A 57,671-nucleotide genomic window follows, 5' to 3' on the forward strand; every position below is an offset into this window, starting at 1 on the left:
TGACGGATCATGTATTATTCTATATCCGCGGTAAATTCCCAGAAAAGGCGCGGATTACCTATCAAACATCCGACGGACGAACGATCTGGCTGAAAATGGAAGATGGATGGCTGGTTCGTCGTTCAAAGGACGGTAATCTGTATCAATTAGCTGAGAATGATGAAATTGTTTTTGAAACACTCGATTTGTATGGATTCTGATATTTACCATTTCGATTTCTAAAAGTCTGTATTGCAAAGCCAGCGATTCGAAAAATGATAAAAACAATATATTTTTTCTTCCATTCGAATAGTAAGTTCATATTTCGAATTACTGATGCATAACGCGTTCAATGTCTGGTTATAATAACCCGTAAGTAGTGGATGAGGCTGTCACAGAGAGCCGAAGGGTTTGAAAACAACATGATCTTTTAAATTGGGGAAACGATCTTATAGAAATTTAAAGGTTATTTTTCCTGGAAAGAATTATTGAAGCAAAAAATGATGCAAAGCAAAAAAAAGCCCGATTGGATACTGGTATTCATAATTTTGTTAATCGCGGCGGTAATTATCGGGGCTATTATCTTCTCTTTTCACTTGAAAACTCCGACGATGATTGAAACGCAGAAAGCTCCGCTGATGATGACTGAAACAATTGAAGCGGCATTAGCGATAGCGCAGATTGAATCGCAGACGGAAACAACGCTGGAACAGAACACTCAAATGATGGAAAGCACACCCTCGCCAGCACCTACTCAGAAGACCATTGGGGCAGTGGAGTTTTTTCGAAATCATATTTCTCAGGAAAGCTATTCTGAATGGATTCGGAAGCTGTCTGGAGATAAAACAGTAATGATCGGCGGACAAGAAAATAAAATAGAAACTCGTTACAGCTATGCCATGTTTACTGGTCAGCAAAACGCAAAAGCCAAAGAATTTTTGTTGGAATCGATCCGTCAGTGGGTATCTGAAGAACAAATCACCCAGGAAGAATTTACGTATACCGACGCCACAAGTGAAAATAAATGGATTAATATCATCGTTACATTTCCTGGTGAGGTCAAACCAGAAGAAGAAGTCCTTTTTACCGCTCATTATGACAGCTGTGTGGTTTTTGAAGGTGATCCGATGAAATACGCTCCTGGAGCCAATGATAATGGCACTGGTGTTGCCACTGTTTTAGAAGCCATACGAATTTTCAGTCAGATGAAATTTGACCGTACTGTGAAAATTGTATTATTCAGTGGTGAAGAAAATTTCCAGCAGGGTAGCAAAGCGTATGCTGCCAAACATGCCTCGGACAACATTATTGGAGTTATCAACATGGATATGTACGGAACGGATAAGGATAATGATCGTTGTTTTGAAATGTACGTGGGCGATTTGAGCGGCTCACACCAGCTCGCTGATTTAATGATCCAGACTATACAGCAATATGGCTTGAATCTGAAATATGACTACTTGACCGGAGATGCCTATTCGCTGGCTGATCAGACTTCATTCTGGAACGTAAACATACCTGCGATCACAGCTATGGAAAATTTTTTACCTGAAACGACTGAAGGAGGGTGCGGAGTACAGGACAGGACCGACTTCTGGCATCTGCCCGGCGATACGATCGAATCGATCAATTTACCCTATGCTTTTGATATCGGACTGGCTGGTACGATTACCGTATTAAATCTGGCTGGAGCACATCCAGTACCGATGAGTGAATAGTGCTTCCTTAGGATTCTGGCAGAAGGTCATTATGATAAAAATCCGTGATTATTTTTGGCATCAGCGCATGATTTTACTTTCTTTCATCATCCCAGGTTTAATCTTGCTTGGCCTATTCGCAAAGATCGGAATTTTTCCTTTTGGCAGTCTCACACTTTTGATCAGCGACATGAATTCACAGTATGTCGATTTTATGGCCGAATATCAGCGGATTCTGCATGGAAACGGTTCTTTGTTATATTCCTGGCATGCCGGGATGGGATTGAACTTCCTGGGCCTTTTTGCCTACTATCTTTCCAGCCCGATGAACCTTCTATTATTTTTCTTTCCGGAAAAAAACCTTCTTGATGCCATCACGCTTATTACCACGCTGAAAATTGCCGGATGCGGACTGACATTTGCTGTTTTTCTAAAAACTCATTTCGAACAAAAAAAGCCGGACTTGCTGCTGCTGATTTTCAGCATTTTTTACGCATTGATGAGCTATACAATCGCGTATTCTTTCAATATCATGTGGCTGGATGGCATTCTGCTGCTGCCGCTGCTCTGTCTGATGATTGATCGTTTAATCCATGGTCAGGGATGGACAGGTCTGTGCATTGTTTTTTCCATCCTTTTTCTGTCGAATTATTATATCGGCTATATGGTTGGCATTTTCTGTGTGATCTATTTTCTATCCGAGTCAATCAGTCAGCAAAACCCCCTGTCCATCAGAGATCTCTTGAAAAAAAGCGGGGAATTCTTCTTATCTGCCATTCTGGCAGCAGGAATCAGCGCCTTTTTGTTGATTCCGTCATATTTTGTTCTAAAAGATGGCATGGGTTTAATGGAACAAAATATTCCGGCATTTTCAGGACAATTCCTGATTGCCGATCTATTTAAAAAAATCTTGATCGGTTCGTATGATGGACTGCGCGGAAATCTGCCATATGTTTTTTGTGGATTGTTGCCTGTATGTTGTTTGCCGCTCTTTTTTTTCAGCGCTGAAATCTCAATCAGAAAGAAGCGCCTATTATTTTTGCAAATTGTCTTTCTACTCATCAGTTTTTATCTCGCACCGCTTGATTTTCTGTGGCATGCAATGGATTATCCGAGCTGGTTTCCATACCGATATGCTTTTATCTTGTCGTTTGTTTTGTTGAAAGCTGCTTTTGAAGGTTGTTTGCATTTCAATCCAACCTGGCAGAGACTTTTGCTGGTCACAATGATGATACTTAGTGGGCTTGTGATTCTGAATCAAAAAATGGATTCAGAGATCTTTCAAGGCCGATTTCTTTATGTAAATCTGCTGTTCCTGTTAATGTATGCATTCATATTCTCTCTAAATGTTTTTCGAACAAAAGCCGGTCATTTCCTGTTGTTGGTTCTATGTATTCTTGAATGTTGGTTCAATGGCGATACTTTCCTGACTCAATATCAAAAAGGCTACACAGAACGCGCTGACTATGCTGCGTTTCGGAATCAATTCAAACAAACGATGTCGAAAATACCGCAGGATCCGACTTCATTTTATCGGTTAGAAAAAACTGAGATTCGAACATACAACGATCCGCTCAATATCGGATTTTCCGGAATCAGTCATTTCAGTTCCACAGCCAGCATCAGTCAAAGCCGCTTTCTAAAGAAATTAGGACTGGATTGTTATGCGACATGGTGTACCTATTCCGGAGGTACCATTTTTTCTGATTCTTTCCTGGGAATCCGTTATATCATGTCCGACAGGACTCCCAATGCTTTTTATCTCCAACAATCGGATTCGATCTGGGAAAATCCATTCGTTTTTCCTGCCGCATTTTTCACAGATCGCAAAATCTTGGATATCGATCTTTCAGAAACAGATGATCCGGTACTTTTACAGAATCAGATCCTGTCAGTCCTGGATGCATCTGAGGAATCGCTTTTTGTTCCAGTCTCAGTTCAGAGAACGCAGTTGACAAATTTGGAAGAGATTGAGGATGAATCATCCGTTCCGGTATACAGACGTATTGACGCTTCCCTTTCGGCAGCTGCTGATTACAAACTCCACGTCAAAGATGACCATCCGTATGTGCTTTTTATCCCCAATGTGAGTCTGAATTATAACGTTTGGGTTAACGATGAGCAAGTGTTTGACCAAAACGAAAACTATACGCCCTATCTGGTGAATCTTGGGCGATTTCAAACAGGCGATGAAGTATCAATTCATATCGATAGCGGAGAGGACGATCTTTACTATGAGGGCGTTTATGCATTCTCATTCGATATGAAGCGATTTTCAGAGATTGCTGCGAAAATCCGTCTCTCAGCCCCATTGACAGAAAAAAATGGCGATACTGAATTGCAAATGACTTTCCCGGAAGGTTCGAAAGGCGGATTCCTTCTGACTTCAATCCCTTATGATCCAGGGTGGAAGGCAAAATTAGATGGGACAGAAATATCAGTCATACCGGTGATGCAGAGTTTGATTGGATTGGAAATTCCGGCAGGATCAAAAAAACTTGTTTTGGATTTTATCCCGCAAGGTTGGCTTTTCGGTTGTACGATCTCGATCATCAGTCTGCTTGTGCTGTTGTTTTTCCTTATAAAACCGCGATTATCACAACCGCACTTGGAAAAACAGGTTTGATCGTTTTTTTATAAAACGATGATTTAAAATTTGCACTAATTATTTATTGATAGAAAAACCGATCTTTATTCGCCCCAATTAGTTCTACAGTTCGATTGAAATTACATAATCCAGATTATTAAACATCATCATAACTTCATCCGGATGATAATTATGCGGAAATTTTGCTAAAATATCGATTCCGATGGTGCGTTCACCGATTTTTTCGACTTTAATATTGACGATTTCAATATTCTGGTTATGGAAAATTTCACGCAGATCTTTTAATACATCCGGACGATTAATCACTCTCATTTCAATGGATTCCGTCATCGGAATATGGAAAAAATCGGCATTTCGATGAAGGATAGTTTGAAGCAGAATCAACAGTGCAGCTGAAACCATTCCGATAAAATAAAGACCGCTGCCGATTGCCATGCCGATTCCTGCTGTTGCCCAAATCCCGGCTGCTGTGGTCAATCCATTGACAGTTTGTTTTCTCACAAAGATCATACCTGCGCCCAAAAAACCGATTCCGGATACAATCTGTGATGCAATCCTGGTCGGATCCACTTTAATTCCGGCAAGATTGACAATATCTTCGAATCCGTATTTGGAAACAATCATTATTAAAGATGAGCCAAGACAAACGATCAGGTGAGTCCTGACTCCGGCTTCTTTTACACGCCGTTTTCGTTCATAACCGATGGCCGCGCCAAAAATCGCAGCAAGAATGACACGCAATAAAAATTCGAATTGTTCATGCAGTGGAACGATATCAAATGTCAAATCCGGCATACATATCTCTTTAATAATTAATCAGAATAGATTTTACGATGTCTTCAGCGATTCAAAATAAGGTAGGTTTTGTTTTTCTATTGCGTTGTTCGTGCGCTTTGCTCGCTAATAACGAACCAAAAAGTTCTTTTTTTTCTCAAAAGGTTTTTCCAAATTTCAAATTACTGTTATTTCATATCAAAAATTGGAATTCTAAAAATGAACAGGAAAGATTCCATTATTCCTTTTTTGGAAAACCGCATCGTAAGGGAATTAATGATAGCCTGATTCTTTCATCAATGTGTCATATTTTCGCCTGATGTTTATCACATTTTAATAAGTGAGCTGTTCTAAATAACCTGGTTTAACGGATGTAAAGGGTTATAAAAAAGTATAACTATTTTTTATATTCCCTACGCATATACCTTTTAGATTGCTTTTTCGTGATTCTGAAACACACGGATAACGCCTAATTTCTACATAAAAAAATTTAAGATGAAAATTTCGCGAATCCGTCTTGTCAGAATAATGGAACCATGCTAAAATTTCCGAACCATAAATAAAGGATTAGATTAATAGAAATAATCTATATATAGTGTTTAGATAAACGATTAACTATAAATTAAGAACAACTAACTACGAATTTATAGCGATTTAACAGGTTTGTTTTATTTGGTTCTGTTGCTTACCGGAAAACAAACCTTTTTTGTTCTGAATTAGATTGAGAAATCAGTATTGGAATATGAAATATGAATTGTCCATTTTGCGGAAATCAGCAAACAAAAGTAATTGATACGGATAAGGATGAAGGTGTACGGATTCACAGACGACGACAATGTCTGCGCTGTGGAAAACGTTTTAATACGTATGAACAACCTTATCTTAATATACCTGTGATCATAAAAACTGACGGAACGAGAGAAGAGTATGATCGGGAAAAGATGATCAAAGGAATTCGAATTTCCTGTGCAAAACGTCCAGTTCCCGCACAAAAAATCGAACAACTTGCGGATGATATTGAACGGGAACTTCAGATGGAGGGGAAACGTGAAGTTTCTTCACGATTTATTGGGGATAAAGTAATTGCCGGTTTGAAAATGCTGGATCATATTGCTTACATTCGATATGCCATCGTTTATCTGCAATTATCTGATTTGCATTCGGTGCGTGATGAAATCGATCGGCTGCTTGCTGAAAGTAATTAAAGAGAGGAAATTATGGGGAATCAAAATACATCTTTAAAAAATCTGGGTATACCGCCATTGCCGGAGGGGCTTCCTTCGATCTCTTTGACAGATAATTCCATCCAGGTGCTGACAAAGCGATATGTTCGCCGCGGTGAAAATGGGGAACCGGCGGAGACAATTGATGAGATGTTCTGGCGTGTCGCATACCACGTTGCTCTTGCGGAAGAAATGTATAACGGGCAAGTGGAGAACACCGCCAAAGATTTTTATCAACTTATGAGTCTAAAACTGTTTTTCCCGAATTCCCCAACTTTTACAGGTGCTGGCACACCGCTTGGGCAGTTAGCAGCTTGTTTCGTCCTGCCAATCAGTGATGACATGGGAAAAAAATCTACCGGCATTTTCCAGACATTGCGCGATGCTGCTTTGATACAGCAGACTGGCGGCGGAAATGGCTTTTCTTTTTCCAGGCTTCGTCCGAAAGGAACAATCGTCAAATCCTCTTCCGGGCAAGCTACCGGACCCGTTGGCTTCTTGCGGGTATATGATCATGCATTTGGCGAAGTAGCTCAGGGCGGTTCGCGCCGCGGTGCAAATATGGCTACCTTGCGTATTGATCATCCGGATATTGAGGATTTTATCTGCTGTAAGACAAACGAGAATTCCATTACAAATTTCAATATCTCTGTAGGTATAACAGATGAATTCATGCAAGCTGTGATAAATGATACAGATTGGGATCTTGTATATCCTGATCTGACATCACCATTATGCAAAGACTTTGATGGGGATGCAGATACCGCCCGCAGAAAAGGGCTTCCGATGAAGGTTTTCAAGACTGTTCGAGCGCGGGACTTGTTTCAGAAAATTGTGGAACAGGCTCATCACAACGGCGAACCAGGAGTGCTTTTTATTGACCAGGCAAATCGCTATAATCCCGTTCCCAATTTATATCAGCTTGAATCAACGAATCCTTGCGGTGAACAGTGGCTTGGACCATATGAGAATTGCTGTCTGGGATCCATTAACCTCGCTCAGCACACGTTAGAGGATGGTTCAGTGGACTGGAAGAAACTGGAAAAAACAACTATTCTTGCCACTCGATTTTTGGATGACGTGATTGATATGAATGCTTATGTACCAGCAGTTCCTCAACTTGAAATTGCTGCACACAAAGCACGCCGGATCGGCCTGGGCATTATGGGATTGGCAGATTTGATGTTTTCTGCAGGAATCCGTTATGGATCTGAAACAGGTCAGGAATTTGCTTCTCAGATCATGGAATTTGTGCGTTTCCATTCAATGAAAACCAGCATTCAACTGGCAAAAGAACGCGGTTCCTTTCCTGCAATTTCTGGTTCTATTTATGATCCCGAAAAAATTACCTGGGAAATACCACAACCTTTAAAACCTTACACGCATCATTGGAACCGTCCAGACATTGACTGGAATGAAATCCTTCAGGGAATAGCAAAAAATGGAATTCGCAATGCAGCGCAGACCACCATTGCACCTACAGGAACCATCGCAACGGTTACAGGATGTGAGGGATACGGTTGTGAACCTGCTTTTGCACTGGCTTATATCCGCCATATGAATGACAACGGAAAAGATGTGCAGCTCTCCTATGCCAGTCCGCTTTTTGAGAAAGCGTTACTGCGCAGTGGTTTGACTGCTCAGGAAATATCCGAGCTGGTGGATTTAATTATGGAAAGCGGCACCTGCCAAAATCTGGAGAAAGTTCCTCAGAATATCCGGGATGTCTTTGTGGTTTCATCCGATATCAGCGCGGAGGAACATGTCCGGATGCAAGCAGCTCTGCAAGCTTTTGTCGACAACAGCCTTTCCAAGACCGTAAACTTTCCTGCGGGTACAAAACCGGATGAAGTGGCTGCTGCTTATCAACTTGCGTGGGAGCTGGGTTGTAAGGGGATTACCGTTTATGTAACCGGATCACGTGAAAAAGTTGTCCTTGAGACCCGCTCAACTGCGGAGAAAAAAACCGATACATCGACACAATTGCTGCCGATGATTTCAGTAGCTGAAAAAGAAGAGGAGCCGCAAATTCCGCTTTGGCACGAGAGTAAAAAACCACGTCCGCGTGCGCTGCGCGGATTCACTTATCGCTCGGAAACTCCATTAGGCAGGGCGTTTATTACAATCAACGAAAATGGCGGCAATCAGCCTTTTGAAGTTTTTATCAATACAGCCAAGGCTGGTTCAGAAACATCGGCAATTTCAGAAGCAATTGGTCGACTGATTTCGTTCACGCTGCGGTTGTCGTCTCCAGTGGAACCGGTGCGCAGACTGGGTGAAGTCGAGAAGCAATTGCGCGATATTGGCGGTGGACGCAGTCTTGGTTTTGGACCGGGACGTGTTCGTTCACTGCCGGATGGTTTGGCACAGGTTTTGGCAGAATATATGGAAGAACGATTGGAACGAATTACGCAAATCAGCAATAATCCTGTTACGGTTCCTTCGGAAAATTCAACTTCCAGGGAAACAGAACGAGTCAAATCACCGATGCTGAAAATTGGTGACCTTTGTCCGGAATGCGGACAGGCTTCGGTCATCAATGAAGAAGGCTGCCGAAAGTGTTACAGTTGCGGTTATAGTGAATGCTGATCAGAACTTGGCAGATAACTAAAAAAAGAGAGCGGTGAATGAGAGACCACCGCTCTCTTTTTTGGTAACATTTTTTGACTTGTGTTCTTCTCAGACGCGTGTCAGGCTTTTTTACAGTGGTCCAGAATATCTTCTAACACAGCAACAGGGTGATCCATGACATCCCAATTAGTATATCGAAGAACCCGATAGCCTTCGTTTTCCAACCAGCTCGTACGTATCCGATCATAATCAATTTAAGCAGCATGGGAATCTCCGTCGATTTCGATGATGAGTTTGTATTGGGCAAAGTAAAAAATCGACGATAAATTTTCCAACCGGGTGTTGTCGGCGAAAATTGATTCCATTCAGCTACGGGTTACGCAAGTGACGCCAGAGGATTTGCTCTGCAGATGTGAGGGGGCGGCGCAATTCGCGTGCATGTTTGAGTATTTCTGGTTTGATTCGATGCATAGAATGTTTACCTTTGTCTGACTTGATTACCCTCATGCAAAAGGATGTACATCTTGGCGGATAACCCTCATCCTACCCTTCTCCCTTTCAGGGAGAAGGAATGCTGTCCCTCTCCCCTTTGGGGAGAGGCAAGGTGAGGGGGAATGCTGCCGGTTGTCTTCGACATACTGCAAATAATCATTTATTCGATAGAACACCCTCATTCTGACTCTACCAAAAAGGATATACATGATAACGGATAACCCTCATCCTACCCTTCTCCCTGGAAGGGAGAAGGAATCGTATCCCTCTCCCCAAAGGGGAGAGGCAAGGTGAGGGAGAATGCCGCCGTTAACCTTCGGCATATTGTAAATATTCATCAATTCGATAGAACACTCTCATACTGACATTGCCAAAAAGGGATGTACATCTTGGCGGATGACCCTCATCCTACCATTCTTCCTTTCAGGGAGAAGGAATGCTGTACCTCTCCCCTTTGGGGAGAGGCAAGGTGAGGGGGAATGCTGCCTGTTGTCTTCGGCATACTGCAAATAATCATCAATTCGATAGAACACCCTCATTCTGACTCTACCAAAAAGGGATATACATCGTGGCGGATAACCCTCATCCTGCCATTGCCAAAAGGGATATGCATCATAACGGATGACCCTCATCCTGCCCTTCTCCCTTTCAGGGAGAAGGAATTGCATCTCTCTCCCCAAAGGGAGAAGGAAAAAATCTGAAGCCGAATGGTTCCTTCAAGGAATCATTCATTTCCATTCTTTTTGAGATATTGTTTATTTTCGTACATTTTTTCATCTGCACGTTTCAATGTTCCAATTAAATCCGAATCCTTCTGCGGATCGAAAATTGCAGATCCACAGGCAATTTGAATCTGATACGGAATGGTTGTATTTATTTTTTCCAATTCGGTTTGCAGTTCATCCACACAAATCTGATAATTATCGCTGGAACAATTCCAGAGAATGCTGCAAAATTCATCACCGCTGAGACGGTAGCTTCGTCCGAATTGCTGAAATACTTTGGATAATAAGTTCGCTGACTGAATAATGCAGGAATCTCCGGCCGAATGACCGTACTGGTCATTCACGGACTTTAAGTTATTCATGTCCATCATAACAAGGCGAATTTGATAAAAGTTCGCCTGACGAATTTCCTTCAGATCCTGCATGAAAGCAGCCCGGTTACGGATACCGGTCAGCACATCCACAAAAGCCATTTTCCTGATTGTCTCTGTCTGAATTCCCTGTTCCATGAGGACATGACTCTCATAATTGATCTTATATCCAAGAAAACACAGGAAAATAAACAGTGAAATGCGGAAAAGTCTGGAGCTGTCTGCCGGAAAATCCTGATAATAATGAATCGTATCTGCTATCGATGCGAAAATGACCAATAACGTGCCGATGTAATCGATCCAGCGCCGCCAATTCTGTTTTCCCCATTCTCTGCGAATCGCCTGAATCGTCGCCAGGAAGATGATCAGGAGCGTAAAAAAATAAAACAAATGAGTAACCGGCAACATCTGGCGTAAGTTCGAAATCTTTGCAATATGGAAGATGGATTGGCCAATGATGAGAATCAGATTTATTTTTAATGCGATCTGAATCATCCGATTTTTCCCTTCCGTGAACGACTCTTGGGCGAATAAAAGCATCGGATAAGGCAAGAATAATAATCCGGCATATTTTACGTAATATGCCAGAACTGCTATATTCATTAACATCTGGGGAAGGTTGGTTAACGTCAGTGACCATATAGCAACGCCTGTTGCAAAGATACCCAAATAAAAAATATTTCTAAAATCTTTGATGATTCTCCGGAAAAAGAAAGATCGAAAGATAAATGTTACTCCGAAAGTAAAAATCGCCAGACAAAATAACAGCGGTATTAATCGTGCGGAAAATTCTTTCTCCAAAATATCATAACGGTTACCAATTTGAAATCCGGTTTGATATCCGAGAAAGTCGGAAAAAACGGGATAAAAATGAATTTCTATTCTTTTCCCACGAAATTGACGTGGAATATCAATACGATTCCAGACGATACCCGGTGTTATTTTGAGCGGATCACTGGATAGGTCAAGCTGATAGATCAATTTCCCATCGACATACGCATGGATGAGCTGATGATGAGAGAAAAATGCCAGAACCATGTCCTCTATTTCGGTTTCCGGCAAAGTATTCATCATGATGACTTCATCCTGATTTTTTACGGCGATATTCTGCGGAAATGTAGCAGAAATACGGGTGATTATGCCGTTGTTTTCATACGACCACCCTTCGTTAAATGAAACGGAATTACTGCCCGGCAGCTGATCCGGTTTCGGTTGGTAACGAATTTCAATCCAGGTCAGAATACCGATCACGATTAAAAAAATCAGAAAATAAATTTGTTTGAGTATTTTCGTCATAAATACAATCAGTCCATTCCATCATTCTGTTGTGTGAAAGACGACAATTCCTCTGTTCTTTTTCGCATTTCCGCCTTATTCTGAAACATTATTCCATCAGCGCGGCTTAACGTATTCATCAGATTTTTATCCGATGAAGCGTCAAATTTTGCGTTTCCAACTGCAATTCTGTAAGGAAAATCGGATTTCCTGGTTATTTTTTCGGATTCTTGCCGTAAATTCCGCACACAGGCTTGATAAGATGAATTGCTGCAATTTTTCAAGATACAACAGAATTCATCACCGCTTAAACGATAACTGTGTCCATAATAGGCAAATGAAGCAGAGATGATTTTTGCGCAATTAATAATGTATAGATCTCCTGCAGAATGTCCAAAATGATCATTGACATTCTTTAAGCCATTTAAATCCATCATGACCAGACGATAATTTTGAAAATCATTCTGATCGATTGATTCCAAGTCTTCTTTAAATGCCATTCTGTTGCGAATTCCAGTTAAAATATCCCGGTATGCCATCTGCTTGACCATTTCCATCTGGATTCCTTTTTCCATCAGGAGTTGATTTTCTGCTTCAGTTTCAAAGCCAAGGATCATCAGGAAAAGCATCAGACCAAAACGGGTAGCTAACGAAAAATCATCCGGAGCTTGCGTATAGGCCCGAAAAATATCAATTAGAATTGAAAAGACCAACAAAATTGAGATCGAATAATAAAGCCATTTCCGGTGGCTTTTCGAGAATTCCTGAATTTGGAATGACCGAATCATCTGAATAGCTGCAACCAATACTGCATAGAGAAAAACGCTCTGTACGATCAATCCTGATTCATGAAAATCGGCAATACCAAAAAAGAACAAGAGGATTTCAATCAGGCAAGCTGAAAGATTCAGGATTAAAGCAGAATCTATTAAAGTGTTTTTCCGGTTCGGGAAGGATTCCCTGAAATAGATAATCATTGGAAATGGAATAACCAGTTGTCCGATGTAAGGAACATAGGAAAATAAAAAAGAATCCTTGAACATCAGCATGGTAATGCTTCGTTCAGTTGCGGATAAAATTGCAAAAACAATGGAAAATAAACCCAGAAAAAGGAATCGCTGATTAATGCCATTGGCAGTTTTCAGCGTCAATCCCTGAAAAACGTCGATGATTCCGATAACCAGAATGATGACGCAAGTGATAAACGGGATTGCAGAAGCAGCAGCCTCATGGCGTACAATATCGAGGCGATTTCCAATAAAGAATTCATTAATTCGTCGGACCTGATTTGGATATGCAGGGAAAAAATGTATTTCTATTGCTTTTCCCTGATCATTCGCATCAAGCCTGAGCATATTCCAGGCATTCCCCGGTGTTTTTTTCAGCGGATCACGCGATGCATCCAATTTATAAACCAGATAGTCATCGATATATACTTTCAGTGCCTGATGAAAGGTGCGAAAGGACAAAATCATATCCTGTGTCTGGTAATTTGGGATGGTATTGATTAAAACAATTTCGCGCTGTCCGGGAGTGCTGACGATTTCCGGCAGCTGATCGATTTGTGTAAAAACCCCATCCTTTTCCACCATCCAGCTTGAATTGAACGGCTGAAAATTATCTCCATCAAGCATTGCAAGGATTTCACTGGATTGTTTTGAAAATTGAATCCAGCATAAGAAAAGGAACGACAGGAAAAGAATGAAGTAGTAAACCTGATTTAGTCTCTTTGCCATATTTAAACTCTTATGATGCAATCATATTTCCAGATCTGTTTTTGAAAGGATGTGCAGTACCTGGTTACCGGACTCTTCAGCTATGTACTTCATGACAACAATGAGAATTTCAGTTCAGCGATTCGAAAAACAAGGTGATTTTTTTGACGTTAATTGGTTATTCACAAAGTATGACATCAACCTTTCGCCAAAATTTCTCTTTTTTTATCCAAAAACTATCAATACTTCGAATTGCTGACTTCAAATTCATTTTATCGTATTCCAAAAGATTCGAAAAGACAGCGATTCAGTAATTCGAATTATGAGAAGAGTTCGAAATATTGTGCTTTTCGAATAGAGAGAAAATTTATTGTTCTTATGGTTTTGCGCGAAGCGCAAAACCATAAGAACAATATAGAATTCATTTCATATTTCGGATTGCTGCTTGTGCGCGTGTCAGGTCTTTTTGAAGTAGTCCAGAATATCTTCCAACACAGCAACAGGGTGATCCATGACATCCCTATTGGTATATCGCAGAATCCGATAGCCTTCGTTTTCCAACCAGCTCGTGCGTATCCGATCATAATCAATTTGGGCTGCATGGGAATCTCCGTCGATTTCGATGATGAGTTTGTATTGGGCAAAGTAAAAATCGACGATAAAATTTCCAATCGGGTGTTGTCGGCGAACTTTGATTCCTTTCAGCTGCGCGTTACGCAAGTGATGCCAGAGAATTTGCTCTGCAGGAGTGAGAGGGCGGCGCAATTCGCGTGCATGTTTGAGTATTTCTGGTTTAATTCGATGCATAGAATGTTTATCTTAATCTGACAAAAGACCCTCATCCTACCCTTCTCCCTGAAAGGGAGAAGGAATCGTATCCCTCTCCCCTTTGGGGAGAGGCAAGGTGAGGGGAGCGTCATTGTTAGTATTCTGCATATTGCAAAGAATCATCCTGACCTTGCCATGAAGAATTTGACATCGTGATGGTTGACCCTCATCCTGCCCTTCTCCCTGAAAGGGAGAAGGAACCGTATCCCTCTTCCATGGTTGATCACAATCCTTCATTGTATGAATCGCTCAGCCAGATTTGGTCATACGCATCGATTTGTTTGATTCCCAGCAGATAACAGCGCGGGTCAAACAACTCAGAGGTAAAGATAACCGGATTTAATTCCATCGACAGATCCACCATTCCCCAGCATCCGTTCTGATCAAGCGTCTCAGGATCCGGGATTTCATTGGAACAATGCAGCGGGTAGCGCGGTTGGGAACAGAACAGGCGGAATTGGATGCCGCTTGCTTCAGCGCCCGCAGCTCCGCCAAAGCTAATCTGTCCGGAATTCTGCAAAAGCTGCTGTTCGATCATGGAGACCACTTTTAAGGGAAAGTGCAGATTTTCAGACTGGAAGGGGATCATGGTTGAAGCGATGAACGGATCACCTGTATAGCTGATACTGATTGCTTCAATACTCATTATTTGAGCCATTTTATCTGAAATGATTATTCCATCTTCTGCCATCGCGGTTTCTCCAAAATCCAATTGAAAGAGCAGATTGTTCCCGGATAGATCAGCCGCAGCAGGTTTCAGTGAAATTGTCTCTTCTGAAATACTCCCATAATTTGACTTTCTGCTGAAAATATCCAATCGAAAAAGCGCAGGATCTGGTGCGACAGAGGGATTGGAAGATTGGAAAACTGCCTGAATTGGGTACGATCGCGTTTGTATTCCCGAAGAGAGAGAATGAACGTCTCGAATCAGAAATGTGTCCAATTCCCATCCGCCTGCGGTAATTGCCGCAACATTCCAACTTTGCCCATCTTCTGCGCTCTGCCAAACGGAATGCAGGAACTCTTTGGCAAATTGATTATCCGGCTGAATCATAATATCCAGCGTATTCCGAATGATGACAAAGTCGGATGAATCGGCTTCTGCCGCCTGATGAATGATATCACCCGGGTAATTTGCATGGATACTCATTTCCGCACTGCACGTTTCCGGGTATGGGACGCCATCGGAAAGAGGCGCTCCATCGGTGCAATTGGCAGGGATGCGGCATGTTTTCATTGTCCCGGAATTTGTACAGTCAAGCAGTTCGCCGAAATTTGTCTGAATGACCAGCAAGTCCGGATTATATATTGATGGATCACCATCAAAGGTCAAATCGATGACTGCATCAGATCCGGTCGGAATTCGATTTTCAAAAAACCTATCCGGATTTCCGATCTGATAAATCGGGCTGAACGTCAGCACTGGCTGCTTTTTCTGGATATTTCCTGGCATTTGGATTGGCTGCTCCTGTGGTTCATAAACAATTTCAAATTGCGGCGCTTCCAAACGGATGGACAGCAGTTTTTCCGAATCAGCGAGCAGCAAATCTCCCTGTGTCAGCGAAAAACTGCATTCAGCGATCATTTGCCCCGATAAATCTTCATTATGAAAAGCAAGCGAAATCGATCCGGATGGATCAGCGCAGCTTCCGACGAAAATTGGATTTGCCAGAAGCGGCCACTCGATCCTGACAAGCGTGTTTTGCAACATCATACATGAAACCGGATCCTCAGTATCTGGGCATTCTGCCTGAATTTGCAACTTATAAAGATCCTGAATCATATAAGCGCCACCATCCATAGCCGGAATTGGCACTTCGGTTTCCTGATGAAACAATCTGGTCCGGAGTGTCACATCCATTTTTGAAACTGGCGGCATCGGATAAACATCCTGACGCTCAGCAGTAGAAGCTGATTCCAAAACAAAGGAAAGAAGATCAGCAGGAATGACGGTCGCAATTGTAAATGAAATGGCAGATTCTGTATTGATTTCCGGTATCGTATCGAAACGAAAAGCGCAGGATGCCTGGAACGATTCATCCCATTGCATCCACTGATTGCACTTCAGTGTGGACTGATGGATCCAGACTGGAATGATCTGGAGAGACGTATCATACTGCAGCAATGCCCTGGCATAATCGGATAACGGCGCAGATGACGGATTTAAATTGACTTCCAGGTTGTAATCGGTCGATACTTTAAGTTGCTGCGGAACAGAGACAACCGCGTGCACCGTTTCTTTGGGAAACGGGTTCGCTGCGATTTCAATTTCCGCGATATCCTCATAAAAAGCGGATTGTAATCGCATTGTAAATATGCCGCTTGCAGTATCATCAGGAATCGTTGAAGGGAATTGCAGCGGACAAGATGCGCTCCAAGTCCCGTCAGCCCCAGCGGATAAAATTCCAAGCTGGTACCAGCCATCTCCGGAAGGTGAAAAACATGATGGCAATTCTCCCATTGAAAATAGAATATCCAGTATGCTCCACTGAACCAGAATCTGATCGGAAGGCAGCGGTGTGCTGTTCTGTGGAACCCCGCTGACCGATCCGGATAACGTATAAGCTGCAATACCACCGGAGAATGCTTGCTGACTGGATGAAGGATGAATGTTACGGTAAAGGCGATTGATCTGATGATTGCTGATTTCTTCGGTTATCGGGCTTGCTTCTTGCGGATTCATTTGCAGAATCAAAGAGGGTCTCAGTGTTACAGTACGCTTCCCCACAGAACCTGGAAGAAAGAGCGGAGCATCCTGAAATTGAAAACGTGGTGATCGGATGGAGCTCTGTAGTGTTCCTGCAGCACTCGGAAGAATTGGCCCGAGAACAAAATGACAGGAAATCTGTGCGACATGAGTATCCGTTTCATGGGTAATCGCCAGAATGGTCTGATTACTGGCATCTATCGGACATAGATCTTTAATGCCATTTTGATTTTGTATGGCATGGGAAGTTCGAATACTCTCAGCCCAATCTTCTGGCCAGGATATGACTGCCTGACCCAGTTCCTCAGTTTCATTCAGACTGTTGATCAGTCTGACTGTGTTTTCATCCGAGAAAGCTGGCACCTGTACGATAAGCTGATAAACGTCTCCTGTGTACAAGCTACCGCATGCCGATGCCATCGAAGAACACAAAATATTTCCGGCAGTGTCGCTGATCTGTAGAAGATGAGTCAAACTGTGCCGGTTGACGGATGTCGGCAGTCCGCTCCAACTGAATGGTGTCATCTGGAAAGCTGCAGCGTCTTCAGAAGAGGATTCCAACTCAAAATTCATCGTCTGGAGTCCTGAAAAAACTGTTTCCGCTGAAAAGACGATCGAGCATGTGAATGTGTTTGAGTTTTCACTTCGGAATTCATCCCCGGGAATGGTCAGTCTGGAAAAATCAGCATCAATAAAATCCAGACAAGAACTTTTTTCCGGATCCAAAAAAGCTTCTGACAGGATCGGCGGCAAATTTGCGCTGATACGTACATCTGCAGACAGCGGCACACTGGTGGTGAGTTTCATCAGGTATTCATCACCTGTAAAAAGAGAATAAGCTACAGAAGTTGTTGATGTATCCAACAGAGTCGGACGCACCGTCACAGGCTGCGATACAACAGCAGTCTCCTCGAATGACTTGGGTGCAGTCATCAGGCGGTTGACACCAGCAGGTGCGCTGACATCCAATGTGATCTCCTTCTGTGAGCCAACCGCTGCATCATTTCCGGCAAAACTGACAATGACAGGCAAGCTGTCTGCGGATGCAGTGAAACTGAGCTGGCAGAAAGAGGATGATACACTGACATGGATACCGGTTCCATCATTGCAGTCAACACCATCGGATAACGTCCCGCTGAATGAGGTAACCGTGATTGAATTTTCTCCGGAAATCGAACAACCATAATTCTTAATTCTGGCTTTCGCGTTCAAATCGATAATCTGTCCTTCAGTAGTATGCCCGAAATAGGGCAGCAGTACCGAAATGGCTGATATTCCCCCGGAAGCGTTGATGGCGACTGGAGCTTCTATGGCTGGAGTCCGATATGACATTGCAGGATTGATTTGTGAGCGCGAAAGTAGGAACGGTGTCAGATTGATGACCTGACTGGATGGTTCTCCGGACGAATCGAGCAAATAATAGGAAACGGTGCGGGTTCCTGATGGATTGATGATGTCGGAACAATACTTGCCGACAAGTTTGTCAAATACGGTTCCTTTTCGAAAATTAATCCAATACACCGTGTCTGCTGACAGAGGCTGTGTCAGATGTCCGACATCTACATAGGACAAGTATCTGCTGATTTCAGCTTGAATGAACAGATCCGAATCGCGGTCTGCGTCATTCGAATTAAAAACCTGGTAATTTGGATCCTGCTCATCCGCTGCATAGGTCAGCGTGGATGGCTCCATGATACCGACCTCCTCACAGCGGATCTGCCAATGATTGCCGCCGTTTTGCCAGGTACAGGCAGAGGGCTGCCAATCCATCGAATTTGGCTGCATTCTGGCGATTACCTCAGACTCATATCCATTTGCGGTTAACAGCGATTGCCAGGCGCTGTCCGTTTGGTCTGCTCCGAAAACTGAATCCGCAACGTTAACTTTGATATGAAATCCTCGTGGTTTAGGAAATGTTGAAATATCCAGTTGTATCGGACAGTCAACCTTTCCGCCTTTCAGGTAGAATGCATTGAAGGCATAGCTGGTTCCATGCAATTCTGAAGCGGTAATGTCAGGCCAGCGAACGGAAGGTGATGAAAAATTTGCAGGATCCGTAATGCCCGCAGGCATCAGCATCAGAAAGGCTTTCTGTATACCGCGAACTTCAAAAATAACGCTGTTTTCTCCAAAAAGAATTCCATCGCCTGAATAGTTGATCTTCAGAATAAAATTCCCGCTTTGATGGACGACCGGAAATTCAATGACAGCGGCCGCCTGCGTGAAATTCAACCTATCCCGGACGACAGTCACTGCGGAGGATGCAATGCAGTAATCTGGATCTGTTTTACTGCATAGCAATCCGGAGACTGTGCCGGGATTCGTTCCGAATTGTCCGCTTTTGGTGCTCAGCGACAGATTGACAAAGAAACCGCTGCCGGCCAGAAAGCTCGAATCCAGCGTGAAATAGCGTACGACTGGTGATAGGGATGGATCAGTCTGGCTCATGATCTGATGTTCCGGATCCGCAATGTACGTATTGCAGTCACTGAATTTCATCGATTGCAGCGAAGCGCTGATATTGATCATGGATATCATGATCGGGAAGGGTTCGGACTGAGAGGCAGCAAAGATATCATCACCTGAGAAGACCGCGATAATTTGGGATGCCAGACTGTTGATTAACTTCAGCGTGCAAAAGTTGTCTCCTCCCGGCTTGATCGTGCAGGAGGAATAACCGTCTGTGACGGTAATCGTGCCGCTTATGCGCTCGGATCGGCTTTCCTGCGGGAGGACGTTGACAAAAATTTCCAGCTCATCACCGATTTCGTACATCTCCTGATCCGGCAATACCCCGCTGATGGTAGTGGTCGTCGGAATACCGCTATGCGCGGCAACCTGAATCGGGAAGGGTTCAGAAGTGGAAGGAGCGTAATTCGCATCGCCGGAGTACGCAGCTGTAACAGCTGTGGACAGGCTGCTGATCAGCTTCAGACGGCAGGCATTCTCCCCTCCCGGCTTGATCGTGCAGGAGGAATACCCGTTCGTGACGGTGATCGTGCCGCTCAGGCTCTCGCTTCGGCTTTCCTGCGGGATGACGTTGACAAAAATTTCCAGTTCGTCACCAATTTCGTACATCTCCTGATTCGGCAATACCCCGCTGATGGTGGTGGTCGTCGGAATACCGCTATGCGCGGCAACCTGAATCGGGAAGGGTTCGGAAGCGGAAGGTGCATAAAATGTATCGCCTGCATAGGAAGCGCTGATTTGGCTGGCATCCAGATCAATCAGGGACAGCGAACACTGAGAGGCATTATCGGCAGCGATCCAGCAGGCAGAAGTCCCGTCAGTCACTTTAATTTTTCCTTCTGGCGGATGGTCTGAAAAACGCTCCTGTGAAAAGTCAATATGCACATCCACCGTATCACCGACTGTATAGGCAGATTGATCTGGAAACAAGCCTGAAATTTTCAGACTCGGAGACGGTTTCTCCTGGATGATCAATGGACCTTTTTTTGCTGCGGCCGGAGAATAGCGGCTATCACCCAGATATCGAGCGCTGATTTCTTTTACTCCTGTGCTGACAAACGTCAGGTTACAGGAATTACGCGGCAATGTGATGATACAACTGGCTGTTCCATCATTGACCAGGATTGTCCCGGTTGGATACGCTGCAGACGGTGATAAATCGGAGAATTCTGTGTAGACGGCGACCGTTTCGCCTACCGAATAGGCAGAAGCTTCTGGCAGTATCTTCCGAATTTCGAGTTGGATGGTTTGCGGCTCGGATTCGGACGGATCTACGCGGATGTCGACATTGGCAGAATCGGAGTACATGCCGTTCCAGGCTTTAAGGATGAATGAGGTCTCTTTGGATATGTGGATGGTCAAAAATCCAGCCGGATAGAGCGCCTCTGTGATCAGGAGCCCGCGTGACTGGATCGACAGATCATCAGAACTGTAAAAAATGCCGGGCGCTGCCACTGGCGTGGGAAAGGATTCTGAATCAGAGCGGACGGATGGATCGGATGCCAGCAACTGGATGCGTGTCCATTTTCCGGCTACGGACCAGGAAAGAATCACATCCCCCGTTCCTTGCACCTCAACCGGATTTGCTTTGAAAAATTCAATTTCAGGGGGCGTTTCTTTTTTTGCATCTCCGATCAGCACCGGCAGCCAGAAGAGCTGATTCCCGGTTTCGTGTTGAATCGTCAACACAAAATTCACCGACCTTGTCAGGGAGAACACCTGACTTCCGGTGGAATCAACCGGAGTTTCAGAGAGCGGTTCCAACATGATGGTTGAGACTCCCTCCACCTGCCACTCCACCCATACCTGCTCTCCCGTCTGGAGCTGGCGTTCCGGCTGGTATTCAATCAATCGGAAACCGGCTGCTGTAGCTTCGTCCGGAATCAATTCTGAAAATTTTTGGGAAAAAACCGAGGCTGATCCGGTTTCCGGTTTCACCCACAGGATGAGTTTTTTCAAAACCGGCTTTTTTGGATTGGGTTGCAGGAAAAGGCTTCGGATCATCTTCCCGGATCCGTTTTTTGCCTGCAGCGCGACATAGGTGCCTTCGTGTAAAGAAATTGACTGTTCGCCAATAAATTGCGTTCGTGATAATGTGCTTTTTTCATTGCCGATCGATAAAATTGCCTGATCCGCCTGATCTCCGACGCGCCAACGCAGCAAGGCAGATTCTTCTCCGTTGCTGGTGGACAGATCCGCTTTCAGCAGATCAATGGTTGGTAATTCAGAAATCACCTGGATTGTGATTTCCTTTTGAATCTGGCGCTGCAGCAGACGGGAAAACCAGTTCTCAACGGTCAGGCGATAGGTTGAGGATTGTGCCGGACTGACCGTAAAGCCTGTTGCCTTCCGGTCAATGTTCCGGTCGATATCTCCCGAAAGGGACAATCGATCCACAGAGGGAGAAACACGCCATTGCAAAGAGACGGATTCACCCTTGCGGATGTGTGTCTGATCTGCAGTCAGCGACTCAATTTTTGGATACAGGAAGACACATCCGCATGCGATCACCATCAGCAGCGCGGCGGAATAGAGGATCAGGATTCCAGTGATGAGAAGGCTGCCGGCGGATCGATTTTTTTTCTTCCGCTCCATCCTTTTGCCAAAATCCACATCGGTGAATTGCAGATCCGGATTCACTTCATTGGGTGTGTTTTCTTTATCCATCGGCTGAACCTATAAATTCATACAATGCAATTATAAAATATTGTAATTAGCAATATAATAATAATTGTATCAGATTTTATATATAGTTCAATTGCTGAATAGTATTAATTACATCTCATGCTCTTTCCATTAAATAAAGATTCAAAATATTTTTAAAAATAAAAATTGTCGCAATTCAGCGATTCGTAATAATTTTCTTTTTTCTCAAATGGCTTTTCCAAAATTCGAATTATTGGTCGCAATTGGTGTAAATCATAGCTCATAAGTACTTATGATATACTTCATCAGGTATCATTTGCTGTGTCAATACAGATTACTTTTATTTTTATTTCAGTTCGGGATCTCTACCTGTGAAAATAAAAAATTACCGAATGGATCGACATTCCATAATATTTTTTTTTATATGGGTTGTTTCTTTATTGGTTTTCAGAATCCGAATTATAAATTTTCTGGATTTCATTTTTTTTGAAATAACAGAGAAATCTTTATTAACCCGAAATGTCTATATTCAAATTGCAGTCTTATCAGGATCATTTCTGCTAATATTTTTTCTACCAATTATTCTTCAAAATTGTTTTTTCCGAAAAACTGATCTGACGATGAATCATGCTGCAAGAGTCTCTATACTGTCTCCACTGATTGTTATATTCGTTTGTTTCTGTATATTGTCGTGGAATGTGCGACTGAAGCGGGATGATTACTGGGAAATTTTTGATGCACAAACATTGGGACAATTTAAGTTTATTGCGTCATCTTATCTAAATCTTATGACGAGATATACATCCCTACTTCTAAAAAGTTTATATGCTATATTTCCCCCTACTCTTTATATCGATTCATGTTTAATTCTCTGTTTAATAATGATTTTTTCAGGATTGAGTCTGATTAATAAAATATTTCTTGAACATTTTTCTATAGTTCAAGATATACCGACTCTCAATATGGTTTCACTTGTAATGGGTGGGAATGAAACGGTTGGATTTTTAATGATGTCCCCGAAAATATGGGAAATTTATCTATGGGGTTCTGGAGCTTTCGTATATGCTTTTGGAATTGGACTGACGATTCTATCAATATACTGCATATTAAGAATCATTTTGGGAAAATCGAAGTCATCAGGTTTCTTCATATTCACGTCGATCCTTTGTATATTATCCTGCGGTTGTTCAGAATTAACGACGATTTCTTTCTGTATTTATTCTTTCGCACTGCTTATTGGATTTAGACTTTTTTATCATCGTCCATCCGGATGGAATAAAAAACTGATCTTTTTTTGGATTTTATCCTGGATTGCCGCATTGTTTTCATTTGCTGCTCCAGGCGGGAAAGCCAGAGCAGATTCTTTTATACAAATTTCTTCTGAGGACAGTTTTTTTGCACTGATCATTTCTCGAATAGGTGATGCTTTTCAGACTGGTTTGAATGTAATAACCGGCTTTTTCTTGTACAGGCTGGATCTTCTGGTTTTTTTCTTACTCGTTTCGTTTCTCCTCGGATTGCTAGTTAAAATCAGAAAAGAAAAAATTATTCAGCTTCTTTTTATTATCTTTGTCCTGTTGTTCGCTTCCTTTGTATGTATCCTTCCGAATGCTCTTCTCCATTATGTACCAACACGCGTTGTCGGGATTCCATGGTCATGGATTTATTTGTCCAGTTGTTTGTTGACCTTCGTAGCAGGATCTTTATTAGTAAAGAAACCGAGTAAAGAGTATTTATATATCTGTTTATTGATCGGGACGATCATCCCAATGTGTATTTTTGGATCTTTTTTCTCTAACAGTATTGATATGGTAAAGCGAATCAGGTTGGAATGGGAATATCGGGATCAAATTTTGCAAACCATTGACAAACAACCAACATTAATCGAAACTTGTCAAGTTCCAGTTCTGGGAACAGATATGATGGATATTCTGGAGAATCCGCAGGATGAATATAATAAAAATATTGCGCGTTATTATGGAGTAAAACAAATAATGGCTAAAGAAAACTGTCGCAGTTGGATCGAAAATGAACAAACTCAAGTGGCACAATAAAATACTAAATTAAGATTTTTTTTAGCACGTCTTAATTCACGATTCGGGGAAAAACAGGATGACTTTTTATGGATAAAAACCAGAAAACAAACTTGTCCATCATCATAATTCTCGGATTTATCTATTTTTGTCTGATGATTCCGGCGAATGCTACTGGCGCAAAAACGCCGCAGATGCTGTCCATCTTTGAGGTGGATGAGTATGCGCAATATGAGCATGTCCTGCGTATGCTGACACCGGGGGAAACGCTGTATCAGTCGATCCGTAACTTTTTCGTCTATCTGCATTATTTTTACGGGTACCCGTTTTATTTTTTGTCTGCAATCCTTCTTTTCCCGTTAAAGCTGATCAACGGAAGCAACTGGCCGGACAATACGCAGACGATTGTCTGCTGGCTGCGTCAAACAGTCAGCGTACTGCCGATAATTGCCTCTGCCGGGATGCTGGTCTGGATTACCACGCGCTTGAAGAGGAGATTCCTCTCCATCGGACTGTTTGTGTTCCTGTTAACGCTGCCCGGTGTGATCCTCAACAATTTCTGGTGGCATCCGGACAGTCTTTCGCTATTTTTCATTACGCTGGTATTCTTTTTTCTGGATCGGGACCAACTACGTTTCGGGCGTAATTTCTACGCTGCCGCTGCCGCATGCGGTGTGGCTGTCGGGATCAAATATGCCGGGTTGTACTTTGCAGCCGCGATTGCGGTGTATCTGCTGATCGGTTTCTTCCTGAAAAAGATCTCTTGGAAACAGACGGTTTTCCGCGGTCTGAGCTTTGTCCTGATCATGATCGCATCGGTGGTGATCTCCAATCCGCTGCTGCTGCTGCCCCAGGAACGGGCGGAAATACTCCGCACACAGCAGTTGCAGTTCGAACAGACCGGGACCGGCATCTTTGTCGATCGGCACAGCGCTTTTCTCGAAAACTGGAATTTACCGTCGGATATCCGGCGTTATTATGCTGAAACCTGGTGTTTTGTTTTTGCGCTGGGCAGTCTGATCGCCGGATTCTTTCGCAGCCGCGCGGAAAAGATCCACAGTGCGACGCTGCTGGCTTACCTGATTGTTACATTCAGCGTAATCCTGCTGGCAGCTTCGCGCCGCCTGCATTATTATCTGCCGGTCGTGCTGCCGTTGTTCGCCATGCTGCCGAGCCTGTTTCAAACGACTTCCGCAAAACACAAAAAACTTTTCGATACGCTCCTGTGTCTGGTTCTGCTGCTGCAAGGCATCCCCAACCTGCTGCTGAGCGTTTCGCTGTTTCGGACGCAATTGTCACGAGAAGCGACTTCTCCGGCAATTCAACTGTATGAACAGGTCAAAAGCGAACTGCTTCCGCAGATCAGCCAGCCGGAAGGACGGATGTTGCGCGTCTTCCGCGACTGGAAAATTTATTTTCCGGAACAGGACGGATTTGCCGTACAGATGGATTGGGAGATGGCAACGTTGGAGCGCATTCAGGCTTGGGATCCGGATTTGATTTTGCTGGAACAGGAGAATATTCGTATGTTTGCGGATCCGGAGGCAGTTTCTGAGGCAGTTGATCCCGAAGCTATGCAAAAGATGCACGCATTTTATGCCAGCGCGGCACAGGACCAATTGCCGGGATACCGCAAAGTGCTGGAAAACCATTTTGCAGTAGTCTTTGAAAAAACCAGCGATTCAAAATTGGAAGTGAAGTAATGCGTATCCTTTTACTTGTGCAATTCGCGCACAAGAAAAAGGACAAAAAGAGCTCTCTTTATTCTTCGACACCTGCCGATTTCAGATCAAACCCGCATTTCGGACAGACCAGATGATTGTATACGCGCGTGCCGCAGCGGCAGACTTTGCCGATTTCACGGGCCGGATTTCCGACTACCAGCGTGTACGGTTTGACATCACTGGTGACGACCGATCCGGCACCCACCATGCAATATTCACCTAATGTGTGCCGGCAGACGATCGTCGCATTGGCTCCGATCGAGGCTCCTTTTTTCACCAGCGTTTCGGATACTTCCCAGTCCTGATTGAATGCCCGCGGGTAATAGTCGTTGGTAAAGGCGACATTCGGGCCGATGAATACATCGTCCTCGATTGTGACGCCATTGAAAACCGAAACGCCGTTCTGAATTTTCACGCGGTTTCCGATTTTCACGGCATGATCGATATACACATCTTTGCTGATAATACAATTTTCACCGATTTCCGCATCTTCACGGATTTGCGCGTTGATCCACACTTTGGTTTGTTTGCCAATTTTTGCTTTTTCCGATACGTGCGCGCTGGGATCTATGTATGGCTGATCAGACATTTTGTTTCTCCCTGTGTTTTCACCCAATTGTTTCTCTTAATTTCAATTTCCGTTTTGAATAACAGCGATTCGAAATTTGGCAAAAATCATTTGAGAAATAAGAGAAAAATGGTTATTGTTTCGTTTTTGCGTTCCGAGTAGAAACGAAACAACTACCAATAATCCTTCATATCATTCGAATCGCTGTTTGAATGATCAATGCTTTGACTGAAATCACGGATCAGCGAAATTGATTGACCGCTTCCACGATGGCATCTTTGTCCGCCTGCGATAAAGCGGGATGCACGGGCAGCGAAACGACCTGTTGTTTGACATCATCGGCTGCCTGCCAGCGGGCGGGGAAACCGCGATCCGCATAGCACTTCTGTTCCGGGATTGTCAGCGGATAAAAGACGCCGTATCCGATGTTGCGCGTTTCCAGATGGCGCACAAAATCGTCCCGGCGGCCATCGGCAACTTTCAGCGTATATTGATGGAAAATGTGTTTTGCCCCATCCTGCACAAAAGGCGGGGTAATCAGCGGATTGCGCATGTTTTGGCTGAAATAAGCTGCAGTTTGGATTCGCATCTGATTGAAAGCATCCAGTTTTTTTAATTGGCAGCGGCCGATTGCTGCGGCAATATTCGTCATGCGATAGTTATAGCCGATCTGATCATGATAATAGCGCACTTCCATGCCATGATTGATCAGCAGCCGGCATTGTTTTTCCAGTTCCGGATCGGAAGTGACAACCGCGCCGCCTTCTCCCGTGGTCATATTCTTGGTGGGATAAAAGCTAAAGCAGCCCAAACTGCCGAATGTGCCGACCGCCTTGCCCTTCCACTGCGCACCGTGCGATTGAGCGCAATCCTCAATCAGGATCAGGTGGTATTTCTCCACCAGCGGCATGATCTCATCCATATTGCAAGCCTGACCGAAGAGGTGCACGATCTGCAGCGCTTTAATGCCAGGATTCTCCTGCAGCGCTTTCTCCACAGCTTCAGCTGACAGGTTGAAGGTACGCGGATCGATATCCGCGAAGACCGCATCCGCGCCGGTATACAGAATGGAATTGGTCGAGGCGATAAAGGAAAACGGGGTGGTCAGGACTTTGTCCCCGGGTCCGATACCGAGCGCGCGCAGCCCGACTTCCAGCGCGGTTGTGCCGGAAGTAGTCGCAATGCAGGCTTTTGCGCCAATATATTCGGCAAACTCATTTTCAAACGCATGTACCACACTGCCGGAAGCAATCATTCCGGAATCCAGAACATCCATCACCGCTTTTTTTTCTTCATCCCCAATTAAAGGTTTTCCGATCGGAATCATATCCTTACACTTTCCTGAAAAAAATTTTTCCCCTCTTAAACCGTTCAGGGCTCGTTGGAATCAATAGTATTGCAGCGTCATCCGTGCTGCTGGAAAAATTATATCAAAAAATGGACAGCAGCGATTCGAAATATAAAAAACGATTTTGGATAACCCATCCGCAGTATGTAGGCTAAAGACATAATTTCGAAAAAGAGATATAGAAAAATGAGCTGATCGATCAGTTTATAGAAGTACAACAATTAACTGACAAGTAATCTGGTTTGAATCAGGTGTAATGTCTATAAAACTAACTCTTTTGACAAAAAGTTGTACTTATAAATTTCCAGAATAGACACATCATTCACTCTTATTTCAAAAACGGGATCAAGTTTGGACAAACACTCCAAAGCAATTGGATCATAAAAACTAGGTCGCGTAATAAACATAATATAGACTGATTTACCTTTGTTTATTGAACCAGCTATTTGAGGGGCATCAATGACTTCAATATCATCCCTAAGCCATATGGAGTCAACCAGTTTTACAATGTGATCACCAACGGCAACATAAAGCTTTGAATCACGATCAGCATTCTTAGATAACCATTTAAGCCCTTTGCGATATGAGCTTCCCCAATAATCTGTGGCTTCATCTGCGCCAAATTTTTCTTTTCCACCTGCCAAACCGCCGCAGATTTTGTTGAAGTAGATATATTGATAGGATCCAAATTCTTTTATGATGAATGCTGTATTAATGGTTGTGAGTAGAAACAGGCTAATTCCTGAAGCAATGACTGTTTTTTTATTTTGTTTGCCAATAAGATTAATGATTGATGCGGCCCCCATTCCTGCAAGCAATGCGGCCGCTGGAACAAATTCAAGAAAATGACGAATCCCATCAAAATTGACAGAAGAAAAAATTGAGTTCCGAATAATTGGAACTAAGAACCAAATTAACGCTAATCTATAAGCAATTTCCTTCTTCTTCCTTATTTGGATGATGGAAAAATATAAACCAATCACCAAACATAAAAGCATAATCTCAGGAATAACAGCGATGGTTATGGAAAGTGGCTGCCAATTCCAGATAATTGAGGCTGAAGTTGTTCCACGAGAGAAGATATATGAGAAATAGTTTTTTACATTTGAAGGGTTTGAATATAAATATGGCCAGGAAAGAAAATAGGTGATCAATCCACTTGCCAGCATTAATATGTATTGAAAATATCGGGTTTTTATGTGATTCCACATTGCTTTAGGAGCAATTGGCCAAAATCCTAAGATGAATGTTACTGGAAGGAATAATGCGTTTGCTTTTACCCCCAGAGCAACGCCGCCAGCCAGGCCAACCAAAACAGCTCGTTTCCAAGACGGATTTTCATACCAAACCCAGAACGCAAGCAGAGCAAATCCAAAAAACACCATTTCTGGAATGTCTTTTACATTGAAATGCATATCTCCCCACAAACGAGGAAAAGTACCCATAAAGAGGATGGAAAATAAACCTACCCATTTTCCGAGACGTTTTGAGATAAAAAAATAGAATACAACTAGGAAAGAACTAACAAGCAAAATCGGGAACAGATGGAATGCGTCGATGGGATCCAGCCATTTCAACTTGTAACTAAAAACATACATGGTGGCGGCAGAAGCCGTATCAGCCAATGCTGGGAATTGATGAGGGATGCCACGACAAGGCGATTTAAATAAGTCAAGTTGGTGGTTTTTATGCATCGATAAATACTCATCAAAGCGTAAATAATTTGGGTCAAAACTTGAAAAATAATGCAGGTATCTTTCACCAAAAAAGAGATTTCCCAAGCTTTCATCCCAGGTTGCGCCATATTGTGTAAGAGTTGAAATTCCGCTCAAACAGAACACTAGAATGAATAAAATAGCAATGAAGTCAACAAGGAATTTTGTTGATAAGATTCTGTTTCTAAATTGTGCCATTTTGCCTCCACCAAAAAAACTTTAGTGTTGTGTTTTTTTAAACCTAAGTTTCACGTCTGATGATTTTTGCCAACATATTCACCCCAGAAGGGTGATAGGTATGGCTGATCACACATAAGTTTAGCATCACATCCTCCATTGTCCAGCGATTTTTGTGATCCAATTCATAACACAATAGGACATTTCTAAAATGCCTTGACATCGAAATATAAAAAAGAATTGTTGTTGTGGTGTTTTTTGCATAAAAAAGACAGGTTTCTCCAGAAAAAGGAGAAACCTGTCATGAATTGTGAAAGCATCAAGCCGGTTGAGATTATGGCATCTGATAAGGTTCTGCGTGATCGAGCGTCGCCATGACCACATAGCGGTTGTCATACTCGTCGGTAATCAGATTGTAACTGTCACAGGTGACCAGCGTCAGCGATTTCTCGCCGTTCGGCTGGAACAGTTGATACACGTCATGCGGTTTGGTATAGAACGAGTTGTTCACCTTATAGACGTATTTCATGCCGTCTGTGGCGTAGATATAAATCTCATCCTCCAGGTGCAAGCCGGTCAGGTTGACAAAGACACCCTGCGAATAATAGTGGCCGGTCAGTACGGAATTGCCGGCGTACGGGATATACGCGCCGCCCTCCAGCTCGCCGACATAGCCGCCGACCATCGTCAGATCCCATCCGTTGTCAAACGAACCGCCGATATACGATACATGCACGATCGGGATCGGCGTTTCTATGCCCAGTCCGATGGCCGGAATCTGTAGCGAATTGCCGGTGAAGATAATATCCGATTTGGATGCACCGGCCAGCGGCTGCGGTGAGCGCAGCGAATAGCCGGTGTCCGGAATTTTCTCCTGCTTGCATTCTTTGATGGACATCTGCATGATCAGCGTCATGTCATTGCCCGTCTCTTCGCGGTAATAGCTGATCAGGTAAGGTTTGTCATCCAGGATGGAGGGTTTGCCGTTCATTGTGAATTTACCGCCGGTGACGATGGCGCGGGTGTACGGGGGCAAAACGACCTGCTGCGCACCGCACGAACCGCCGTCCGCGGAATAGCCTTCCGCCAGCACCTGCCACTCGCAATACAGTTCGTTCATCTCCAGCGCAGTCGGCATAAACGATTCCGCAGCGCTGAGCGTGAAGGTCATCTTTTTATTCGAGTAATTCGAGATAAATGAGTAAGATTCGTTAACCGCCTTAAACTCGACCTGTTCCGAGTCCCAGTCTTCGTTACAGCCATCCCAGGCGGCTTCAAAGCGGCCGTCGTTGCCGGGGGTGTAGCAGGAGAGGTCCGAATCCTTTTGAGGAATGGTGATATACAGTTTCAGTTGTTTCGTATTTTCTAGTGTAGTGTTTGTGGTAATATCTGTTGCAAAAGCACTGATCAGATACGTTCCCGGTCCATCCGCTACAAAATTAATCGCTGTCATTTCAAAAATGTTAGTTGCGGTTTGAAAAAGGCGCATTGGAATACGCGAAAGCGTAGAACGTGATACTTCATTAGCTCCCCACGTTGTCCCTGTGTAATATCCGTCGTTGACGACAACGGAGCTGACATAAGAGCCCGTACCGGATTGGTGTTCACAGGTGGCATCCATACATTTTAATGTTCCAAAATAATAATTGGTTGTATTTTCGGGATAGGATTCTCCAGGTAAAACTGGAATATCTATCGTATCTGCGCACCATCCCCCCACTCCTCCTCCGAAATTACATGGATCTAATTGAATTCCCACACCTGGAGTAGGACCAGTCGTATCGATAAATGAGATGTTGAATAATTGCTTGGATGATTTGCATGGATCGTAGGCGGATGAAGCAACGCGATGATTTTCATTGCCTGTTCCTGTACAGTAATTCGAAAACTGCACGCTCATGTTACGCTGAAAATGGAACATCGAATTTTCGTAGCCTAAGGTAGGATCCACATTGCGATAATAAAAATCGATGGTAAAGTTCGTCTGTGTAGGAAGAAGCGCTGGAATGGTATTGTTGATTGTGATTGCTCCGCCTACCAGTTTTATAGGTAATTTTGTTATATCCCATAAATCGTTAATACCAGTAGTACAAGTACCCAATGCTGTTGGTACTGTCATGTCAGCACATTTATTTAATGTAGCAATTGTACTGGAATCAGTATTTTGAATATATGAATACTCCAAGTAATAAGGGGTGTTATCATTAGCGAGAAACTTCAGTACTATGTCATAATCGTAACTATTTGTTTCAGGAGAGGCCACAATTTTAAATCTCTCAGGTGTAATCGTTTCTCCTAAGGGGAAACTGACGATCCGAAATGGATTGGTTGAACTTTCATTAAACAAAATTTCTTGTTCTTCAGAATAAGTAGGATCAGGTATGTCGTTATCATCACAATCATCATTTGCATTATAGATAAATGCAGTAGCAGGAGCTACAGGTGAGAAAGTTCCAGTTCCCTGATTCTGCGCACAGGCTGTCGATGCCGCGTCAATTTTGGCAACGCCTGTAAGCAGCACATCGGCAGGGGTTACAGCGGATTCACTTATCTTGATTGTATACTCCCCATACACAACGACCTCATTCGGTACTGTACCGGTGATATTGGGAACGAAGGTCACATGGATGGCGCTGATTGTACCGCCTACAGGGAAACTATTGCAGCTAAAATCATTATTCGCAGGCGTTATTGTTAACTGCTGGCATTGGTATTCCGTGCTGTCCGATGCGGCATACAAGGCGACTTCTTTCACAACATCTGTGCCAATATGATAACCAGTGCTGCCGACCAATCCATTGGGATCAGTGATTTCTACGATGATGTTGCTGCGGAATTTTTCCGTTGTCGGATCGGTGATCGAGACGGGCGCGCGGAATTCAATACCATCATTCTTAACGTCTTTACAGTCATCATTGGTCAGCGTAAATGTGGCAACCGCGCTGACCTGCATTGTGGCAGCCCCGGCAAATACCAGCGTCAGGAACACGGCTGTGATCAGCCAGAGCATCATTTTTTTTGTATTCATAAGAGTTCTCCTTACAGGTTTCTCCAATTGGTTTTTCAAGAATCATAATCTCCGGCGAGCCGGTGAGTTCTATTTCCAGTTTCCAACAAAATTAATCCTACCATAAAACCGGCAATCCGTAAAAAAAGGGCGGAAAAGCGCTGCTTCATGCGAGGGCAGCCGGAAGATTCCCGTTCTCGTCCCGGTCAGAAGGATATTTTGATAACGTTCCAGCCTGGCAAATGGTTCCAGTTATTCGAATGACAAGCGAGAAAAGATTGCTTCGCCCTTACAGAATGATCGGAAAGACAGATTGTCATGGGAGCTACTAGACGCTCTATTTGTCATTGCGAACTTGTGAGTCCTATAGGGGCGAGCCCCACAGGGGTGTAATTTGTCATTGCGAGCCCTGCAAGGGCGAAGCAATCTCCCTGCCACACAAAAGAATGATTGCCATGCGAATAAAGATTGCCACGTCGGGCTGACGCCCTCCTCGCAATGACAGATTGCCAAGCGAGCCCCGTATGGACGACGTTTGTCATTTCGAACTTGTGAGTCCTGTAGGGACGAGCCCTGCAAGGGCGAAGCAATCTCCTGACTTGTGAGGAAAGATTGCTTTGTCGGGCTGACGCCCTCCTCGCAATGACAGATTGTCGGACTGACGCCCTCCACACAATGACAGATTGGTGTGCGTCCCGCACGGTGTCGGCGTTTGACATTGCGACCGTAGCGATATTTGTCATTGCGAGCCCTGCAAGGGCAAAGCAATCTCCTTATAAATGAGGAAAAGATTGCCATGCGAAAAAAGATTGCTTCGTCGGGCTGACGCCCTCCACACAATGACAGATCGGTATGTGTCCCGCACAGTGTCGGCGTTTGTCATTGCGACCGTAGCGATATTTGTCATTGCGAGCCCCACAGAGGCGTGGCAATCTCCCCGCCACACAAAAGAATGATTGCCATGCGAATAAAGATTGCTTCGTCGGGCTAATTCCCTCCTCGCAATGACAGATTGCAAAGCGAGCCCCGTATGGACGACGTTTGTCATTGCGAACTTGTGAGTCCTGTAGGGACGAGCCCTGCAAGGGCGAAGCAATCTCCTGACTTGTGAGAAAAGATTTCTTCGTCGGGCTAATTCCCTTCTCGTAATGACAGATTGCAAAGCGAGCCCCGTATGGACGACGTTTGTCATTGCGAACTTGTGAGTCCTGTAGGGACGAGCCCTGCAAGGGCGAAGCAATCTCCCCGCCACACAAAAGAATGATTGCCATGCGAATAAAGATTGCTTCGTCGGGTTTATACCCTCCTCGCAATGACAGATCGGTATGTTTCCCGTACAGTGTCGGCGTTTGTCATTGCGACAGTAGCGATATTTGTCATTGCGAGCCCTGCAAGGGCGTGGCAATCTCCCTGCCACACAAAAGAATGATTGCCATGCGAATAAAGATTGCTTCGTCGGGTTTATACCCTCCTCGCAATGACAGATTACCAAGCGAGCCCCGTATGGACGACGTTTGTCATTGCGAACTTGTGAGTCCTGTAGGGACGAGCCCTGTAAGGGAGAAGCAATCTCCTCACATGTGAGAAAAGATTGCTTCGTCGGGCTTATTCCCTTCTCGTAATGACAGATCAATCCCTGAATTATTCATCATATAAATCTTTCCACTCCGGATTGATGCTATTAATCAAATCGATTTTCTTCTTACGCGATCCCGCTTTAATTTGTTTCTCACGAGAAATCGCTGCGTAAACATCACTACTGGTCTCAAAATATACCAGTTTCGTCAAATGGTACTTGGATGTAAAGTAGCTCCCTTTTCCTGATTTGTGTTCTATTACTCTACGCTGTATGTTGTTCGTTACACCTATGTAAAGGACGGTGTTGTGGGAATTGGTCATGATGTACACGTAGTATTCCTTCTCTTTCATACAATCTCTCCTATCTGTTGTTGCAAATCCCCACAAGGGCGCTGTTTGTCATTGGGAGCCCTGCAAGGGCGAAGCAATCTCCTGATAAATGAGGAAAAGATTGCCACGCGAGGAAAGATTGCTTTGTCGGGCTGACGCCCTCCTCGCAATGACAGATTGTCGGACTGACGCCCTCCACACAATGACAGATTGGTGTGCGTCCCGCACGGTGTCGGCGTTTGACATTGCGACCGTAGCGATATTTGTCATTGCGAGCCCTGCAAGGACAAAGCAATCTCCTTATAAATGAGGAAAAGATTGCCATGCGAAAAAAGATTGCTTCGTCGGGCTGACGCCCTCCACACAATGACAGATCGGTATGTGTCCCGCACAGTGTCGGCGTTTGTCATTGCGACCGTAGCGATATTTGTCATTGCGAGCCCCACAGAGGCGTGGCAATCTCCCCGCCACACAAAAGAATGATTGCCATGCGAATAAAGATTGCTTCGTCGGGCTAATTCCCTCCTCGCAATGACAGATTGTCTGACTGACCCTCCACATAATGACAGATCGGTATGTGTCCCGCACAGTGTCGGCGTTTGTCATTGCGACCGTAGCGATATTTGTCATTGCGAGCCCTGCAAGGGCGAAGCAATCTCCTGATAAATGAGGAAAAGATTGCCATGCGAATAAAGATTGCCACGTCGGGCTGGCGCCCTCCTCGCAATGACAGATTGTCGGACTGACGCCCTCCACACAATGACAGATTGGTGTGCGTCCCGCACGGTGTCGGCGTTTGCCATTGCGACCTTAGCGATATTTGTCATTGCGAGCCCTGCAAGGGCGAAGCAATCTCCTGATAAATGAGGAAAAGATTGCCACGCGAGGAAAGATTGCTTTGTCGGGCTGGCGCCCTCCTCGCAATGACAGATTGTCGGACTGACGCCCTCCACACAATGACAGATTGGTGTGCGTCCCGCACGGTGTCGGCGTTTGCCATTGCGACCTTAGCGATATTTGTCATTGCGAACCCTGCAAGGGCGAAGCAATCTCCTTATAAATGAGGAAAAGATTGCCATGCGAAAAAAGATTGCTTCGTCGGGCTGACGCCCTCCTCGCAATGACAGATCGCCGTGCCAATCCTTGTAAGGGCGAAGCAATTCCATGGTACATAAGAAAAGATTGCTTCTCCCCTTCAGAATGATCGTAATGACAGATTATCAGGCTAATGTCCTTCTCGCAAGGAAACCGTACTAACAACAATTTTCCACCCTTTATGAATCGCTGCATTCTGTCAGCAATTCGAAATATGAGAATTTGAAGAGGCGAATAAATGTTGACTAAAAACATTAATGACTTTTAACTTAATTAATGATGATCAAGATATTACATAAGAGGTGTATAGGATGAATATAATGGAGGAATGGAAAAGCGCCTGATCAAAGTCTCAGAAATGATCCATATTTTGTATAACCAGTTTGCAAAAGTAAGGGATGTGCGAACTGGGAAAAACACACAATATGAAATGAGTGATGCGATCATGGGGGCATTTGCCATATTTCATATGCAAAGTCCATCCTTTTTGAATGGGCAGAAACAATTACAGGAAAAATTGGAACAAAACAATGCGGAAACGTTGTATGAAATCCGTCAGATACCAACGGACACACACATCCGCAACCTGTTGGATCCGCTCGATCCAAAAGAAAACATGGGATGCTTCAAAGAAATCATAGACCGGCTGGCAACAAATGGCTATTTGGATGAAATGCGGGGATATGATGAGAAGCTGCTGATAGCAGTGGATGGAAGCCAATATCATGAATCGCATAAAATAAGCTGTGCAAAATGCAATACGCGGGTCAAAGATGACAAGATTGATTATTATCATGTAATTCTGGCACCGGCAATAGTCCAAGCGAATCAGAAGGAAATACTTCCAATCGAACCAGAGTTTTTGGAACCGCAAGATGGACATGACAAACAGGACAGTGAATTAGCCGCTTTTTACAGATGGTTGACAAGCTATGGGAAAAGATACGCGCGATATGGAGCAATTCTTCTGGGAGATGATCTGTATTGTAACGAACCGGCCTGCAGGAAGATGCTGAAAGCGGGATTTCACTTCATCCTGACGTGCAAACCGACCTCGCATGAATTTATGGCAGGGACAAGACAGTTTCTGGAAAACATACCCAATCAGGAGTTGGTGCGCAGCGTCAGTAAACGTATTTGGACCGGAAGACGAGGTGTCATCCATCAATTCCGCTATATCAATGATTTACCGCTCAAAATGGATAAAAATCCACTGACAGTCAACTGGTGCGAATACACAGAAACCGATGAAAAAAGCGGAGAATGTCTGTATCGGAATGAGTTTGCAACCGACTATCGAATCACAGATAAAAACGTCGAGAATATTGCTTTGTCCGGAAGAAACCGATGGGACATTGAAAACTCCGGTTTCAATGTATTGAAGAAACGGGGATTTCATTTTGAACATAATTTTGGACATGGGGAACAAAATTTGTCTACAGTTTTGGCAACGTTGAATTTGCTTTCGTTCCTGGTACACAACACCTGCAAACTGACCGATGTTGTCTATGCATATATTCGGAACAAATCGGATACAAATTCGCAATATTTCGAAAGAGTACGCGTTCTGACGGAAGTCTTTGTTTTTGAAGATTGGGACAAATTGTTTGAATTGCTAAAATATCGACTTGAGCATGGTCGTATATCGATTTCTGAATTTTTAAATTAACCTATTTGGGGAGTAATGCGCCTATTTTTAAAACATTACTCTTTTTGCATACCTGTTATCTGAATATCCCTCATAATTTCCTTCTTTTTGCCTCCAGAATTCGCTATTGATTGGCCTGATTTCAATATTCTTCTGCCCTCTGTTTTCATTTTTCGAATTACTGGCATTCTGTCAGTTTGTTTTACGGTAAAATAAAGGCTTAATATGGTTAATTTTTTCAGATACCGAAGGTTCTTATGATGAATACTGCAAAGAATTATCATCGGATCGTCCTGTTTTTTGTGACGCTGAGTGTATTGCTGGCAGTGTGTGTTGTCCCCACAGCAGCAGAAAGATCGCTCTTCCAGAAAAACGACGGAGTGGTCGATCTGTATTTTTTTCATGGCGACGGCTGCCCGCATTGTGCGGAGGAAGAAGTATTTCTGGATGAAATGAAACAGACGTATGGCGAAAAGCTCGCCATTCATATGTATGAAGTCTGGAAACATCCCGAGAACATTCCTGTCATTGAAAAATTCGCACAAGCCTTCCTGTTTGAACCCAGCGGCGTGCCGGTGACCTTTATCGGGCGGCAGTACTGGGTCGGCTACAGCCCGGAAAAACGGGATGCCATGAAGGCGGCAATTGAAGACGGCATAGCGCACGGCATGGTGGATGCGCAGGACATCGCGGATGGCAAAGTCAGCCTGGAGGTGCCGCAGACAGATCAGATCACAACAATTCAGGTCCCGCTGATCGGAACGGTCGATTTGGCAAGCCGCTCGCTTTTTGTCAGTACCGTGCTGATCGGTCTGGTGGATGGCATCAATCCGTGTTCCTTATGGGTACTGACGATGCTCCTCGCCATGCTGGTGCACCTGAATTCTCGGAAAAAGACGATCCTGATCGGTCTTATTTTTCTGACCGTCACGGCAGGCATCTATGCTTTGTTCATCACCGGTGTTTTCACGCTGCTGACCTATGTCAGTTTCCTGAAATGGATCCAGATTGTTGTGGCGGTCATCACGCTGATTTTGGGGCTGATCAACCTGAAGGATTACTTTTTCTATAAAGAAGGCATTTCACTGACGATCCAGGATTCGCAGAAACCCGGCATCTACCAGAAAATGCGCAAAGTCATGAGCTCCAGCGAAAATCTGTGGGCGATGATCGGTGCGACTGTGGTGCTGGCCGCCGGCGTATCCCTGGTGGAATTCTCTTGCACGGCTGCTTTCCCGGTCGTCTGGGGTAACCTGCTGGTGGCGCATGGCGCGTCCCGGATGGAATTTGCCGTACTGTTGCTGTTATATATGCTGCTGTATCAATTGGATGAGATGATCATTTTCCTGGCGGCTGTCATCACGATGAAAACCAGCCGCATCGAAGAAAAACACGGACGGATACTCAAGCTGTTCAGCGGCTGTCTGATGATCACGCTTTCGACGGTCATGATCCTCAGCCCGGAATGGATGCAGAATCTCGGAAATACGTTGCTGGTGTTTGGTTTTGCAGTGGCAATCACGCTGCTGATTTTTCTGCTCACGAAAAATATCCTGCCGGGAATGGATGACAAAACGCATAAGCGTTCCACTAAAGGCAATTCGTCCAAAAAGACGCGAAAGTAGTAATTCGAAATTCGGAAAAGCCCTTTGAGAAAAGAGAGAGATCTGGTCGTTGTGTTGTTTTTCCATATTTGGAATTGATGACGCGAAAAAAGAAAAATGAAAAGCCCCGCAATTCTTTGCGGGGCTTATTTTTTTTGTTGTTTTGAGGCGACGATCGGATTTGAACCGATGGTGAGGGTTTTGCAGACCCTTGCCTTATCCACTTGGCCACGTCGCCATGATCCATATTCCGGCGTTTTAAAAAAAGAGCGGGCAACGAGACTCGAACTCGTGACCTTCTCCTTGGCAAGGAGGTGTTCTACCAACTGAACTATGCCCGCGTGCTCTCTTTGATATTTTTTGTTTTCTTGCCGTCCAACGCAGATTATTATAATCGGTTACGAAAATCCGTCAAGGGATGTGAATGACAGCGATTCGAAATATAGGATGTGAGTCCTGTAGGGACGAATCCTGCAAGGGCGTGGCAATCTCCCTGCTGCATTAAGGAAAGGTTGTCACGCGAAAAAAGATTGCTTTGTCGGGCTGGCGCCCTCCTCGCAATGACAGATTATGATGAATTCAGACAGGAACCAGATTATTTATTTGATTTTTACGGGAATACCGGCTGCCATCCAGTATACACTTCCAGCGTATGCAGCCATATACTGATTGGCTCTGCCCAGGACATCCCGATACAGGCGCCCCAGCGGATAAGCCGGAACGACGCCCATGCCGGTCTCGTTGGACACGAAAATCCATGACAAATTCGCATGGTTTTGAACCACGTCCAGCAGCGCATCTATCTCTGCCTGGACCGCAGCCCAGGCTGTCGATTCATCGCAATCCTCCGGCAGGCTCAGGATGATGTTGGATGTCCACACCGACAGGCAATCCAGCAGGCAGACTTTAAATTCCGCCTCGTTCAGACGGAGCTGCAGCGCGGAGGCAATCTGCCGCGGCGCTTCAAGCGTCTGCCAGTTGGCGGGACGTCTTTCCCGATGGTGTTCGATTCGGCGGCGCATTTCCTCATCGAGAATTTCCGCTGTGGCAATATACAGCACCGGATTCCCGACAGCGGAAGCCAGCTTTTCGGCATAGGCGCTCTTGCCGCTGCGTGCGCCGCCTAAAATGAACGTCAGATTTTTCATGGCATTGATCATAATTGATCCAGTACCTCCATCGAGCTAAAAAAATCATCCTGCGAAAATACTTCCAGCGTAACTACACCGCTGTAACTCTTTTCGATCAATTTCCCGATGACCGTTTTTACATTATCAATCGGCATATGCCGCAGTGACTGATGATCGCGCGTGTCAATTCCGTGCAAGTGGATAACGCGGGTTCGATCCAACCAGGTATCGAGATACGGGGGAACATCGATCCCCTGCAGCCATAAATGGCCGATATCGATACATTCACTGGCAGGAACCTGCGCCAGAACGCGGTGGTTGAGCGCCGGCGGGTAGCTTTCCAGATTTTCAACTGCCAACAGCGCGGGATTCTGAAGTTCGGGCAGCAGCGACTGCAGCGATTGAACGCATCGTTCCACCCATATGGAAGCCTCTGTTTCGGAAGGATCTTTCACGATGGAATGGCTGTCGAGATGCGCGATGTAGGCATGCGGTCGGAGGCAATGCAGGGCATCGATCACCTGTCGGGCTTTTGCCAGTGATCGGCTTATCTGGCTTTCATCCGCGGAAAACTGCAGATCCAGCGGCAGGTGAATCGTATAGGTCAAGTTCGCTGTGGCAGCCATCTGCTGCAATTCTGCAACCTGTTCGCGGGATGGAATATTACAGAATTGATCCACATCGAAAAGGACCAGCTCAATATCGTCCACTTTGTCTGCCAGGAAGCGCACATTCGGAAGGATGTCATCCGGAATGATGTATGAAGTGGTTCCGATGCGGAAAGGGAAGCGTTGCAAGCGTTCGCGACTGTTCATGGCAGTAGGTTCCCCGCCAGAAAACTGGCAGCCAGAAGCACGACCATTTCGGTCAATTCGACACTCATACCCAGCACATCCCCATTGATGCCATGAATTTTTGCCAGGGCAAGCCGGCTGACTGCGAAAACGGTCAGACTGGCTGTCAGGATCAGAACCAATCCAGCCCATCCGAGGCTGACTGCAAGAAGCAGCGGCGCTGCCGCACCTGCCCAAAGCGCATACGGGGGCACATTTTTCTTCAGGGATGCAGCCATCCCATTGGGATTAGCCAAAGGGAGACGGATGATCGCCAGGATACTCAGCCTGCCCAGTGAGGCAATCAGCGGAAAAAGCAGGAAATCGTTTTCTCCGGATAGGTCTGCAATGCAGGTGATTTTACAGCAGATCAACAGTACAAGACCCAGGACGGCAAAGGTTCCGTGGCAGGGATCCTTCATGATCTGCAGTCTTTTTTCCGCTGTGACAGACGCGAAAAAGCCATCACAGCAGTCGCTGAATCCGTCCAGGTGCAGTCCGCCGGTAAGGACTGCCCAAAAAATCGTTGTCAGAACCGCAGCTGTGCTGTTCGGGAAGAATTGTCGTGTGAGCCAGAAAAAACTTGCTGCCGCCAGTCCAAGAATGGCTCCGGCAAGCGGGTACCAAACAGACGATCTGCCGAATTCTTCTTCCGACCAGTTCGCAGCAGGAACTGGGAGGATCGTCAGAAATTCCAAAGCGGTGAATAGTTGTTTGAAGATCATTTGGATGCGTATACCTGTTTTCAATGTTTTTGATCATCTCTATTGTATCGGATTGTTTCCGGCGATTCAAAAATCGGGAAGGATTGAATATTGTTGTGTATTTTTTTGCACTTAGCATAAAACTATAAGACCAACTTTTTTTAAATTTTCGAATTACTGGCAAAATATGGAAGTCATGATAAAAATAATCCAGAAACGATTCGAATTATGTGAGGGATTATTTGTTGTTGTGTTGTTTTTGTTCGGAGCCGGTAATTTGAAATAAAGACTTGCTATTCGGATAACGAGGAAAAACTTGTTATTGTGAAGTGTTTGCGCTTCGCGCAAACACTTCACAATAACAAAAAATTCTCCTTATAGTTCGATTTGCTGGCTTAAAGCGCAAAGCAACACAATAACAAGTTTTCTCTTTTTTCTCAAAAGGCTTTTCCAAATTTCGAATTGCTGATCATCCAGAAAAATACGATTTAAAGTGAGTCATAATGAATTATCCAACTATTCCTCCCATCGATTTTGAAGCAAGCGCTGCAGCCCGGAAGCGGCAGAACAGTCTGACAAAACCGCTCGGGAGTGCGGGTTATCTTGAGGATCTGTCCGTGCAAATTGCCGGCATGACAGGAAGTGCAATACCGGATTGCTCCAGAAAAACTGTCATTTTAATGGCAGCTGACCATGGAATCGCCAAAGAGGGTGTCAGCCCGTATCCACCGGAAGTGACTCCCCAGATGGTGCTGAATTTTCTGCATGGCGGAGCGGCGATCAATGTTCTGACCAGGCAGGTAAACAGCGCTGTGAAAATTGTTGATATCGGTGTGGCTTTCGATTTCGGCGAGATCCCTGGTATCTGCCACCGCAAAGTCGCCCGTGGCACTGCCAATATGCTGACAGGTCCGGCAATGACCCGTGAACAAGCGGAATCCGCAATCCGAGTCGGAATGGAAACAGCTGATGAATCCATTGACAATGGTGTGCAGATGATTGCCACTGGTGAGATGGGGATTGGAAATACGACCCCTTCCGCTGCGATTACCGCGGTGCTGTGTGGCAGAGCACCTGCCGAAGTGACCGGACGCGGCACTGGTATCGACGATGCCGGGCTGCAACGGAAGATCCGTATTATTGAACGCTGTATTGCTGTCAACCAGCCGGATCCCGGGGATGCGATGGATGTTCTGTGCAAAATCGGTGGATTGGAAATTGCCGGCATGGCTGGTGTTGTCATCGCTGCCGCTGCACGGCGCGTGCCGGTGGTTCTGGATGGATTGATCTCGACGGTCGCAGCAGCGATCGCTGTGGAACTGGTCCCTGAAACGAAGCATTACCTGATTGCCGGTCACCTATCCGAAGAAATCGGCCACCGTATTCTGCTCGAAAAACTGGGATTAAGGCCTTTAATTCAGTTGAACATGCGCATCGGCGAGGGTACCGGCGCGGTACTGGCATTTTCTATAGTTGATGCTTCTTTGAATCTGCTGCGGAATATGGCGACGTTTGAACAGGCAGGGGTCAGCGACAAAGTATAATTTCAGATTATTGTATTATGTTTATGCAAAGCACAAACATAATACAATAAAAACATCTCCTCTTTTATTTCGAAGGACAGATTCTTATTGCAGATCATTCAAGATGGCGCGGATCAACTGACTGGTAAAAGGTGTCGACATGACCAGTTTGTGCGGGTTCAGTCCCTGATTGGAGAGAAAGGCAACGACCAGTTCACGTTGCGGATCCACTAACAAACCGCATTCAGAAGCGCCGGTAAGACCGAAGACCTCCGAGCTGAGCGCCTTATAGGCTGCTGCCTGATCATCAGACCACAATTGGAATCCTAACCCGTATTGCAGACGCCCGTCTCGGCTGATTGCCTGGGAGTGGGTCATCGCAAATAAAGAATCCGCTTTCAGAAAATCGGATCCGCCCAAAAATGCCTGACCAAAAGCTGCCAGGTCGGATGCTGTGCTGAAAAGTCCGGCATGGCCGGCAATGCCATTGAAAAAGGCGCTGTTCCTGTCATTGACTTCACCGCGCAGCCATTTGTTGCGCCAGAGAAGATCTTTCGTAGGCGCAATGCCTTCAACCGGCTGCGGCAGCGGTGCGCTGCTGGAGGATTCCAGCGGACGAAAACCTGTCTCCAACAGATGTAACGGATTGAGGATCAGATCCTCTATGACAGTTGACAAATTGGTATCGCACAGATTTTCAATTGCCCATCCGAGCAATAAATAACCGATATCCGAATCAACCACATCAGAATCCGGCTCATAAACGAACGGCGTGCGCATCACTGCTTCTCTGGCTTGCTGTGGATTTTCAAGCAGAAAGAGTTCCATATTGGAAGGCAGTCCGGCGCTGTGTCTCAGAAGCTGGCGGAAAGTAATTTTGGATGCGTCGACAGTCTGATAGTGTGGATTTGCATGTTCTGGATATGTTCCGATTGATTTTTCAGAACCGGTGGGCAGGATGGGACGTATACCTGAAAATTCAGGACAGAGAGCGCACAGCGGATCATCCAGATGAATTGCCTCCCGATCAACAAGCCGCATCCAGGCCGTAGCAGTAAAAACTTTTGTGATCGCTGAAAGGTCAAACAAAGTCAGATTGCTGGCAGGGATAATCTGATCCTGCTGATCGATTTTGCCAAATGATTCCGAGAGGATGACTTCTCCATACTGCATCAGACAGATTTGTGCAGCCGGCAGCATTTGACTCTCCGCAGCCTGGGTCAATAAGGTTTTTGTAGCTTGAAAGCGATCAATATCCGGCATAAATCCATTCACAGTTGAGAAGCTTATTTTTCGGACTTTCGTTTAATGCTTATTATGTTTTCCAAACGAAAAATGGGCATTCTCGTCCGGTTTGCATTTTGAAAGGCTGTTCCGAAATAAAAAGCAAGTACAAATTTCCAGATTTAAGTTAAAAATCAATCCTCGTTCATCCATCGGATCGAACTGGATGCGATAATTTCTTTATTCTGAAGCTTAAAATCGTTAATTGAAAGTTAGCATCTGTATAAAAGATTATCGAAAATATCAGAATTTGTCAATTGGTCATAAATCAATTTTCCATATGACATTTATTCCGAATTAAACAGGATCTTTGGAATGTATACCAGTCAACAATTCGAAATATGAATTAACTTTTCGAATTATTCAAGAAAATTTGTTGTTCTCAAATTAGTGTCCTGAAATTTCCAGATTTGAGCGTAAAAAGGGACGATTTTCCAAAAAGTGAGAAACGTAGCTATCCTCCTCACAATGACAATTTACCATACGAGCCTTCACAGTGGTGAGAATTCTGTCATTGCGAGCCCCGAAGAGGGGCGTGGCAATCTCCCTGCCTCATTATGTAAAGAGTGCCACACGAAAAGAGATTGCTTTGTCGGGCTGGCGCCCTCCTCGCAATGACAAATTGCCATGTGTGTCTTTCTGAGTATCTCGTATTAGTGCCTTGAAATCTCCAAATTTGAGCGTAAAAAGGGATTTTTTTCAAAAAGTGAGAAAATCAGGTTCTAATGGTTTTGCGCTTCGCACAAAGCCATTAGAACATCAAATTTTGTTCATATCTCGAATTTCTGTGTCAGAAACCTGCTTTCCTATATGGCATTATAATTTAATCAAGATTTTGGATTGATTTTTGTCAAAAAATCAGCAATTCTAAATATGGAAAGGAATAATTGTTGATGTGTTGTTTTTGCACGAAGCGCAAAAACAACACATCAACACGATCTCCCTTTTTTCTCAAGAGGCTTTTCCAAATTTCGAAATATTTTCAGAAAATGAAAGGATAACGCATCACAGCAATTGATAAAGGCACAAGTGAATTACTGAACAGCTATAGCAATTGCTGAAAATTGGTTTATAAACGTAAAAAGTATATGGAGCCTGGCAGTAGTACCCCATTGGTTTTGAATACGATCCACCTTAGCATTCTGATCGTATTATTGTTTTTTAATATCCTGCTTTCATTGGTATTTTCCGCCTATAAAGCATCCAGAGACCTGGATATCTTTATCTCGATGGATGAGAAGAAAGCCCGGAAAACATTAGCTTTCCGGTTGCTGGAAATCCCGGAATTGATCGAAGTTCTCAGAATTTCCTCCCGCATCAGCAGTCTTTCGCTGTCTGTCCTGACGGCTGTTTTTCTCGTGCAGGCCTATGGTTGGAGCTTGTCTGCATGGATCTGGCTCCTGATTGCCATCCTGTTTGCATTGGTGATTCAGCTTATGGAGGCTGCCGCAGCCGGGCTTGTCTCCCGTCATCCGGCAGGCTGGGCGATCCGAATGGCAGGGTTTTGCCGGATGATCTATCATATCCATCATCCGCTATATATGCTTTACAAAATATTTTCACCCGCACGGAAAAATTATTCGCAGCAAATCAATGAAGTGGAAACGCATCTGCGGGACTGGGTTGAAAATGTCCCCGAAAATGCAGTTTTGAAAAAAGAAGAACGGAAAATGATGCGCTCGATTCTCCATTTCAGTGATACGCTGATTCGGGAAATTATGATCCCACGGGTGGACATGACTGCCATTGATGTCGATTCCAGTTTGGATGAGGCTGCAAGGATTGTGTTGGATTCGGGTCATTCCCGCTTGCCGGTCTATGAGGATGAGATTGATAATATCATCGGAGTGTTGTATGCGAAGGATCTGCTAAAAATTTATTTAGAGCAGGGTGATGACAAATCGACCGGATTGCGCTCATTTTTACGCCCTCCGTTGTTTGTTCCGGAAGCGAAGAAGGCGGGAGAATTGCTGAATGAAATGCAAATTTCAGGGACGCATATGGTGGTTGTGGTGGATGAATATGGCGGGACAGCCGGTATTGTCTCGATGGAAGATATCGTGGAAGAAATTGTCGGGGAAATCCGTGATGAATACGACGAAAGCGAGGAACAGCTTTGCAACGAAGTCGGACCCGATCAGTATTCATTTTTAGGCAGAATTGATCTGGATGATGTCAATGAGTATCTGGGCACACATCTGACGAAAGAGACAGCGGATACATTGGCTGGCTATCTGTATTCGAAAATTGGCAAAGTGCCAGCCGGTGATGAGAGCTTTCCAGTGGAAGGTTGGCTGTTTCGCATTGAAGAACTTTCCGGGAATCGGATCCGCCGCGTGTTTGTTGAAAGAGCAGTCGATAATGATTTGGAGGAAGAAGAGGAATATGGAACTGACTAAAGAAGAAGAGCAGAAATTAATTCAGGAAGCAATGCAGATCCGGAAGAACGCTTATGCGCCCTATTCGAACTATCAGGTGGGCGCAGCGCTGATGACAGAGGACGGAAAAATCTTTACTGGTGTCAATGTTGAGAATTCTTCTTATCCGATCTCCATGTGTGCAGAACGAAGCGCAATTTTTACCGCAGTCGGTGCTGGCGAAAAACGGTTTAAAGCGATTGCCATTGCGACCATCAATGGAGGCCCTCCCTGCGGTGGATGCCGTCAGGTCATGTCAGAATTTTCCCCTGATATGATCGTGATTACAGTAGATGAAACGGGTAAAATCTGTATGCGTGGACCGGTTCATGAGATTTTGCCGGGAGCGTTCGGTCCCAAAAACCTGGAATAATCATTCAACGTGGAACGATCGATCCGAGTGCAGGCACTCGTGCTGCATCATACAAATTATGGCGAAGCAGACCGTTTTCTGCGATTATTAACCGCAGAACGCGGAAAAATATCTGCACTGGCACGCGGTGTGCGGCGCATGAATTCGCGTAAAGCCGGTCATCTGGAACCGTTCACTCTGATCTCTGCACAACTTTCCAAAGGTCACGGGACCGAATGGATTGTGGATCAGGTTTCAACGTTGGAGGCTTTTCCATCAATGACGGAAGTTTTGGACCGGACGATTCAGGGGTCTTATGTGACGGAATTGGCAGATCGGTTCACTGTCGAAGAAATCGAAAACCGGCAGCTTTTCCGTCTGACACTCGAGACAATACGGCGTATTGCAAGCATGGATGATCCATTTATTGCAATACGTTTTTTTGATTTACGGCTTTTGGATCTGGCTGGATATCGGCCACAGCTCCAGCAATGCGTGATTTGCGGAAAACCAGTAGAACCGGTCAACCAATACTTTTCAGCTGTTTTGGGTGGGATTGTATGTCCATCCTGCAGCAGCAGTCAGCTTTACATTCGGCCGATCACTGTTCGTACCTTGAAATTTCTGCGTTATTATCAGAACCATAATTTTCAGGATGCTGCTGCTGCCGGATGGCCGCAGGATATTCGATCGGAAGGAGAAGAAATTCTGACGCAGTATATCGCGTTTATGCTGGAGCGGAAAATTAACAGCCAGGAGTTTCTGTCTCACTTGCGTGATGAAAAAATTTGAATCTACTTGCCCCTGTTTTCTCAAAAGGGTTTTCCAAAATTCGAGTTATTGGGATGAAACATGTCATTGCGAGCCCTGCAAGGGCGTGGCAATCTCCTAAACAATGTGCAAAGTGAGCCACACGAAACAAGATTGCTTCGTCGGGCTGACGCCCTCCTCGCAATGACATATCAGTAATAAGTGGTGATATATACGAAATGAATTGATAAGCAGTCAAATGGAAGGGATGAAACCTGTCATTGTGAGTCTCATATGGACTTATTTGTCATTGCGAGCCCTGCAAGGGCGTGGCAATCTCCTAAACAATGTGCAAAGTGTGCCACACAAAACAAGATTGCTTTGTCGGGCTGACGCCCTCCTCGCAATGACAAATCAGTAATAAATGGTGATATATACGAAATGAATTGATAAGCAGTCAAATGGAAGTGATGAAACCTGTCATTGTGAGTCCCGTATGGACTTATTTGTCATTGCGAGCCCTGCAAGGGCGTGGCAATCTCCTAAACAATGTGCAAAGTGTGCCACACAAAACAAGATTGCTTTGTCGGGCTGACGCCCTCCTCGCAATGACATATCAATTTATGAATCATTCATCAAATCTTTGGCGCAAAGCGCAAAAACGCCACAAATCCAATTTATTTCTTTGTATTTCTAATTGTTGATTTTTTATTTTGCTGAGTTTGATCTGAGTATAATAAAAAAATATCGGTACAATTTTCCTTCGGTGAGGTCTTCTATGCAATATGGATATTTTGATGATGAGCACTGTGAATATGTGATAACCCGTCCGGATACGCCGCTTCCGTGGATCAATTATCTCGGATCAGAGGATTACTTTGGTTTAATTTCAAATACTGCCGGCGGTTATTCTTTTTACCGTGATGCGAGACTGCGCCGGATTACGCGTTACCGTTACAACAATGTACCGCTGGACACCGGCGGTCGATATCTTTATGTCCGTGATGATCATAGCGGAACCTTCTGGTCTCCGACATGGCAGCCGGTGATGACGGATTTAAAAAACTATACATGCCGACATGGCCTTGGATACACGACGATTGCTTCCGAAAAAGAGGATATTCAAACACAAGTCCGCTATTTTGTTCCATTGGGACAAAATCTGGAAATTTGGGATGCCAGATGTACCAATCTTCGTACTACAAAAGCTGAACTTTCCCTTTTTTCCTCCATCGAATTTTGCCTGTGGGATGCGCAGGACGACGCGACAAATTTCCAGCGCAATTACAATATCGCGGAAGTTGAGGTCGAAGGCAGTACCATTTATCATAAAACGGAATATCGCGAACGCCGCAACCATTTTGCATTTTTTTCCTGTTCCGAGCCCTTGACAGGGTTTGACACGCTTCGCGAAAGCTTTCTCGGACCTTACCGTGGCTGGAATCAGCCTCAGGTGGTTGCTGAAGGAAAGTCGCGCAATTCCGAAGCGCATGCCTGGCAGCCCATGGGTTCGCATCATGTGCAGTTTGTTCTGGAACCGGGGGAGACAAAGCGCATCCTCTTTATTCTCGGGTATCATGAAAATCCTGTTGATCAAAAATTTACTGCGCCGGGATCTAATATCATCAATAAAAAATCGGTGTATCCGATCATTCAGACCTGGCTGAATCCGAACAATGTGGATCATGCTTTCGAAAAACTGCGCCAGCGGTGGTCAGAATTGCTGAGCATCTTTCAAGTCGATACTCCTGATCTGCACGTCAACCGTATGGTCAATATCTGGAATGCATATCAATGCATGGTCACGTTCAACTTGTCGCGCTCAGCCTCCTATTTTGAAAGTGGAATCGGACGTGGTATGGGATTCCGCGATTCCAACCAGGATTTACTGGGCTTTATGCACATGATTCCAGAGCGAGGGCGTCAGCGGCTGCTGGACCTTGCAGCCACGCAGATGGAAAATGGCGGGGCTTATCATCAATATCAGCCGCTCACCAAACGCGGAAACAACGATATCGGCTCTGATTTCAACGATGATCCGTTGTGGCTGGTTTTAGCTGCATCGGCTTACTTACGCGAAACGGGCGATCTCAGTTTTCTTGAAGAGATGGTTCCCTATGATAACCGTCCCGGCAGCGAAAAACCACTGTTGGATCATCTGCGGCGTAGTATCCGTTATACGTTGGATCGGCTTGGAGTGCACGGACTGCCGCTGATCGGCCGTGCGGATTGGAATGATTGCCTGAATTTAAATTGTTTTTCCGATACACCAGGGCAGTCATTTCAAACCACCACGAACCGTGAAGGGAAGAATGCGGAATCCGTGTTTATAGCCGGGCAGTTTGTTCTGGCTGCACGTGAAATGGCAGATATGGTGGAATTAATCGGACTCAGTGATGAAGCGGAAGAATATCGCAGCCGTGCAGCAGCAATGATGAAAACAGTCGAAAATGAAGGGTGGGACGGTCAATGGTTCCTCCGAGCATATGATGATTTTGGAAAGCCTGTCGGATCCAAGGATTGCAAAGAAGGCAAGATCTTCCTCGAACCGCAGGGCATGTGCGTGATGGCAGGCATCGGCCTCGAAAATGGATATGCCAAAAGCGCGTTGGATTCGTTGAATCGTTATTGTGCCGGAGATCATGGCATTGCACTGTTATGGCCGGGGTTCCAGCAATATTATCTGCATCTGGGAGAGATTTCTTCCTACTGTGCCGGCTATAAAGAAAATGCGTCTGTTTTCTGCCATGCCAATCCTTGGGCGATGATTGCTGAAACCAAAGTCGGAAACGGAGATCGCGCTTTCGATTATTATCTGCGAATCTGCCCTTCCGTGCGGGAAGCGATCAGCGAAATTCACCGCAGTGAGCCGTATGTCTATGCCCAGACGATTGCTGGACCGGAATCTCCGGATTCCGGGGAAGCCAAGAACTCCTGGCTTACTGGTTCGGCAGCCTGGAATTTTGTAGCAATCACCCAATATATTTTGGGCATCCGTCCTGAATTGAATGGATTGCGAATTCAGCCGGTTATCCCACAGCATTGGGAAGGTTTTTCTGCGGAACGGGTGTTCCGGGGTGTATGTTTTCACATTGACGTGCAGCGAAAAGGAAATGGCAATACTTGTGTTCTGTTTGTCGATGGCAAAAAAATCCAAGGAAATATTGTTCCGCTTCCGGAAGAGGGTGTGAAAAGTATTTCTGTTCTTGTGGAGATTTATTAATTCTGCCTGGACGCTGAAAAAATGTTTTTCTACATAAAAAATGACAGACTACACATAATTTGTCATTGCGAACCTTGTAAGCCCCGTAGGAGCACGGCAAACTCCACGTTCCATTAAATAAAGGGCGCCACACGAAAAGAGATTGCTTTGTCGGGCTGGCGCCTTCCTCGCAATGACAATTTAACTTGTGCGAACCCCAGAGTATCTCGAATTCGTATCCTGAAATCACCAAATTTGAGCGAAAATTGGACTTTTTTTCAAAAAGCGAGTAACTCTGAATCCATATTTCGAATGGCTGATAAAAAAACCGTGCAGTTTATGGCTGCACGGTTTTTGATTGGTATAGTATGATGCTATTTGACTTCCCATTTTTCCCAGCGTTCGTAGCCGGTGATGGAAACAGGAGCGGTGATGCGCGGATTCATTAAAACGTAGGAATTGTTCCAATTGAGCGGATTGATGATGGCGACTTCTTTCAACAGAATATCTTCGCTTTGCGCGTACAGCTCAGCACGTTTTGCGGTATCGGTTTCCTTTCCGGCAGCTTTAATAATCTCAGCATATTTGACGTATACCGGATCCGAAACATCCTTGCATCCGACAGATGGCCAGTCGGTAACCGGCTGATAAGCTCCGCCCGGGCAGAGGAAGACATCGGCTGTGAAATTGTTGGCATCCATGTAGTCCTGGACCCAGGATGACCGATACACATTGGCTAAACCTTCCCGTCGTTCAACTTTAAAGACAGCCCATTCGCTGTTTTGAAGTTCCACGGTGATTCCAAGGTTGGTCTGCCACATTGATTGGACTGCTTCTGCACGCAGTTTATTGGCATCGGAAGTGCTGTAGCTGTAGATCACCTTGACATCAGCCGGCTTAATGCCTTTTTCTGCACAATATTCATCAATCAGTGCTTTGGCTTTTACCGGATCGTACATAATTCCTAAATCCGGATAATCTTCTTTTTTGGGTGCTCCGGCAACAGCAGGATTGATGAAATACGGAGCTGTTTCTCCGGCTTTGACTGCTTTCACCACTGCGTCTTTGTCCACTGCATAACTCAATGCCTGCCGGACGCGGATATCATCGGTTGGGGCAAGCCACGGGTTGTAGATCAACCATTCAGTGCCGATGGAGGTCGGCCGATAAATCAGATGATCGGTGTAAGCAGGATCGGTTGTAATTCGGTCGTAGTCTCCGGATGGAATGACTGCATAATCCATATTGCCGGCTTCATATTCAGACAGCGCCATAACGTCGCCGATCAGGTCATAATGAATGGCTGCCAGTTTCGGCTGCGGGACTGCGTCGGTTCCAGGCCAGAAGGGATTGGCAATCAGAGTTAATTCTGAGTCATGGACCCATTCTTTCAGCGTAAATGGACCATACCCTTCATAGATTCCGGATTCTGTCCAACGTTCAGCAACACCTTCGTTGCAGTCGTCGCCGTCGATCAACCAGGAAGGCATAGCGTGCATCATCCACATGCTGACAATATTCAGATTGAACACACCGTCTTCGATAAAGTTGATTTCGAGTGTATAGTCATCCAGCGCTTTCACACCGACCGTTGAAAAATCGGTGGTTGTACCGGCATTATAATCTGCTGCTCCCACAATGGACTGGTTGACGAGGAATGCGTAGCCGGAAGCAGTTTCAGGACGCAGCGTGCGTTCCACACCATAGACGAAATCTTTTGCAGTGACGAAACGTGTATTTCCCGCACAATCTTTCACCTCTTCAACGGCATCTGTATCCGGATTGTATTTTACCCAGGGAATTCCCTCGAGGAGTTTGAAGGTGTATACCAGTTTGTCATCCGAGGCGGTCCATTCCACAGCCATCCCTGGCTCCAATTCGCCGTTTTCTTCATTTTGGCGCAGCAGACCGACGGTCGTCTCATCAGCGATCTGAATGCCGATGAAATCGGTGACCAGAGCCTGGTCGATGGATGGAATATCGCCGCTGTTGAAGCTGGTACGGAAAATATTTTCACCCTCCGCCATGGCAGGAGAGGCGATCAGCAGCATTGTCATCAGAATACTGATCAATAAGACAATTCGATTTCGTTTCATTTGAAATTCTCCTTAAGTTATTACAAAAAATACACGAAAATTCGGTATTTTAATTTTAAAAATGGCTTAATAAAAATGATTGTGTACAGAAAGACGAATATTATCCGATGTTAATCGAAAAACTGAAAAAGTACAAGGAAAAACGCAAAATCGTTACAGAGCGGGACAACGTCCCGAAAAAAGGGACAAATTGACAATCTGAGGTAATACCGTGCAGCAGGTTTGCAGATCACTCAGGTGTGTGCCTGTTCGCTTCGGACATGTATTGTCTGTCATGATATCCGAAAATATCTTGACGTTTGTGAGGGGTGGGTGTATATTAATAGGGCTTAAAGAAATGAAATACGCCCTCATAGCTCAATTGGATAGAGCGTCTGCTTGCGGAGCAAAAGGTTGGGGATTCGACTTCCTCTGGGGGCACAAAAAACAGCATCGTAAACCGGTGCTGTTTTTTTATCCTGATAACCGTTCTTGTTTTTTGCGTATAAAAGAACAGCCAACAAAAATTTGCTTTTCTTTTTTTTATACCGAACATCACCTATCAATCGAGGCAACTATTAAGAATTCTTTCCATATTTGTGATTGCATTGTCAAGGGAAAATTGAAACGCAGAGATCAATAATGATATAATAAACACAATCATCGAAGCATTACACACCAGGAGTGAACGGGGAAAGCGGTATTTCATTGCTGTCAGTGAATTATGTGCTGAAATTGGTACCTGGTTAAAACTTTCCAAAGCAGAAATCACCGTCTTAAGACGAATGAGGTTTCTTCATAAAATTGGTAAAATTGTTCTGGATTTTGACCTTCTGACGAAGTCAACTTAGCCGGATCAGGATTATGCAGAAATCCAGCAGCATTCTGCGAACGGTTTCCATATCCTCAATCTTTTTGATATTACACTGGATCTGTTGGAATATACGTATAACCATAATGAGCGCTGGGATGGCAAAGGCTACCCCAGAGGAATCAAGGGCGACCAGATCCCCCTGATCTCAAGGATCATTGCGGTGACTGAAACCTATGATCGTGTCGTGAACCGACAAACCATCCCGGAAGAGCTCAGACAGGAAACTGCAGTAGAGACCATCCGGAAAAATGCCGGTACACAGTTTGATCCTGAGGTGGCATCGGCCTTTGTGCAGATGATACGTGAGAAGCGTTCCGGGAAATAATCGCGGATCAAACAGTTTCGATGTATTGAGTGAAATCTGCACCATCGCGGAGGAAAGCCATTGAACAAAAAACTAAGATCTTATGAAACAGATCCTGTAGAAATTGCTGACGGCATCTATTGGGTGGGTTATTCCAATGATTTTTCAAAATTGCATTGTAATCCGTACCTGATAGTGGAAGCGGATGAAGCCGTATTGATTGACGGGGGAAACCGCGATGATTTCAGTCATGTGATGCTAAAGATTCTGCGAACCGGAATCAAACCGGATCAGATTATCCGCCTGATTTATCAGCATTATGATCCGGATCTTTGTGGCAGTCTGCCGCAGATGGAAGCAATCATCAATCGCTCGGATCTCAAAATCATTTCTCATTCTGAGAACAATGTGTTCATCCGTTACTATTCTGCAAAAACCGAAATGCTTGATTTTCGTGATCTGGGTCATCATTTTGATTTCAAGACCGGGAGACGTCTGGAATTCTACGCTACGCCTTTCTGTCATCAGCCGGGCAGTTTTGTCACACTGGACCGCCAAACTGGAACATTGTTTTCGAGCGATCTGTTTGGCAGCTTTGATGATCAATGGAGCTTGTTTTTGGAGTTAAGTGACTCTTGTCGTCAATGCAGCGACATCAATACTTGCCCGATTCATCTGCCAGTCTGTCCGATGAAGGGAATCATTCAATTTCACCAGCGTGTGATGACATCCAACAGGGCTGCTGCCTGGACGATGCAGATGATTGACTCGCTGGATATCGATCGTATTGCTCCACAACATGGAAGCATTATTAATTCCAAAAAGGATATCCGATCCATTATCCATCACCTGCAATCTGTGCAAGCTGTTGGGATTGATTTTTATCTTGATGAGGTTTCCCGATGAGAAATCCGGATTCCCTGATGAACAGTATTTTGTCGGAATCTACAACTGCTCAATCAAATCCGCTCCTGCAAACCTATGTATTGGAAAGTTTTGCGAAACAGGTCGATACGGCTATTGAAAATGAGCTCCTCAAAAAACTGATCCTGGATTATGCAACGATTACCGGGCAAGTTGATGTCTTATACCGAGAACTTGTCCGCAGCCAGGAGATGCTGATCGAAGCGCAGAATATCGCCATGCTAGGTCGCTGGGATGTAGATCGCGATTCCGGGAAAGTGGTCTGGTCGCAGTCCCTGTATCATATTTTGGAGAAAGATGCTTCACTTCCGGCTTCCATCGAGCTGTTTATTTCCAGCGTCCATCCGGATGATGTCAATATGGTTATCCAATTAATTGAACACATATTTGAAAAATCCGAACCTTGGACTACCCGCTATCGCTTGCTTATGCACGATGGCCGTATGAAATGGGTTCATCTGCGCTGCAATCCGGTGATCGATCGGTCTGGCAGGATCACCCAGTGTTACGGCACGATTCAGGATATTACGGAGATGAAGCAGGCTGAGGAGGAGCTCGAAGAATACAGCCGTCATCTTGAAATCAAGGTTGAGGAGAAAGTCAAGGAGATTTCCGCCTCGCAGATGGCGACAATCTATGCACTGGTCAAACTGTCTGAATCTCGTGATGATGATACCGGTGTCCATATCGAGCGGACGGCTGGTTTCTGCCGGTTGCTGGCCGAGCAGGCCCGTTCCATCCCCCGATATGCTGCTCTGATGGATGATACTTTCATTGAGACCATTTTCAAAGCCAGTCCGCTGCATGATATCGGCAAAGTCGGTATACCGGATCGGATTCTGCTGAAACCAGGGAAACTGACCGGTGAAGAGTTCGAGATCATGAAGACCCATGTGCGGATTGGATACGAAACGCTGGCAAAAGTGGGCGCGCAATATCAGCAGAATACCTTTATCAAAATGGGTTTGGATATCGTCCTGTATCATCATGAGAAATGGAACGGCAGCGGATATCAGGCCGGATTGTCCGGGGAACAAATCCCGCTTTCTGCACGAATCATGGCGGTAGCGGATGTCTATGATGCGCTGCGATCGAAGCGTGTCTATAAGGAGGCCTTTTCGCATGAAAAAAGTGTCGAAATCATCGCCGAGGGACGTGGAAGCCATTTTGATCCGCTGTTGATCGATCTTTTCTTGGAACATCACGAAGCATTTCAGTCGTTGTATGAAACGATGCGCTAATTGCGGTCTCCTGACGTCTAAAATTCAGTTCCTGCCTGGGCCTTGATTCCATTCTGAAACGGATGTTTGATCAGCTTCATTTCAGTCACCAGATCTGCAATGTCGATCAGTTTCTGCGGTGCGTTTCTGCCGGTGATGATGAGATGCATCGCAGCGGGCTTGTTGTGGAGGATCCAATCCGCCACCTCCTGCGGATCCAACCATCCGAAGATCAGCGGATAGGTGAATTCATCCAAAACGATCAGATCATATGCGGCGCTCAGAATTTTTTGCTGCGCCAGTTTCCAGCCATCCAACGCCAGTGCGGCAGCTTCATCTTGATCCTCTTGATGAAAAACAAAACCGTCTCCACAGCGATGCCACTCAATATTGAGCTGTCGGGCTGCCTTAAATTCACCTGTTTCAAAAACCGATGATTTGATAAATTGAATCATGCAGATACGCAATCCGTATCCCCACGAACGGAAAACAACTCCCAAAGCGGCGGTGGTTTTCCCTTTGCCGTCTCCGGTGTTCACGATAATAAGACCTTTTGGCTGTTGTTGATTGGAAATTTCGGAATTCATTAGCTGCCTCCTTAATCCGAGAAGGGTAGATGTAATATGCTGAGGCAGGCTTCCTGACTTGTCAAACGGACTGACTTACAGTTGCGGTACAGCGCTGGACTCTCACCAGCTTCCACCTTTATGCCCTGGCTTCCGTGCCTGCGGGTCACCTCAACTGCTTTCATTATAAATCATTTTCCGATTGTGCCGAACTTTTGCCAGCAATTCGAAATATGGAAATAATCATTGTTGTTGTGGTTTTTTCGTGCTTTATTTTAAAGATTGATAGGATGAATAATTCATGGACTCATATGTCATTGCGAGGAAGGCGTCAGCCCGACGAAGCAATCTCTTTTCACATGACACACTTTCCATAATGTGGAAGGGAGATTGCCACGCCCTTGCAGGGCTCGTCCCTACAGGACTCACAAGTTCGCAATGACAAATAGAGCGCCTATGTGGTTCCCATGACAATATGTCATTGCGAGGAGGGCGTCAGCCCGACGAAGCAATCTCTTTTCACATGACACACTTTCCATAATGTGGCAGAGAGATTGCCACGACCCTACAGGGTAATAACAATGACAGGCTTCATCCTAATAATTC

The 57,671-nt window shown here is 44.9% G+C and carries 34 protein-coding genes, 3 tRNA genes, 1 pseudogene and 1 riboswitch (1 of these 39 running past the window's edge); of the genes and pseudogenes, 18 read left to right on the forward strand and 20 right to left on the reverse strand.

The features are described 5' to 3' along the window. The 3 genes from ATC1_RS01610 to ATC1_RS01620 form a co-directional block, all read left to right on the forward strand. Positions 1-200 carry the final stretch of a glycosyltransferase family protein gene (locus ATC1_RS01610; protein ID WP_062277586.1) on the forward strand. It extends 2,047 nt beyond the left edge of the window, so only the last 200 of its 2,247 coding nucleotides appear in the window; its start codon lies off the left edge, out of view; it ends in the stop codon at positions 198-200. Positions 201-479: 279 nt separating this feature from the next. Beyond that, complete coding sequence (locus ATC1_RS01615) at positions 480-1,697, forward strand: M28 family metallopeptidase (protein ID WP_152024194.1); 1,218 nt, start codon at positions 480-482, stop codon at positions 1,695-1,697. A 31-nt stretch (positions 1,698-1,728) separates the two neighbouring features. Beyond that, positions 1,729-4,302, forward strand: a complete 2,574-nt coding sequence (locus ATC1_RS01620; RefSeq protein WP_062277592.1) for a YfhO family protein — start codon at positions 1,729-1,731, stop codon at positions 4,300-4,302. Positions 4,303-4,386: 84 nt separating this feature from the next. Here ATC1_RS01620 and ATC1_RS01625 read toward each other — a convergent pair whose 3' ends face one another. Further along, on the reverse strand, positions 4,387-5,079 hold the full coding sequence (locus ATC1_RS01625) for an MgtC/SapB family protein (protein WP_062277595.1): 693 nt from the start codon (positions 5,077-5,079) through the stop codon (positions 4,387-4,389). A 728-nt stretch (positions 5,080-5,807) separates the two neighbouring features. Here ATC1_RS01625 and nrdR point away from each other — a divergent pair. Both nrdR and ATC1_RS01640 read left to right on the forward strand, forming a co-directional pair. Further along, on the forward strand, positions 5,808-6,263 hold the full coding sequence (gene nrdR / locus ATC1_RS01635) for a transcriptional regulator NrdR (RefSeq protein WP_062277601.1): 456 nt from the start codon (positions 5,808-5,810) through the stop codon (positions 6,261-6,263). Positions 6,264-6,275: 12 nt separating this feature from the next. Continuing rightward, positions 6,276-8,870: an adenosylcobalamin-dependent ribonucleoside-diphosphate reductase gene (locus tag ATC1_RS01640; protein ID WP_062277604.1), complete on the forward strand. Its 2,595-nt coding sequence runs from the start codon at positions 6,276-6,278 to the stop codon at positions 8,868-8,870. A gap of 101 nt (positions 8,871-8,971) precedes the next feature. Here ATC1_RS01640 and ATC1_RS15125 read toward each other — a convergent pair whose 3' ends face one another. The 6 genes from ATC1_RS15125 to ATC1_RS01670 all read right to left on the reverse strand — a co-directional run bounded on the left by ATC1_RS15125 (position 8,972) and on the right by ATC1_RS01670 (position 22,101). Continuing rightward, positions 8,972-9,076, reverse strand: a complete 105-nt coding sequence (locus tag ATC1_RS15125) for a DUF559 domain-containing protein (protein WP_201777221.1) — start codon at positions 9,074-9,076, stop codon at positions 8,972-8,974. 25 nt (positions 9,077-9,101) lie between these two features. Continuing rightward, complete coding sequence (locus ATC1_RS15130; protein ID WP_201777224.1) at positions 9,102-9,221, reverse strand: DUF559 domain-containing protein; 120 nt, start codon at positions 9,219-9,221, stop codon at positions 9,102-9,104. Positions 9,222-10,068: 847 nt separating this feature from the next. Continuing rightward, positions 10,069-11,736: a GGDEF domain-containing protein gene (locus tag ATC1_RS01650; protein WP_062277610.1), complete on the reverse strand. Its 1,668-nt coding sequence runs from the start codon at positions 11,734-11,736 to the stop codon at positions 10,069-10,071. 8 nt (positions 11,737-11,744) lie between these two features. Continuing rightward, entirely contained in the window at positions 11,745-13,451 is a 1,707-nt protein-coding gene (locus tag ATC1_RS01655; protein ID WP_062277613.1) for a GGDEF domain-containing protein, read from the reverse strand. A gap of 435 nt (positions 13,452-13,886) precedes the next feature. Beyond that, positions 13,887-14,237 carry an endonuclease domain-containing protein gene (locus ATC1_RS01660; protein ID WP_062277616.1) on the reverse strand — a complete coding sequence of 117 codons (351 nt, stop codon included), beginning with the start codon at positions 14,235-14,237 and terminating at the stop codon, positions 13,887-13,889. Between the two features lie 244 nt (positions 14,238-14,481). Next, the gene (locus tag ATC1_RS01670; protein ID WP_062277621.1) at positions 14,482-22,101 is read right to left on the reverse strand and encodes an Ig-like domain-containing protein; all 7,620 of its coding nucleotides are present in this window, start codon (positions 22,099-22,101) and stop codon (positions 14,482-14,484) included. 941 nt (positions 22,102-23,042) lie between these two features. Between ATC1_RS01670 and ATC1_RS01675 the strand changes: the two genes are divergently transcribed. Together ATC1_RS01675 and ATC1_RS01680 are read left to right on the forward strand one after the other, a co-directional pair. Further along, positions 23,043-24,134 carry a DUF6056 family protein gene (locus ATC1_RS01675; protein ID WP_152024195.1) on the forward strand — a complete coding sequence of 364 codons (1,092 nt, stop codon included), beginning with the start codon at positions 23,043-23,045 and terminating at the stop codon, positions 24,132-24,134. A gap of 68 nt (positions 24,135-24,202) precedes the next feature. Further along, on the forward strand, positions 24,203-25,816 hold the full coding sequence (locus ATC1_RS01680) for a hypothetical protein (RefSeq protein WP_062277627.1): 1,614 nt from the start codon (positions 24,203-24,205) through the stop codon (positions 25,814-25,816). A gap of 58 nt (positions 25,817-25,874) precedes the next feature. Here the strand turns inward: ATC1_RS01680 and ATC1_RS01685 are convergent, their stop codons facing one another. From ATC1_RS01685 to ATC1_RS01710, 5 genes are all read right to left on the reverse strand, one after another. Continuing rightward, complete coding sequence (locus tag ATC1_RS01685; protein WP_062277631.1) at positions 25,875-26,426, reverse strand: acyltransferase; 552 nt, start codon at positions 26,424-26,426, stop codon at positions 25,875-25,877. Positions 26,427-26,646: 220 nt separating this feature from the next. Next, on the reverse strand, positions 26,647-27,732 hold the full coding sequence (locus tag ATC1_RS01690) for a DegT/DnrJ/EryC1/StrS family aminotransferase (protein WP_062277634.1): 1,086 nt from the start codon (positions 27,730-27,732) through the stop codon (positions 26,647-26,649). Between the two features lie 281 nt (positions 27,733-28,013). Further along, positions 28,014-29,666 carry an ArnT family glycosyltransferase gene (locus ATC1_RS01695; protein WP_062277637.1) on the reverse strand — a complete coding sequence of 551 codons (1,653 nt, stop codon included), beginning with the start codon at positions 29,664-29,666 and terminating at the stop codon, positions 28,014-28,016. Between the two features lie 313 nt (positions 29,667-29,979). Next, a complete protein-coding gene (locus ATC1_RS01700; RefSeq protein ID WP_062277639.1) occupies positions 29,980-32,673 on the reverse strand; it encodes a sortase in 2,694 nt (897 codons plus the stop codon). 1,620 nt (positions 32,674-34,293) lie between these two features. Further along, positions 34,294-34,581, reverse strand: a complete 288-nt coding sequence (locus tag ATC1_RS01710) for a GIY-YIG nuclease family protein (protein ID WP_062277645.1) — start codon at positions 34,579-34,581, stop codon at positions 34,294-34,296. A gap of 1,402 nt (positions 34,582-35,983) precedes the next feature. On the opposite strand from ATC1_RS01710, the gene ATC1_RS01725 reads away from it, so the two are divergent. Together ATC1_RS01725 and ATC1_RS01735 are read left to right on the forward strand one after the other, a co-directional pair. Further along, positions 35,984-37,324, forward strand: coding sequence for a hypothetical protein (locus tag ATC1_RS01725; protein ID WP_062277654.1), 1,341 nt, complete (start codon positions 35,984-35,986; stop codon positions 37,322-37,324). A 236-nt stretch (positions 37,325-37,560) separates the two neighbouring features. Continuing rightward, positions 37,561-38,928, forward strand: a complete 1,368-nt coding sequence (locus tag ATC1_RS01735; RefSeq protein ID WP_062277659.1) for a thioredoxin domain-containing protein — start codon at positions 37,561-37,563, stop codon at positions 38,926-38,928. A 145-nt stretch (positions 38,929-39,073) separates the two neighbouring features. On the opposite strand, the gene ATC1_RS01740 is transcribed toward ATC1_RS01735, so the two are convergent. The 5 genes from ATC1_RS01740 to cobS all read right to left on the reverse strand — a co-directional run bounded on the left by ATC1_RS01740 (position 39,074) and on the right by cobS (position 41,595). Further along, positions 39,074-39,145 (reverse strand) — tRNA-Cys (locus tag ATC1_RS01740). 30 nt (positions 39,146-39,175) lie between these two features. Further along, a tRNA-Gly gene (locus ATC1_RS01745) sits at positions 39,176-39,248 on the reverse strand. Positions 39,249-39,506: 258 nt separating this feature from the next. Further along, positions 39,507-40,067, reverse strand: coding sequence for a bifunctional adenosylcobinamide kinase/adenosylcobinamide-phosphate guanylyltransferase (gene cobU / locus ATC1_RS01750; RefSeq protein WP_201777222.1), 561 nt, complete (start codon positions 40,065-40,067; stop codon positions 39,507-39,509). Continuing rightward, a complete protein-coding gene (cbiR, locus tag ATC1_RS01755; protein ID WP_062277662.1) occupies positions 40,064-40,852 on the reverse strand; it encodes a cobamide remodeling phosphodiesterase CbiR in 789 nt (262 codons plus the stop codon). Before cbiR ends, cobU begins: the two co-directional genes overlap by 4 nt. Then, positions 40,849-41,595 carry an adenosylcobinamide-GDP ribazoletransferase gene (cobS, locus tag ATC1_RS01760; RefSeq protein ID WP_152024196.1) on the reverse strand — a complete coding sequence of 249 codons (747 nt, stop codon included), beginning with the start codon at positions 41,593-41,595 and terminating at the stop codon, positions 40,849-40,851. Before cobS ends, cbiR begins: the two co-directional genes overlap by 4 nt. 482 nt (positions 41,596-42,077) lie before the next feature. Here cobS and cobT point away from each other — a divergent pair, with 482 nt between their 5' ends. Then, positions 42,078-43,118 carry a nicotinate-nucleotide--dimethylbenzimidazole phosphoribosyltransferase gene (gene cobT, locus ATC1_RS01765; protein ID WP_062277668.1) on the forward strand — a complete coding sequence of 347 codons (1,041 nt, stop codon included), beginning with the start codon at positions 42,078-42,080 and terminating at the stop codon, positions 43,116-43,118. An 84-nt stretch (positions 43,119-43,202) separates the two neighbouring features. Here cobT and ATC1_RS01770 read toward each other — a convergent pair whose 3' ends face one another. After that, positions 43,203-44,360: a serine hydrolase domain-containing protein gene (locus tag ATC1_RS01770; RefSeq protein WP_062277671.1), complete on the reverse strand. Its 1,158-nt coding sequence runs from the start codon at positions 44,358-44,360 to the stop codon at positions 43,203-43,205. 1,085 nt (positions 44,361-45,445) lie between these two features. Here ATC1_RS01770 and ATC1_RS01775 point away from each other — a divergent pair. The 4 genes from ATC1_RS01775 to ATC1_RS01790 all read left to right on the forward strand — a co-directional run bounded on the left by ATC1_RS01775 (position 45,446) and on the right by ATC1_RS01790 (position 51,123). Next, positions 45,446-46,780, forward strand: coding sequence for a hemolysin family protein (locus ATC1_RS01775; RefSeq protein WP_152024197.1), 1,335 nt, complete (start codon positions 45,446-45,448; stop codon positions 46,778-46,780). Further along, a complete protein-coding gene (cdd, locus tag ATC1_RS01780; RefSeq protein WP_062277677.1) occupies positions 46,767-47,171 on the forward strand; it encodes a cytidine deaminase in 405 nt (134 codons plus the stop codon). Before ATC1_RS01775 ends, cdd begins: the two co-directional genes overlap by 14 nt. 9 nt (positions 47,172-47,180) lie before the next feature. Continuing rightward, complete coding sequence (gene recO, locus ATC1_RS01785) at positions 47,181-47,942, forward strand: DNA repair protein RecO (protein WP_062277679.1); 762 nt, start codon at positions 47,181-47,183, stop codon at positions 47,940-47,942. Positions 47,943-48,678: 736 nt separating this feature from the next. Then, positions 48,679-51,123, forward strand: a complete 2,445-nt coding sequence (locus tag ATC1_RS01790; protein ID WP_062277682.1) for a GH36-type glycosyl hydrolase domain-containing protein — start codon at positions 48,679-48,681, stop codon at positions 51,121-51,123. 353 nt (positions 51,124-51,476) lie between these two features. Here the strand turns inward: ATC1_RS01790 and ATC1_RS01800 are convergent, their stop codons facing one another. Next, positions 51,477-53,198, reverse strand: a complete 1,722-nt coding sequence (locus tag ATC1_RS01800; protein WP_062277688.1) for a peptide ABC transporter substrate-binding protein — start codon at positions 53,196-53,198, stop codon at positions 51,477-51,479. 346 nt (positions 53,199-53,544) lie between these two features. Here ATC1_RS01800 and ATC1_RS01805 point away from each other — a divergent pair. The 4 genes and pseudogenes from ATC1_RS01805 (at position 53,545) to ATC1_RS01820 (ending at position 56,520) form a co-directional block, all read left to right on the forward strand. Beyond that, positions 53,545-53,618: transfer RNA gene (locus ATC1_RS01805), tRNA-Arg, on the forward strand. 428 nt (positions 53,619-54,046) lie between these two features. Beyond that, positions 54,047-54,376 (forward strand): annotated as a pseudogene (locus ATC1_RS01810) (HD-GYP domain-containing protein); the annotation flags it as partial. A gap of 60 nt (positions 54,377-54,436) precedes the next feature. Next, positions 54,437-55,261 carry an oxygen-binding di-iron domain-containing protein gene (locus ATC1_RS01815; protein ID WP_062277693.1) on the forward strand — a complete coding sequence of 275 codons (825 nt, stop codon included), beginning with the start codon at positions 54,437-54,439 and terminating at the stop codon, positions 55,259-55,261. After that, positions 55,258-56,520, forward strand: coding sequence for an HD-GYP domain-containing protein (locus tag ATC1_RS01820; protein WP_062277696.1), 1,263 nt, complete (start codon positions 55,258-55,260; stop codon positions 56,518-56,520). The genes ATC1_RS01815 and ATC1_RS01820 overlap by 4 nt, the downstream gene beginning before the upstream one ends. 17 nt (positions 56,521-56,537) lie before the next feature. On the opposite strand, the gene cobO is transcribed toward ATC1_RS01820, so the two are convergent. After that, a complete protein-coding gene (gene cobO / locus ATC1_RS01825) occupies positions 56,538-57,086 on the reverse strand; it encodes a cob(I)yrinic acid a,c-diamide adenosyltransferase (protein WP_062277699.1) in 549 nt (182 codons plus the stop codon). A gap of 26 nt (positions 57,087-57,112) precedes the next feature. Continuing rightward, a riboswitch (cobalamin riboswitch) is annotated at positions 57,113-57,254 on the reverse strand. Between the last annotated feature and the right edge of the window lie 417 nt (positions 57,255-57,671).

Source organism: Flexilinea flocculi (assembly GCF_001192795.1).
GTDB classification, from domain to species: domain Bacteria; phylum Chloroflexota; class Anaerolineae; order Anaerolineales; family Anaerolineaceae; genus Flexilinea; species Flexilinea flocculi.

Bases quoted from the DNA above. Each gene is read 5' to 3' on its own strand.
- ATC1_RS01615 (WP_152024194.1), top strand. From the start codon at position 480: ATGATGCAAAGCAAAAAAAAGCCCGATTGGATACTGGTATTCATAATT.
- ATC1_RS01620 (WP_062277592.1), top strand. From the start codon at position 1,729: ATGATAAAAATCCGTGATTATTTTTGGCATCAGCGCATGATTTTACTT.
- ATC1_RS01625 (WP_062277595.1), bottom strand. From the start codon at position 5,079: ATGCCGGATTTGACATTTGATATCGTTCCACTGCATGAACAATTCGAA.
- nrdR (WP_062277601.1), top strand. From the start codon at position 5,808: ATGAATTGTCCATTTTGCGGAAATCAGCAAACAAAAGTAATTGATACG.
- ATC1_RS01640 (WP_062277604.1), top strand. From the start codon at position 6,276: ATGGGGAATCAAAATACATCTTTAAAAAATCTGGGTATACCGCCATTG.
- ATC1_RS01650 (WP_062277610.1), bottom strand. From the start codon at position 11,736: ATGACGAAAATACTCAAACAAATTTATTTTCTGATTTTTTTAATCGTG.
- ATC1_RS01655 (WP_062277613.1), bottom strand. From the start codon at position 13,451: ATGGCAAAGAGACTAAATCAGGTTTACTACTTCATTCTTTTCCTGTCG.
- ATC1_RS01660 (WP_062277616.1), bottom strand. From the start codon at position 14,237: ATGCATCGAATTAAACCAGAAATACTCAAACATGCACGCGAATTGCGC.
- ATC1_RS01670 (WP_062277621.1), bottom strand. From the start codon at position 22,101: ATGGATAAAGAAAACACACCCAATGAAGTGAATCCGGATCTGCAATTC.
- ATC1_RS01675 (WP_152024195.1), top strand. From the start codon at position 23,043: ATGGTTTCACTTGTAATGGGTGGGAATGAAACGGTTGGATTTTTAATG.
- ATC1_RS01680 (WP_062277627.1), top strand. From the start codon at position 24,203: ATGGATAAAAACCAGAAAACAAACTTGTCCATCATCATAATTCTCGGA.
- ATC1_RS01685 (WP_062277631.1), bottom strand. From the start codon at position 26,426: ATGTCTGATCAGCCATACATAGATCCCAGCGCGCACGTATCGGAAAAA.
- ATC1_RS01690 (WP_062277634.1), bottom strand. From the start codon at position 27,732: ATGATTCCGATCGGAAAACCTTTAATTGGGGATGAAGAAAAAAAAGCG.
- ATC1_RS01695 (WP_062277637.1), bottom strand. From the start codon at position 29,666: ATGGCACAATTTAGAAACAGAATCTTATCAACAAAATTCCTTGTTGAC.
- ATC1_RS01700 (WP_062277639.1), bottom strand. From the start codon at position 32,673: ATGAATACAAAAAAAATGATGCTCTGGCTGATCACAGCCGTGTTCCTG.
- ATC1_RS01710 (WP_062277645.1), bottom strand. From the start codon at position 34,581: ATGAAAGAGAAGGAATACTACGTGTACATCATGACCAATTCCCACAAC.
- ATC1_RS01725 (WP_062277654.1), top strand. From the start codon at position 35,984: ATGGAAAAGCGCCTGATCAAAGTCTCAGAAATGATCCATATTTTGTAT.
- ATC1_RS01735 (WP_062277659.1), top strand. From the start codon at position 37,561: ATGATGAATACTGCAAAGAATTATCATCGGATCGTCCTGTTTTTTGTG.
- cobU (WP_201777222.1), bottom strand. From the start codon at position 40,067: ATGATCAATGCCATGAAAAATCTGACGTTCATTTTAGGCGGCGCACGC.
- cbiR (WP_062277662.1), bottom strand. From the start codon at position 40,852: ATGAACAGTCGCGAACGCTTGCAACGCTTCCCTTTCCGCATCGGAACC.
- cobS (WP_152024196.1), bottom strand. From the start codon at position 41,595: ATGATCTTCAAACAACTATTCACCGCTTTGGAATTTCTGACGATCCTC.
- cobT (WP_062277668.1), top strand. From the start codon at position 42,078: ATGAATTATCCAACTATTCCTCCCATCGATTTTGAAGCAAGCGCTGCA.
- ATC1_RS01770 (WP_062277671.1), bottom strand. From the start codon at position 44,360: ATGCCGGATATTGATCGCTTTCAAGCTACAAAAACCTTATTGACCCAG.
- cdd (WP_062277677.1), top strand. From the start codon at position 46,767: ATGGAACTGACTAAAGAAGAAGAGCAGAAATTAATTCAGGAAGCAATG.
- ATC1_RS01790 (WP_062277682.1), top strand. From the start codon at position 48,679: ATGCAATATGGATATTTTGATGATGAGCACTGTGAATATGTGATAACC.
- ATC1_RS01800 (WP_062277688.1), bottom strand. From the start codon at position 53,198: ATGAAACGAAATCGAATTGTCTTATTGATCAGTATTCTGATGACAATG.
- ATC1_RS01820 (WP_062277696.1), top strand. From the start codon at position 55,258: ATGAGAAATCCGGATTCCCTGATGAACAGTATTTTGTCGGAATCTACA.
- cobO (WP_062277699.1), bottom strand. From the start codon at position 57,086: ATGAATTCCGAAATTTCCAATCAACAACAGCCAAAAGGTCTTATTATC.